Raw genomic sequence first — 57281 nt, 5'->3', positions numbered from 1 at the left:
CGAACCAGTGGGCGAAGCCGACGATCCCCCACCGGTTCATCCGGGTGTGGCCGAGGAACTCCTTGGCCAGGGTGATCGAGCGCGCCTTCGGGTCGTCCGTACGGCTGCCCGCCGGTACGGGCTGACCGAGCTTCACGAACCGGTAGATCTGCGCCACGGCTCGGGCGATGAGCGCAACGCCGACCACGGTCAGGACCAGCGACACGATGATCGCGGCGAGTTGCATTGGGGGCTCCTCGGGCCTGCGAGGGTTTTCCTCCGGGGTGCCTCCCGGGCCCCTCGGAGATCATTACTAAGCGGTAACTTATGCAGTCCGTCTGAGACTACCCAGTTCTCCTGCCGCACTGTAGCCAGGGGGGCGGTGATCTGCGTCGCTGAGGGTCGCCTGAGTGTGGCCCTGTCGAACCGGGGTCGATGTCGTGCGGTCGCGCTGTTTCAAAACGATCGTGTTATTCATAAGAAATTGTGACATTCACGCCTAACTTGGACTCGTGCTGTACGGAATCCTTGCCGCTGCCTCCGCCCTGTTGCTGACCGCCGTGCTCTCGGCGGCCGTACGCGCGCCCGCGCTGCGGCTGGGGGTCGTGGAGCGGCGGCGCGGGCGGCGGGTGCCGTTGCTCGGCGGAGTCGCGGTGATGGCCGGGGTGGGGGCCGTGGCGTGGGTGGGGGAGTGGAGCGGTGTTGCTCCGTTGGGGGACGAGGCCGGGTGGCTGATCGTCGTCGGGGCCGGGCTCGGGCTGCTCGGGCTGGTCGGTGACGTGTGGCGGCTCCCCGCGGTGATGGGGGCGGCGGGGGTGGTCGTCGCCGCCGCGCTGGTCGTGCCGTACCGCGAACTCGGCGTGCTGGGCGGGGTGTCGGGGGTTGCCTGGATCTTGCTCGTGGTGCACGGGTTCAAGGGGATGGCGCGTTCCGACGGGGCGCTCGGGGTGGTCGGGGCGGTCACCGCGTTCGGCTTGAGCGGGTGTGCGGCGGCCGAGGTCATGGACGGTCTGGCGACGCTGTTCAGCGTGCTGGCGGCCGCGCTCACCGGGTTCCTGATGCATAACTGGCCGCCCGCGCGGATCGTGCTCGGCACCTGCGGGGCCCTCTTCGTGGGCTTCGTGCTCGCGGGCGGCGTGCTGCATGTGTACGCCGTCGGGTACGGGGCCGGTGTCGGGGCGCCCTTCACCCTCACGGCCGTGGCGACCGCCGACGTCGTCCTCGTACTCGTGTCGCGGAAGCGCGCGGGGCGGGAACTGTGGCGGGGCGGGCCCGACCATCTCGCGCACCGGCTGCGGCGGATCGGTCTCACGCCACCGGGGGTGGTGGTCGTGCTGGGGCTCGCCGCGGCGGGCTCCGCCGGGGTCGGGCTCGCCGTCCACATGCTGTGGACGGAGCCGCGCTCCGCGTGGTGGGTGGCGGGGGCGACCGGGGTGGTCGTACTCGGGATGCTCTTCGTGCCGGTGGGCCCGCCCCGCTCCGCCCTTGCCTCGGCCTCTGCCCATGCCACCCGCTCGATGCCGCCCGCCGCCCGCCGCCCCCAGTCCACCGCCGCCCGGCCTGCCCCCACGGGCGTCCACCGTGCCCCCGCCACCCGCCCCATCCCGGGAGGCCGCGCCGCCCCCGGCCCGTCGCCCCGGCCGCAACGCCTCCGCCGGCAGGAGGCGGCGGGGCTGGGGCGGCGGGGGTGGGTGGGGTAGGTGGGGGAGAGAGGTGAGGGGTAGGTGGGGGGAGGGGCGGGGTGGCTCGCGGGCTCCGGGCATGTGTGGGCGGGTGAGGGCTGGTCGCGCCCGGGGGCGATTGCCGCCGTCCCCGTCCCGCGCCCCGTCCCCGTCGCGTCCTCCGTCGCCGTCCCCGTCGCCGTCGCCGTCGAGCCGGTCGGAAGGTGACCCTTGCCCGGGGTTTCTGCCGACCCCGGCGCCCACATATCCCCAGTTCAGGCCCTGGTTGCGCATAAGGAAAACATAAGAGTTGAGCCTCCTCGACTCAGCTCTGTTGACCCATCGGTGGGTGTCGTGCACACTTGAGTCCGTTCCACTCAAGTCATTGCTGGAGGAATTGAAATGGCACGTGCGGTCGGCATCGACCTGGGCACGACTAACTCCGTCGTCAGCGTTCTTGAAGGCGGCGAGCCCACCGTCATCACCAACGCAGAGGGCGCCAGGACCACGCCGTCCGTCGTCGCCTTCGCCAAGAACGGCGAGGTGCTCGTCGGCGAGGTCGCCAAGCGCCAGGCGGTCACGAACGTGGACCGGACGATCCGGTCCGTCAAGCGGCACATGGGCACGGACTGGAAGATCGAGCTCGACGGGAAGCACTTCAACCCGCAGCAGATGAGCGCCTTCATCCTGCAGAAGCTGAAGCGCGACGCCGAGGCCTACCTGGGCGAGAAGGTCGCGGACGCGGTCATCACCGTCCCGGCCTACTTCAACGACTCCGAGCGTCAGGCGACGAAGGAGGCCGGCGAGATCGCGGGCCTGAACGTCCTGCGCATCGTGAACGAGCCGACGGCCGCCGCTCTCGCGTACGGCCTCGACAAGGACGACCAGACGATCCTCGTCTTCGACCTCGGCGGCGGCACCTTCGACGTGTCGCTCCTGGAGATCGGTGACGGCGTCGTCGAGGTGAAGGCCACCAACGGTGACAACCACCTCGGTGGTGACGACTGGGACCAGCGCGTCGTCGACTACCTGGTGCAGCAGTTCCGCGCCGGCCACGGTGTGGACCTCGGCAAGGACAAGATGGCGCTGCAGCGTCTGCGCGAGGCCGCCGAGAAGGCGAAGATCGAGCTGTCCTCCTCCACGGAGACCTCGATCAACCTGCCCTACATCACGGCCTCCGCCGAGGGCCCGCTGCACCTGGACGAGAAGCTCACCCGGGCCCAGTTCCAGCAGCTGACGGCCGACCTGCTGGAGCGCTGCAAGACGCCGTTCCACAACGTCATCAAGGACGCCGGGATCGCCCTCTCCGAGATCGACCACGTCGTTCTCGTCGGCGGCTCCACCCGTATGCCCGCCGTCGCCGAGCTCGTCAAGGAGCTGACCGGCGGCAACGAGGCCAACAAGGGTGTGAACCCGGACGAGGTCGTCGCCATCGGCGCCGCCCTCCAGGCAGGTGTCCTCAAGGGTGAGGTCAAGGACGTCCTGCTCCTCGACGTGACCCCGCTGTCCCTCGGTATCGAGACCAAGGGCGGCATCATGACCAAGCTCATCGAGCGGAACACGACGATCCCGACCAAGCGGTCCGAGATCTTCACCACCGCCGAGGACAACCAGCCGTCCGTGCAGATCCAGGTCTACCAGGGCGAGCGCGAGATCGCGGCGTACAACAAGAAGCTCGGGATGTTCGAGCTGACCGGTCTGCCGCCCGCCCCGCGCGGTGTCCCGCAGATCGAGGTCGCCTTCGACATCGACGCCAACGGCATCATGCACGTGACCGCGAAGGACCTCGGCACGGGCAAGGAGCAGAAGATGACCGTCACCGGCGGCTCCTCGCTGCCGAAGGACGAGGTCGACCGGATGCGCCAGGAGGCCGAGAAGTACGCGGAGGAGGACCACGCCCGCCGCGAGGCCGCCGAGAGCCGCAACCAGGGCGAGCAGCTCGTCTACCAGACCGAGAAGTTCCTCAAGGACAACGAGGACAAGGTCCCGGGCGACATCAAGACCGAGGTCGAGGCCTCCGTCGAGGAGCTCAAGGCCGCGCTCAAGGGCGAGGACACCGCCGAGATCCGCACGGCCACCGAGAAGGTCGCCGCCGTCTCGCAGAAGCTCGGCCAGGCCCTGTACGCCGACGCCCAGGCCGCGCAGGCCGCGGGCGGCGAGGCCGGCGCCGGCGCCGGTGACACCAAGGCCGACGACGACGTCGTCGACGCCGAGATCGTCGACGAGGACCGTGAGCGCAAGGACGGTGCCGCGTGACGGAGGAGACCCCGGGCTTCGACGAGCAGCAGCCGCAAGGTCAGCCGCAGCAGCCCGACGTCCCCTCCGGCTCTGACGACGCCGAGCCGAAGGCCGCCCCCCAGGAGGGGGCGGCCCCGGCCGGGGACGCGGCAGCGACGGCCCAGGTGGCCGGTCTGACGGCACAACTGGACCAGGTGCGTACGGCGCTCGGTGAGCGCACGGCGGACCTCCAGCGGCTCCAGGCCGAGTACCAGAACTACCGCCGCCGGGTAGAGCGCGACCGGATCACGGTCAAGGAGATCGCCATCGCGAACCTCCTGACCGAACTCCTGCCCGTGCTCGACGACATCGGCCGCGCGCGGGAGCACAGTGAGCTCGTCGGCGGCTTCAAGTCCGTCGCGGAGTCGCTGGAGACCGTCGCGGCGAAGATGGGCCTGCAGCAGTTCGGCAAGGAGGGCGAGCCCTTCGACCCGATGATCCACGAGGCCCTGATGCACAGTTACGCGCCCGACGTCACAGAGACGACGTGCGTGGCGATTCTCCAGCCGGGGTATCGCATCGGCGAGCGCACCATCCGCCCCGCGCGGGTGGCCGTGGCCGAGCCCCAGCCGGGGGCGCAGCCCGCCAAGGCGGACTCCGCGGAGACCGCGGAAGGTGCCTCCGGTGCTGACGACAAGGAGAGCGGTGGCCCGGACGAGGGCTGACGCCGACGGCGTACACGGTGACGTGCACGGTGACGTGCACGGTGAGTGGGAGGAGGGACGTCGCGGATGAGTACCAAGGACTTCATCGAGAAGGACTACTACAAGGTCCTCGGCGTCCCCAAGGACGCCACCGAGGCCGAGATCAAGAAGGCGTACCGCAAACTCGCCCGCGAGTTCCACCCGGACGCCAACAAGGGGAACACCAAGGCCGAGGAGCGCTTCAAGGAGATCTCCGAGGCGAACGACATCCTCGGTGACCCCAAGAAGCGCAAGGAGTACGACGAGGCCCGCACGCTCTTCGGCAACGGCGGCTTCCGCCCCGGGCCCGGCGCGGGCGGCGGCTCGTTCAACTTCGACCTGGGCGACCTCTTCGGAGGCGGCGCCCAGGGCGGCGGGCAGGCGGGCGGCTTCGGCGGGGGCATCGGCGATGTCTTCGGGGGCCTGTTCAACCGCGGCAGCTCCGGCACCACACGGGTGCAGCCCCGGCGCGGCCAGGACATCGAGTCCGAGGTCACACTGAGCTTCACCGAGGCCATCGAGGGCGCGACCGTACCGCTGAGGATGTCCTCGCAGTCGCCCTGCAAGCCCTGTTCGGGAACCGGCGACGCCAACGGCACACCCCGCGTGTGTCCGACATGCGTCGGCACCGGCCAGGTCGCGCGGGGCTCGGGCGGCGGCTTCTCCCTGACCGATCCCTGCCCGGACTGCAAGGGCCGGGGTCTGATCGCCGAGGACCCCTGCGACATATGCAAGGGTTCGGGCCGCGCCAAGTCGTCCCGCACCATGCAGGTCAGGATCCCGGCGGGCGTCTCCGACGGCCAGCGGATCAGGCTGCGCGGCAAGGGCGCGCCCGGTGAACGGGGCGGACCGGCCGGTGACCTGTATGTCGTCGTGCACGTCGACGCGCACCCGGTGTTCGGCCGCAAGGAGGACAACCTCACGGTGACCGTGCTGGTGACGTTTCCCGAGGCGGCACTCGGCGGCGAGGTCCGGGTCCCGACCCTGGGCGGACCGCCGGTCACGCTGAAACTGCCTCCGGGCACCCCGAACGGCCGTACGATGCGGGCCCGGGGCAAGGGCGCCTTCCGTAAGGACGGCACCCGCGGGGACCTGCTGATCACGGTCGAGGTGAGTGTTCCGAAGGACCTGTCGGGGAAGGCTCGTGACGCCCTGGAGGCGTATCGCGAGGCGACCGCGGGCGAGGACCCGCGAGCGGAGCTGTTCCAGGCCGCGAAGGGAGCATGAATGTGATGGACGGCCGCCGTAGGCAGAACCCGTTGGGCAGGGCGTACGAGCTGACGGAAGAGACACCGGTGTACGTCATCTCGGTGGCCGCCCAGCTCTCCGGTCTGCACCCGCAGACCCTCCGACAGTACGACCGTCTCGGCCTGGTCTCCCCGGACCGCACCGCCGGGCGCGGCCGTCGCTACTCGGCCCGTGACATCGAACTGCTGCGCACCGTCCAGCAGTTGTCGCAGGACGAGGGCATCAACCTGGCCGGCATCAAGCGCATCATCGAGCTGGAGAACCAGGTCGCCGCCCTCCAGTCGAGGGTCGCCGAGATGGAGGCCGCCCTCGACGGCGCCGCCGCGACCATGCGCCAGCGCGAAGCCGCGGTCCACGCCTCGTACCGGCGCGACCTGGTGCCGTATCAGGAGATGCAGCAGAGCAGCGCGTTGGTGGTGTGGCGGCCGAAGGGGCGGCAGGCGTCGGACTGACGGCCGTCAAGTGCAGGTAGGGGCCCGGAGGTTCAGGCGAACCTCCGGGCCCCCTTGTCATGTGTCCGTGTGTGTCAGCCGAGGTTCGGGGTCCAGTCGCCCAGGTAGTCGGCCTTCTCGTACGAGGCGGCCTCCTCGGCGGTGAGCTGGGGGCGGTTCTCGGTGGCCGAACTCACCGATCCCGCACCGGTGTTGGCGTACTCGCGGAAGAAGGAGTCCTTCCAGGGGTACGTCGTGCCGCTGGAGCTCCAGTCCTGGTAGGGCGCGGCCTTGACCGCCGCCGGGAGCGACGACTCGCGGATCACCAGGCTGCCCTTCGCGCCGCTGAAGGCGGTCACCCAGGGGCGGCCGAGGTGGAACGTGCCGTCGGGGGCATCGCTGGTCAGCGTCGAACCGGTGATCAGGAAGCCGTAGTTGGTGGACGAGTCCGTCGACGGGGCGGCCACATAGCCGTTGTTGCTCTTCGAGCCCCGGCTGAGGAGCTTGAAGGTGGATCTGTCGAAGACGGCGGTGGCGTAACCGCAGACGAAGTCGACGTCACCCTCGACGTAGGAGTGGGTGAAGTAGACCCGGTTGGGGGTCGTGGTCGTCGTCGACTTCAGGAAGAGCGTGTCCTGGTTGCCGAGGAAGCGGACGTTGTCGAAGACCAGCCGGTCGGCCTGGGTGAGGAGGGCGACAGCCTGCTTGTTCGCGTAGCTGCTGGCCGCCTCGTCGAACGAGTTCTCGATGGTGAGGTTGCGGGCCAGGAAGTCGGAGCCCTTGACGTACATGGTCCGGCTGTTCTGCGTGCCGAGCGTGCCGGTGCCGTCGGCGGTCGGGGTGCCGGCGGCGTTGTCGTACGTGATGACGGTCTGGGACGGGTGGTCGCCGGCCCCGACGAGGCGGACGTACTTGTTGTTGACCTGGACGAGTTCTCTGTACGTGCCCGGGTTCACCTGGATGACCACCGGGTCGGCGGCCGTGCCCGCGCCGAGCGCGTTCAGCGCGGCCTGCACGCTCGTGTGGTCCCCGTCGCCATCCGCGTCCACGACCGCGTCGGCGCCCGGGACCGCGGCGACCTCGTGCGGCCGGGTGGTTGAGACGGCGGCGGAGTCGGCGGAGACGTTGCCTGCCTCGTCGATGGCGCGGAGCAGGTAGGCGGACTCGGTGCCGGGGGCGGCGGCGGCACCGGTGGCGGAGGCGATCGCGGTGGCGGAGGCGATCGCGGTGGCGACGGCGGTGGCGCGCAGACGGTTGCGGCCGCCCCGGCGACGGTGTCGCACCGTCGGCTTCGACATGGCTATGGGAGAAGCATCCTCGGTCATCGTTGGCAGCCTTTCGGCCCATGAGACAGGACGAACGATGTCGGCATGGGGTGGTGGGGGGAGAGGTGAAATGTATGAGATGTGTGAGATGTGTGCGGCGAGACAGCACAGGTGGGGCTGTTGAGAGAGCTGTCGCGTAGCGGGAGGATGATAAGTGATGAAGTTTCAGGAGGGTGTTGGAGGGCCGCCAAGGGGCCCGACGGTGCGTTTTCGAACGACGCTGTTGGCGAATCGCCAAGCGAGAGTTGAGTGGGACTCTCAGGCCAGTTGACAGTGCCGGAGACGGGGTTCGCCGACAGCGTCGTTCGTTTCCCCGGGCCTGATTCGTTTGTACCACCGCGTCTGGGAGACGCTCCGCGACAGCGCGGTCTTCGGCGCCGAGGCGCAGCGCGTGATCGGCCGGGCCCGGCGCGACCTCAGCGTTTGAGCGGGTGCCCTGCCTTGACGTGGTGCAGGAGGGTGGCGAGGCCGAGGGGGTCAGTGGCCAGGATGGTGTGGGGCGCGTCGCTCTCGCGGAGGCGGAGAGTTCCGTCGGGGGCGGTGGCTACGTAGAGGCACTCGCCCTCGGGGCCGGCGCTGAAGCTCGACTTCTGCCAGTTGAGCTCAGCCATGGGGGTCTCCCTAAAGGGTGTAGAGCACATGCTGGATGAGAGCCAGCGAGTCCTTCACCGAGTGTGTTTCAGGGGCCAACGATACGTCGATGGGGGCGAGGGCGTTTTTGGCCAGGTGCTGGAAGAGTCGCTCGTACTGCTCCAGGCTCGACCTGTCGCCCAAGTACTGCAGCCCGATGGGAAGTTCGAGCAGTACGGTGCCCAGCGTCGGGACCGCTGGTGCGACGTGAACGAAGTGGCCGCTGACCGCTCCGTAGACCTGGGCGTTGAACGGATAGACCTGAATCGTGACGTTGGGCAGTCGCGCCAGCTCGACAAGGTGCAGCAACTGTTCGCGGAGCACCTTGGCCCCGCCGAACTGCATGTGCAGCGCCGACTCGTGGATCACGGCGTGTACGGAGGGCGGGTTCTGGCGGGTGAGCACCCGCTGCCGTTCCATACGGAACTCAAGGGCTCCCTCGCTCCGTTCGAACCCCAGCCCCGCACTGGCGAAGATGGCTTCGGCATAGGCGGGTGTCTGAAAGAGCCCGGGGATGAGCAGTGACTGATGCATCCGAAGGGCGACGCAACTCGCCTCCAGCTCCGCAGTGTTGAGAGCGTCCATACTCCGACGCTTCTTGTGTGCGCTCCACCAGCCCTTGCCCGTCGCCTCGGACATGGCGACCAGTGACTCGATGTAGGCCTTATCTGTACAACCATAGAGGTTGCAGAGCTCGCGGAGTCGTGCGGTGAGGATCGTTGTTTTCGCGGTTTCGATCTGGCTCAGCTGAACGCGGCCCATGGTGATCCGCTTGGCCGCCTCCGCAGCGGTCAACCCTGCATGTTCGCGCAGGTGTTTGAGTTCGAAGCCGAGGCGTCGCTGGCGCTCGCTGATGACGGTGCGAAGTCCCACGGGTCTCTCCTAGGTGGTGTACCCGAAGTCTGCCCTGGCTGTAGAGGATGGTCCACCGAATGTGGCGATTGGGTTGTAACTGAAAGCCCTTTGGTTCTACCGTGAGTGTGTAATCGGTCACGCACCGGAACTGCACGACTTCCCCTGCCCATCAGCCGACAGAGCACCCGCAAGGGCAACGCCATCGCCGAGCAGTGGGATCCGACCCTCTTCCCCCCGCCAGGAGCCCTCCCCATGGACACAGCCCGCCGTGCCGCCCACCGCCCCGCCCAACTCACGCACGAATACAGCCTGTTCGCCGAGGCCGACGCGACCGCGCCCCGCCTGTGCCGGGACTTCGTACGGGCCGTCCTCTTCACTCACGACCGGGAGCAGCTCGTCATGCCCGCAGCCCTGTGCACCTCGGAGCTCGTCACCAACGTCCACCTGCACACCAAGGGGACCGCCATGCTCCGGGTCTGTCTCACCCCGGCTCGGCTGCGGGTGAGCGTGTTCGACGAGAGTGCGGACCCTCCGGTCGTGGTGCGGCCGGCGAACGGGGGTGCCGCCTGCTGGGGGCGGGGGCTGGCCCTGGTGGACGAGATGGCGGACGGGTGGGGGGTCGCGGACGGGCGGGCGGGGCGGTTCGCGAAGGGGGTGTGGTTCGAGCTGGGGCTCGGTGGGTGAGTCGTTTCTGCGTCACTAGTTCGAGTGAACTGAGGGCGTTTCCGCAGGTGAGCCCGTATGGCTGCCTAGCGTGACGGCGTTGCTTGTGCCCCGGGCACGCCAAGCCCACACTTGAGGAGGAGGTGCCACCTTGACCGCTCTTGCACACGAGAGGCCCGAGATCATGTCCGAGGCTGGGGCTGAATTCGTGAACGGACCCCACCATGACGAGGGTCTGTGGCAGGTATGGAAAGCCATGGAACTCCCTGAGGGCTACCGTGCTGAGATCATTGAGGGAGCCATCGAGGTGTCGCCCACCGGTCGCTTTGCGCATGCTCAGGTCGTCAACCGCCTGAGGGATGCCCTGGCGCTTCATCTGAAGGACAGCGACTACGGCGCCTGGAACGACGCGAACGTGATCCATGCACGCAGGGCGTGGATTCCGGACGGACTCGTTGCGCCCCGGGACGCGGAGCTGATCGAGGACGAGGACGGTCTCGGGATCAAAGCGCAGGCTGTCTCGCTGGTCGTCGAAGTGGTCTCGCCAGGCAGGACCAACCAGGACCGTGATCGCGTCCGCAAGCGCCGCGAGTACGCCCGCGCAAGCATTCCCGCTTACGTGATCATCGACGATTACGACGGCCAGGGTACTGTCACCCTCTTTACCGGTCCTCGCCCCGATAAGGCCGACTGGGACGACATCCACCGCGTTCCCTACGGCACGGAGGTCGTCATCCCCGAAGGGCCGGCGAAGGGCTTCGTCATCGGCGAGGCGATCACGGGGCCGAAGCGGGGCTGATTTCCGGTCCTGGCCCAGGCGACGTCCTCGGCCGGCCCGGTCAGTCGCCCACACCGAGCCCCGGGTGAGGACGCTCCTGGCCGGGAGGCGGCTGCTGGGGCTGCTGGGTGGTGGGGCGCGGCGCGCGGGGGGTGCCGCGCCGGGGCATGCCGACCTCCCACAGGGGCGTGTCGGGCGCGGCTCGGTCGGGCGCCCGGTCGGTGGGGGAAGGCGGGCCCAGGGTCCGCTCGGCCGCGGGAGTCTGTTGTCGCGGCTGGTTCTCCTTCTGCGGTGGGGCGGCGTTCGCGGGGCCCTTGCCCGGTGCTTCCGTCTCCGGGGCGGTTTCCGGGGCCAGGTTCGGGCGACGCCAGCGTTCCGGGATGGTCGACCTCCGTTGCACGGCGCTCTCGTCACCCGCCTGCACCGCCGCGACTGCCCGGGCGCGCAGAGCGCTCTGCCGGGCGATCGGGGCGAAGCCGGGGGCGGCGTTGCCGGTCTCGGCGGGGAGGCCTCGGGCGCCCATCTCGTTCAACTGCTGCTGGAGGCCGGTCTCCGGGGCGAAGATCTCGCGCGGCAACTGCCAGGAGGCCGCGCCGTCCACATCGACCCGGTGTTCCTTGCCGTCGACGGTGAAGGTAAGGCCGTAGCCGATGTACTGGTCGTCCTTGTCGAACTGAAGGTCCCCGGAGATCTGCCCGCCTCGGTCCCGGACCTCGTTCGCGAGGACCTGGAGGGCGGGCGGGAGTGGGTTGGTACGGCCGAGGCTGGTGACGTAGCCGTCGGTCCGGAGCACCTTCCGCTCCCTGGTCTCCCCCTCTCCTTCTTCGTAGGGGATCTGGAAGCGGGTCTCGCCGGTCTTCTCGTCCTGGTAGGTCTCGATGGCTCCCACCCGCGCCCTGATGAAGGTCAGGCGCCCGTCACCCTCCGAGCCGTACGCCTTCTCCATCGCCGGGAACTGAACCTGATGTTGCAACGCCGGCGGCGGCGCCGAGCCGATGATCGTGACGTGGGCGTCCGGGTTCTGCGTGAGGATGATCTCCGCGTTGGCGACTCCGGTGCCGCCGGAGCCCGCGACGACCCAGTGTTCGGCCCGTTGTGCGTCGAAGCGGTTCTCGGCGACCTCGTCGCCGAGCAGTACCCGTCCGGGAGCCTCATCGCGGGCCGACTCCCATTTCGCGGTCGAGTCGAGGGCGCCGAAGCAGTTGCCCATGCGGGCCTTGTCGGGGCCGAGGCCGGCCGTGAGGGCGTCCATCAGCGGCGAGGACTTCAGGGCGCCGAGCACGGTACGGGCGTCCGTGCCGCCCGGCTCGGCCCGGGTCAGCCAGGCCCGCAGCTCGCCCGCCCCGGCCAGACCCTGCTCCGCCAACTCCCGCAGCCGGTCACCGATCAGCCGTACGGCCTCGCTGCGGCTCTCCACGGCGTGTTCGCCGCGTGGCATGCCGGGTACGACCTCGGGGGTCAGACCGGTGGCGATGCTCGGGGTGCCGTCGCAGGCCACCCACAGTGGGGGCGGGGCCTCCTTGCCGTCCCCGGTCGTCCGTTGCGGCCTCTGGATCTCGGCGAGGAGTTCGCCGTTCCGGCCGAGCCGCAGGCGGGCGTGACCGTTCACCAGGTCTCCCCGGGTGGCGAGTTGGTCCTCCCAGATCCGTACGGCCTCGATGGGCAGGCGGTCCCCGGGCCGCTCGACCGTGGAGTGCGGATCGACTCCCATCCACTGGGCGAGGTCCCGGTCCTGGTCCGCCGACTGCACGATGCCCCGGCCGGGGTCCAGGTGCCACCGGCCCGCCCCGTCGATCAGCAGCGCGTCCGTGTCCCGGCCGGTCAGGCTCGCCCCGCCGCCGATCACCACACGGCGGGACGGGAACTCGCCCTGCGCCAACTGCCCTTCGATCGCCTGCGCCGTTCGCTCGCTGACCTGGGCGCGGTATTCCGCCCATTGGGTGGCTGCCGTCGCCAACTGGTCGCGGGGGAGCGGCAGTCCGTTCTGGTCGTAGCCCGGCATGGGCATGGTGACGTCGCGCCGGCCGATGAAGGCCTCGACCTGGCGCTCGGCTCGTAGGGCGGCGTCGCGGGAGGCTTGGAGGGCGGTGGCGTCGGTGGGGTCGAGGTGTTCTATGGGGTGGGCGAGGGTGGCGATCAGGCGTTTGGCCCGGGAGGAGAGGAAATCCTTGGAGAGAATGCGCCGTGTTTCAGCTGCCTCAAGCTCAGTCGCATGTACCTCCTGCTCAGCTATGGCCGCTGTCGGTCGTAGACCGCACTGATCCAGCAGTGCCGAGAGACCGGCACGAGCCTCGGCGCGTTGTGGGCTGGAAAGTTCCGTGTCAGAGGCCTGGGCGGCAAGCCAGTTCAGCTCGGCGACGCGTCCGTGGTCTTGGCTCGACAAATCGTGCCGACCGCCGATGTCGGCCTCTTGGTGCAAGAGGTTCTCGCGTACCGGTGCCAGACCTTGGCTCGACCGGTCGCGCGCGGCGATGAGTTCGCCCACCTCGTGGGCGAGGACACGGGTCAGGAATTCGCTGGGGAGACGGTCGGAAATCTGCACGACGTACTGATCCGTCGTCGTGTTCGTCATGGTGTTGGAGACCATTCCCGAGACCATGGGAATGGCGTCCAACCAGAGGTCGGCCGAGCCGCCCTGGGTGTCCTCCAGGGTGAAGTACTCTCTGCCGTCCTCCGCCACTTTCTCGTCGATCGACCTGAATCGCTCCCCGAATACGACGGACGTCACCGTGCGCAGCTCACGTTTCACCGTCGCGATCAGCGCCGCCTGCTGGGCTCGCAACCGTGCGTCGGTGACCGTCGTGTCCACGTGATGTTCCTCCCCCGTATCCGCGCCGACGAATGCGCCGAACAGCCCTTAGGATCATGCCATGTTGACAGCGCGCTCATCGGCCGAAGCACATCTGTACATGGACCTACATCGCTGTGAGTGCGGGTCGGGCGAATTCGACCGCCAACACCGACTGGAACTGCACGGCGACGACCTGGTCGCGGTATACGAGGGTGCTTGTGGGCAGTGCGGACGAACCCGCCGTTTCGAATTCCGCATGATTGAAGAGATTCCCCCGCCCCCGCCGGCGTTCGGTGGTGCGGAGCCGTCGCAGATCATCGACCCAGGGGAGTTCGAGGCGGTCGCGGGTCGGCTCGCCGAATCCACTGGAATTCAGCTCCTCAACACCCCCGAGTCCGAGCACCACAGGCTTCGGGGAGCGATGGCCTACGTCGTCGCCGCCTACGAGGAGATGCTCAAATTTCTTCCGCCGGGCCAGGATGCCATCCCAGCCCGTGCCTTTGTGTCGGAGGTGGGCAAGGCCCGATACCGGCGCGACCCCGGCAACTTCGACCGCGACATCTTGGAGATGAACGTCAGAGACGCCCGCGCGGTCCTGGCCAACATCGACAAGCACAACACCCCGCCCGGCAGTACCGACCCCAGGGAGTGACCCCGCCGCACTGTTCGCTACGCGGGGGATGCAGGCGTCTCAGGGGAGAGCGGCAGGGGATCGGTGACGAACCACCCCCGTTGGGGCACGGCGTACACCCATCCTTCGTCGGCCAGCAGGCCAAGCCCTCTCCGCACGGTCGTCCGAGCGATCCCGTAGCGCTGCACGAGCTGGGCTTCACTCGGCAGCATCCGTCCGGGCTGCCAGTCACCGCGCCGAATCTGCGCGCGGAGGATCTCGGCCAGCTGCCGGTACGGGGTCAGTGGCGCGCCGTGGTCGATCTCAGCGTCAGGGTTCATGCAGTCGACGCTAGACAAGTGGACTGATAGACGCTCTTTGGGATACGTCTCGCTACGAATCGATACAAGGCGCTACCATGAGGCTCAAAGAAACGCCCCGGCGGGAAGGGTGAGAGCTTCCGTGCCGGGGCTGAGCCGACTGAAAAGGAGTCGACCTGTGCGCAGCCTACTGGCCGCGATCCTGAGCCTTTTCCTGCCTGCCCGCGGAGCGCACCGCGCTGTTACGCCGCCCCCGAACTCCACCCCCTCCCGTCCGCCCGTGCCCGCATACCGGTCCGCACCCCCGTGCCCGTTCCTGGGTGACGTCATCAGGGTCGACGGGCAGCCCCTGGTCCGGCCGTACGTCGTCGTATGGGAGCGCGAGCGGGACGAACTCGATCGCAGGCGCGTTCAGCGGGCGCGGCGCCGGGCGGCCGTCCTGGCGACGCCGGGCCAGGACGGCCGCGCGTGGGAGGCCGCCGTATGAGCGGGCCGCGTCTGCGCAGTCTCGGCGTGGACCCGGGGGCCGGCCGGGAGGCCTTCGCCGACACGCGCCCCGGCGGTCTCCTCGACGCGCTGGCCGAGACTCACGCGCTGAAGGCCGCCGCCGTCCTGGTGACGGTCGTAGGTGCCGTACTGGAGGCGGGGAGAGCGTCGGACGCCGAACTCGCCGCCTTCGTACCGGCGTTGTACGGCGCGCTCGAAGAGTGCGTCGGCATCATGACCGTGGACAGGGAGTGACGGCGGAGGGCTGTTCGGTCGCAGGGTCGTGACGCGGGCGGTGGCCAGGAACGCCGAACTGGCCACCGCTGCCGACACTGTGAGGAACGTGATCGGCTCGGCCGCGGCGGGGGCGAAGCCGCCATCAGGTCCCGGCTCCCAGCTCTCAGTCCAGCTGTTCCGTGGTCCCGTCCGGGTGGATCAGCAGGCGGATGGCGCCGCCGTAACGGTTGTCCGTGATGGTGGCCGGGGTGGGGGCGCCGAGCTGCTGGGCGCGTTGTTGGAGGATCGACAGGACGACGTCCTGGATGTCGCCGTAGGGCGGGGCGGTGACGGGGACGCCGTCGATAAGGCCCGCGTTGGGGGAGAAGACGTGGACCTGGGCGTCCGAGGCGCCGGGGTTCGCGGCGGGCGGGGGCGGACCCTGACTCGGGATCGGTTCGGTCATCGGGGGCGGGTGTTCCTTCCGGCTCAGGCGCTCTTCGCCTCTCCCCGCTCGGGGAGGAGCGTGTCGTCGACGACGTCCAGGACGCGAGCGTACGTGCCGCGCGAGAGGCGTTGCAGGCGGCCCGACTTGACCAGCGCGGACAGGATGTTGCTGATGGTCTTCGACGGGTCGCCGTAGACGCCCGAGGGCAGGGCGCGCAGCACGTCGCGGGCGGAGAAGGCGCCGGGGAAGGTGGCCACGGCCTTCTCGACGGCGGCGCGGATGCTGGGGGCGGAAGGCGTACGGCGGCCACCATGTCCTGCGCCGGCTCCCGTCCCCGCGGCCGGGTGTCCGGCGTGCGCGGGGTGTGCGGAGTGGGTCGCCGGGTGGGGCGTGAGCGCGACCGACCGCGGGAGGCGGTCGTGCATCTCGCGCACGGCCGTGCGGATGGTCTCCAGATGGGCGCCGTCGGCGTCGTCCGAGGTGGCCGCCAGCATCGTCGCGACCTTCTCTATGTTCGCGAGGGTGGCGGCCAGTTCACGCAACAGCGGTTCCAGGAAGTCGCGGCGCAGCGCGGCCACCGGGTCGGTGGTGGCGAGTTCGACGGAGACGGAGCCGGTGAGTGGGCGCCCGGGAGGGAGGGGTGCGCCCTCGGCGTCCTCGGGGGCGTCGGCGCCGTCGGGGAGCAGTGACTCGACGGCTTTCCGTACGGCCGGAAGGTTCTGAGGGGATTCAGGGGCCGTGTCGGTGCCGCCGGGCATGCACGTCAGCAGGGCCACGAGCCGTTCGAGGCTGGTGAGCGCGGGGAGGGCGGAGCGCACCAGCGGGCCGAGCACGGCCTGCCGTACGGCCAGGGCGGGATCCTCGTACGAGAAGGTGATCCGTTGCCCGGCCTCGGCCGCTGCCATGGGTTCCTCGCTCCTGTCGTCCGGCGGTCCGGGTGTGTGCGACGACGCGCCCGGTCCGGGCGTCTGTCTGTGAGTTGTCTGTGTGGTGATGTGCGAGTGCAACTGCGTTGTCAACGCGGCGCGCTGGGGATATTCCCTCAACAAAGGTTGATCATGGGCCAGTTGACCCTGGAGCAGGTCGAACGCATCGAGGACCCGCTCCAGTTCGGGAAGGTCCGGAGCGAGCGGGCGGTGGGATCCGGGCGGCGCCGACGACCCGTCGGCTCGGGACCTGAGCCGGGTCAGCCGCCGGGGTACGGAACCGGAGTCGAAGCGGACCTCGGCGTGGGCCGGCAGGTCACCGTTCTCGTCGCCGATGCCGAGCGTGCGGCGCAGCGAACGCCGGTCCTCCCGGGTGGTGGCCGCCGTGTAGCCGTACGGCTCCGCGTACGCGACGGCGTCCTGGAGACATTCCGCCCAGAGGGGGCAGGAGGCGCACAGGTCGCGCGCGGTGCGGAGCAGGACGAGGTGCTGCCGGCGTTGGTCGGGCGAGACGCCCGTGGCTGCGGCCGCTGTCGGCGTACCGTCCGGGGCGTAAAGGCCGTGCGGGTGCTCCGAGTTGTCCAGAAGCGGGTGCTGGAAGACGTCCGGCCTACGCCGGCACGGCAACGCCGCGTCGGGTATGTGGGCTTCCCGGTCGACCGCCTTGCGGGCAGGTCGGGCGGGCAGCCTGGCCAGCGTCGTATGGCTTGCCATACGCATGAGTAATATCCCCCGTGGTGATCCGTGATCGCGGGGGACTCTAGAACAAATTGTCAAACTGGTGCAACGCATGTGCAAAGTACTGGCCGGAAACGAGCAGTGCCGCGACGAACCATTCACAAGAGCCTCAACTGTCCGCCGTTTTCCGGGCGTCGCGCCGACGTGGTCGACCGATGACCTGGCGAAGCCTGCCGGCCCGGGCCCGCACAGCCTTCGCGCCCGAACCGCGTACGGCGAGCACCGCGAGCACCCCGACGAATCCGATCGGCACGCCCGCCTCCGGGACGAACATGCCGGCGAGGGACCCGATGACCAGGATCACATCGGCGAGCACGACCGTGACACCGCGTCGGCCCGGGTGCTCCTTCACCATCCAGGCGCCGAGCAAGGCCATTCCGGTCAGGGCCCAGTAGCCGAACGCGGCGGTTCCGGTGACGGCCGCGCTCGTGGTCATCCGGGCCGATTCACCCACCGCCGAGAAGTAGCCGGTGAAGGCTGCGGCGAGGATCGTCGAGGCTAGGGCGAGGAGGAGTTGGGTGCGACGGCGGAGGAGCCAGACGGCTCCGCCGAGCAGCAGCATGGCGCAGACCATCACGAAGGATGAGCCGCTCTGCGAGGCGATCGAGAACAGGGTGTAGGCGGCGGCCAGGCCGAAGACGATGCGGGGGAGGAGGCGGACGGCCCAGGGGTCGGTCTTGTCCTGGTGGAGGAGGCGACGGAGTCTCGGCAGGAGGTCGGCGGGGGGCTTCATTCCAGCCCCGGTGCTGCGGACTGCTTTTCGAGGTCGGGGGTCGGCGGGGCCGTCGATGGGGTGGTCGGGCCGGAGGCGCCGGCTTCGAGCTTGACGGGGGTGGGCTTGAATCCGACCTGCCACACGGGGATGGAGGTGGCAGGGTTCTTGGCTGCGGGTTGCTCCGGTGCTTCCCGTGCGGGCGATTCGGCTTCTGGGGCCTTCGTCTCGGTGGTGGGGGCGGTGGCCGCCTCCGCAGCCCGTTCCGAGCGTTCGGCTGTCACGGCCGCGCATTCGGCGCCCACGGCGGCCTCACGGGCGGCGGGATCCTGCGTCGGATAGGCCGTGGGGTCGATGTAGTGCGGGAGTGACGGGTCATCGACCTGCACTTGGGCACGAACCGCATGGGTGCCGACCTCGGTGCGCGTCTCCTTCGGCCATTCCTTGGGCGCGGGATAGGCGAAGTTGATGTTGTCCAGGCCGACGTGCTCGTTGGTGTGGAGGGTGGGGAGCTCTTGGTTGTAGAGGATCGAACGGGTGTGGGCGGTCTCGGCGAACACGACGACGGGGCCCTTGGCCGCGGTGGCATAGGTCTCGGAGATGCCAGCCCAGCATTCGCGGGCCCACCCGTAGGTGAAGCCTTGATCCTCTCCACCGAGTGCCTCGCGGACGGCGCCTTCGAAGAGGTACATCTCGTTCAGCCTGCGACCCCCGTCTGTCGTTTCGAGGGTTTGGGCCGATTCGCGATTCCGTTGGTTCTGGGTTTTGGCCCAGGCCTCCGCTATGTAACGGTTGTCGAGGAAATGCTCGTTCCGCCAGTTCACTGGCGCGTCGGGGTGTGGGATTCCGTGTGACCAGAAGGCGCTGGTCGGGGTGGTTCCGTCCGGAGCTTCGACGCCTTCGACATCCTCGGTCAGGTTCTTGATGTATTCCTTGACGGAGGTGAAGTTTGCGGCGTCGGATTCGGCTTCCAGACGACGTGCTATGGCTTGGGAGCCTTCCTTCGTGTTCGCCTGCCGTGCCCGTTCGGCTTCCTCATTGGCGAACTTTAGAGCGAGCCGTTCGATATATCTGGGTATTGGCTGCGGACTCACAGTCCTCCGATCTCGACCGGTCGCGGGTGGAATTTGATCGACAGGTTGGCGGCGCCCCGGCGGGGCATCGGCCCAGCGGTGTCGGCCTTGAGGGAGACTTCCATGATCACCAGTGGGCCGGTTGCTTCACGAGGCATCCAGTACGCCAACCGGTGCGGGTTCTGCTGCTCGAGCCGGTAGGCGCGTGACCCGACGTCGTGATTGCCGAGATTCTCGGGAAAGTCCTCGGCGGCCCAGGCGCCCTCCCAGGTCGGCTCGTCCAGAACCGAGCAGGCGGCCGTCAGATACACGGGCCAGACGCGGGCCACTTCTGTCAGGAGAGCGGTGTTCTCTTCGACGGCTTCGGCGCCGGCTCCCCAGAGCCAGTGGCTGAGGTTGGTCACCGGAGCCCAGCTGCCGGCCAGATTGTTGAGGAGGAAGCTGCCGTCGGTGTCGGTGCGTACCTCGAGGACACGCTCGAAGCTGGTTGGCACCCAGTTGAACTGGGCGCACCACATGTCCAGGCCCTTGCCCGGGTAGGGCGGCCCGTCCCAAATGGTGGGCCAGTCAACGTCCGCCAAGCCGCGCAGCTCGGTGACCAATTCCTGCGGAGTGCGGGCCTGTCGGCCCGAAGTGATTCCCATGATTCAGCACCTCTCGTTCGTCACAATGACCAGCCGGGCCCCTCATCGTCTGGGTCGGCCGGGCCGTGGCAGGCGAGAGAGATCGTCGCACTGCCGGGGCCCCATCCTGCAGCCGTCCCCGCCGCGAGGTTCGCCTTGAGCACGATCAGCGGTGCTCCCGGCGTACTGAAGGACCACACCGCAAGCCGGTATGGGTCCTGGTGTTCCACGCGCCACTCCGCGTCGCGCCAGTAGGCGCGGCCGGGGGAGTCAGGGAACCCCACGGTGTCCCAGTCCCCTGACCACGCGGGCGTGGTCAGGGCAGCTTGGGCGGCGGCCAGGTACGAGGGCCACTTGCGGCCGAGAAGCGTCATCAAGGCCCCGTTCTCCGCCGCCGAGTCGGCGCGGGCCGACCACAGCACGTGCTCCACGCGAGTGACCGGGCGACCCGGCGCGACCGAAGCCAGGTACAGGCGGCCGCCCGCTGCCGTACGGACCCACTGGCCTGCCTCGAACCACAGGGGTTGCCAGCCGAAGCCGGAGCACCAGGCCCCCAGTCCTTCCTGGTCTTCGGGGACGCCGGCCCAGACGGTGGGCCAGTCCACGCCGAAGAACCGCTGGAGTTCCCCGACCAGTTGGTCGGGCGTGCGGTCGGCGGTCAGGGACGGCATGGAGCGGCTCCTCGGGGGTCTCGGGGCGTACGCGGATGCCGCTAGACGCGGCCGTTCGGGCTGCGTGGGTCCCTCGGGGGCGGGGTCGGGGATGCCGGCGCCTGGGGGGTGACCGGCGGCCGTGGTGCGGCGGGCGGCTCGGGGTTCGCCGGTCGGGGATTCGGTGCTGACGGCTCCGGAGCCGTCGTGCGGGGTCGCTGGGTCGATGGCTGCGGCTGCGGCTGTGGTTGCTGGGGTGCCGTAGACGTGGAGGGCTCGGCAGGAACGGGGGTCTTGCTGCCTGAGCCGCTGACCCGGCCGCCCTTGGAAGCGGGGGGCGTCTGCTGTGCCTGAGCTGCTTCCCGGCGTTCCCGTACCTCTTCGTTGACCATGCGTGTGGTGTCCGCCGACTGCTTGGCGCTCTGTTGCTGCTCGCGCTTGGACTGGCCGAGCCAACCCATTTCCTGCATTTTGCCGCGCCCCTTGCCCTTGAAGACGGCGCGGTCCACCGCCCAGGCCGTGCCCTTGGCTGCCTTGCCCGCGACTCTCCCGCTGGCCTTGGGCGCATTCACCATGGCCTTCTCCCCCTTGGCGACGATCTTGTCGCTGCCCGCGCTCGCCGCCTCCCGGATGCCCATCGCGTCACCGGCGCCGCCCGCGAACTCGGGGCTGAAGTTTCCGGCGAGGAGCTTTTTCAGCATCATCACCACGGCTGCTGTGACCAGGATCAGCATCAACAGCTGAGTGCCCAGGGCGACCTGGGCCGGAAGGATCACCTGGTAGAGGACGAGCAGGACCGTCAGGATCACTCCGAAGCCCGCACGCAGCACGAAGCTGTGGATGAACGTCTCCAACCAACCCTTGAGCAGCTTCTGCTGCGAGGGGTGAATACCGAGCGTGGCGATCAGCGGCAGCATGATGATCAGGATCAGCGTGACCGCGTGCCAGAGCAGGGTCAGCGCGCTGAGCACGATGACCATCACACCGACGATGAATGCGGCGATCAGGGAGTAGAAGGCTATGCCCATCCGGTCGGTGGCGTTCTTTCCTGTCCAGTCGGCGTAGGCCACCGGATAGTACGTGCCCTTGGCGAGGTCTCCGCGGATCAGCTGCCATTCCTTGAACTGGTCGACATCCTTCTTGTCGTCGATGTCGGTCGTGTCGATGTTGGTCGTGGACTGTGTGACGGCCTGGCGCACGCGGAGATCCGCGCAGCGGGTGCTGCCCGCCGTGCCCCAGTAACAACCGGTGTGCTCCGGGACTCCCATCGAGACCCCGTCCGGGACCTTGGTCGGGCAGTAGCCGTTCGTGGCGGTCGATCCGTCGCTCTTCTTCCTGAAGATGCAGGTGCTGCCCGGCTCTCCGAACTGGCCCAGCGCCCAGGGGCGGAATGCCAGTGTGTCGTACATCGCGCAACTGGAGAGACGAAGACCCTCATTCGGTCGGTCGTCCTTCAGGTCGCATGGTGGCTGCGGCGTACCCGACACACTGGACAGCGCGGTCGAGGTGAGCGCCGAATTGGCCTCAGCGATCCATTTGTCGGCGCCTGATACGAACAGGTTGTAGTTGTTGGTGCCGCCCAGAAAGGCCAGCACCGCGATCGTTGTCAACGCGGTCCAGGAGATCCCGGCCCAGACCTCGCGCATGTCGCCCTTACGCCACTTGGTGAAGACCCAGAAGCCGACCAGCACGATCATCACCGGCACGGCGGGTACGAGAACGTGGGACTTGAGCGTCTTGACGAGGTTGTCCCGCCCCGAATAGAGACTGGCGAAGGGACTCGGGTTGGAGGCCATCTCCTTGACCGAGATGGAGAACCGGGTCAGGACCTTGGTGCCGTAGAAGATGATATTTGCCATGCCGTTGTTGACATAGGTCATGAACTCACAGTCATCAGCCCCGCTGAACCGTGTGCCGTTGCTCTTGGTGGCGTCCTCCTCGTCCTTGAACGTCATGGACCAGTTGAGACCCCGCATGCCGTTCAGTTCGTACAGCGTGTAGGTGCCCGCGTCCTTCGGCTTCACTTTGAGGTCCTCGGCCAGGACTCCTTCTTCGTTCAGGAGATCGCCTACCGGGGCGGTGCCCCACTGCGTGACCGCGGGTATGAAGCTCTCGCCGTTACTGCCCGGGGAGTCCCTGTGGTAGCTCTCGTCCCCGGTCAAGTCGCAGGTGAAGTCCGCGGACGCGGACGTCGGCGCGGCCAGGGTGAGGGCGATCAGCGCCAGCACCAGAAACAGGCCGGCACGGGCGGCTGCGCCGACTTTTCGGATGCGGCGGCTCAGCGCGTTGTGCCAGGGCATCTGAGGTCCTAACGGAGACAGTGAAGGGAAGGGAGCAGGGCAGCGGGTTCTGTGGGCGTCAGGAGTCCGAGAGGTAGTCGGTCATGACGCATCCGTCGACGAGTCCGTCGATCTTTTTGTAGCCGCTGGGCACGGTGAGATCCGGGCTGCAGGACAGGGCCAGCATCTTGCTGCTGGCCAGCTGGTGGATCGTCTCGCCGTTCACCGGGGCGATGGCGAAGTTCTGGCCGATCTGCCACGACTCTTCGCCCTTGGCGCTCTGCTCCTGGAACTTCCGCATGTCGTTGATGAGGAGAAGCGTGATGTCGTCTCCGTATTCGTCCTCGCAGTAGGCGCGTTCCTTGATGCCCCACGCGGGATCCTTGGCCTCGTCTTTCATGTAGTCCCAATCCGCAGGATCCGCCTCTAGGTCCTGACAGGCCGCGTGTTCGTTGATGAGGGAGGCCAGGGACGCCATGTCCGAGGCGGACGGCAGTCCGAGGTCTGCCATGGGGTCGTCGTCATCGCCACAGCCGGTGAGGAGGAGCAGGGCCGCAAGGGCGGCGGTGCTTGCCGTGACTGCCTGCTTGAGTCGCATGCTCTTCTCTGCCTTACTCGCTTATTCGGGTGCGTAGTCGCTCATGTGCAATCCGGCTTCCAGAACAGGAAAATCCACCGGTACTGGTGTGCTGCGGGACCGCGTACGGGATCACTCCCGCTACTGATCCAGGGGATCGAGGAGATAGTTCGTCAGCACGCAGCCGCTCGCCAACGCTTCCTCCGTGCGATAACCCTCGGGAGCCTTGAAGCTCGGGTCGCAGTTCTCCATCAACATGCCCGCTTCGAGCAAGGTCTTGCTAGCCAGGTAATTCGTGGGGTCGATGATGAAGTCAGCACCGAAGAAGTACTTCCCTCGTGCGAGATTCTCGGTGTAGCCGTCTTCCTTCGCCAACTCGCGGGCTATCTTTCGATAGTTCTCCTGGAACGCCTTCATGTCCTTGGGCAGGTAGATGAGCCAGCCGCCCGTGTCGGACCGAGTCTCCCCGCAGAATCCGGCCTTACGGATGGCCCACGGGTCGGCCTCCTCCGGAGGGTTGTGGGTTTGTTCCGCAGGCCCGAGGAACCCCCCGAGAGGCGTTCCCTTCGCCATCTCGTCGTCAGTCAGGTTGTCGCACGGAAGCCCCGCCCCCGTGATGAACTCCTGGACGTCCCTCAAGGTCTTGGCGCTGGGGCGGCTGGTTCCCCCGGAGGCGGATGCGGAGGCGGAGTTGGCTTTGTCGAAGAACGAACCGCCCTCGTCCTCACCGGAGTCGGATCCGCATCCGGTGAGTGTGGTGAGCAGGGCCAGGGACATGACGCCGGTGGTGACGGTCTTGGACAGGAACATGAAGGTAGGGCCTCCGGGGGTGGGGGTGGTTCGGCGCGGTGTCATGCGGCAGACGGTTCCGGCGTGGCGGACCGTGTCGCCGTCGCCGGGTCCTCCTCCGCCTCCTGCAGGAACGTCCAGTCCCAGACGCTCAGCGGCGGGTTGATGCCCTGCCGGGCCGGACGGGTGGTGCCGTTGGTGTCCGTGGCCGCGAGGATCTCCTTGAAGACCAGGTCGACGGCGACCGTGCCGACGCGCTTGTCGGCGTCGCGCTGGAGGCAGACGCCGGTACGGAGTTCCTGGAGCGCGGCGACGACCTTCGGGTCGTCCTCGGGGCGGCCGAGCAGCGGGGCGACCAGGGACGCCTCCTGCGCGGACTTCTGCTTGAAGGCGAAGACCGTGTGGATCTGGTTGGCGCCACCGCTGCGGGCCTCCGAGTCCTCGATCTGGACCAGGTCGATGGCCTGCTGGGTGATCAGGACGGTCACGGCCATGTACGAGCGGCCCTGCTTCAGGGCGCGGCGCATCAGGTCGCGGCCCGACTCCGTGGCCGTGACGACGTACGCCTCGTCCACGAACAGTGCCTTGGGGCGCAGACCGATCTCGCCCGTCACCGGGTTCTTCTCGTAGCCGACGTCGAGCATCTGGCTGCCCAGCTCGACGACAGCCATCAGGGCCGTCGCCGCGAGGCGTTCCGCCGGGTTCCAGCTGCGCGGGTCCGAAGCCGCGGGCGACTGGAAGCCACGGAGGGTGATGACCGTACGGCGCTTGCGCATCGCCGAGAGCGGCTGTGGCTGCTCGGAGAAGGCGAGTCGGGCGTAGGGGAGCGTGCGCAGTTCGGTGAGGAGCATCTGCGCCAGCTTCAGGTCCTTCGTGGCCTCCCGGTCGCCCGTCGCGACGGCGTGCTCGTACGCCGCCACGACCTCGTCGACCACCTGCCACAGCGTCGGCCGCGGTACCTGCGCGTCAGCGTCGCGGGCCGTCAGGCCCTGGTCGACCGCCTGGCGGATCGCGGAGTTGTAGCGGCCGATGACCGTGGCCATCCCCTCGATGACGGGGAGGCGTACCCGCTGGTAGTCCTCGTCTCCGAGGAAGCCGCGCAGCATCGACTCGGCGAGCAGTCGGCCGGCCGGGACGTCACGGGCGATGACCCAGGGGTCCAGTACGCCTGCCTGGCCCTTGAGGAGGTCGACGACCTCCGTCTCCGCCCAGAACTCCGGGCTCACCGGCTGGAACTTGCTCTGTGGAGTGCCGAGGAGGCCCGTCTCCGCATCGCTCGCGAACTCAGGGTCGTTCACCTGGGAGCCGAAGGCGAGGTAGTAGCAGAGCTGGGCGAAGTCGGTCTTCGGGTCGATGACCAGGCAGCGGACGCCCGACTCCGACTCCTCGTAGAACTTCTGCAGGGCCAGGGAGGACTTGCCACCACCCGAGGCGCCGACGATGGCGAGGCCACCGCCGTCATTGCGGGCCGGGCCCACGTGCAGTGAGTAGTGGACCGGCATCTTGCCCGCCCAGCCGACGAGGTTGCCGACCCAGCCGAGGCGCTTGCCGGAGCGCTGCTCGGGGTTGTCGCCCAACTCCGTTCCGGCGGTGGGCAGACCGGCTCCGAGCTGCTCGACCTCCTGGAGACGGAGGTAGGGAGCGATCGGCAACTTGGGAGCGTCACCCGGCAGTTGGGACTGGAGCAGACGCCACTGTTGGCGGGTCGGGCGCAGCAGAGTGACCTTCAGGTCCTGCTTGAACTGCATCTCCAGGACCCGGCGGCGGCGCTCCAGCTCCTTCACGCTCGGAGCCGAGATCGTGAAGCGGATCTGCGCCTCCATCGCCGGCATCTTGTGCTCCTCGATGTCGTCGACGAGCTCCTGGGCGCGGGTGACCTGGTGGGCCAGCTTGGTGTCCGGGCTGCGCCCGGAGTTGGCCATGTCGTTCATCTCGTCGACGAGGTTGCCGCGGATCTTGTCGGCGCGGTCCTTGAACTTCAGGTACGGGATGAGCGTGAACCGCATGTCGATCTCGACGGGGAAGTCCACGTGCTGGGCCGCGTAACGGGCCCACGCCGTCGACTGGCGGAAGCGGGTCTCCGCAGGCCAGTTGGCGGCGACCAAGGTCGTGGTGTAGCTGGTCTGCTGTTCGCCGCTGATCTCGTCGTACTGGTTCAGGACGATGTGTGTCTTGCGGTTCTCGCCGGAGAAGTCGACGACGAGGTCGAAGGCGTTGGGGCCCCACGCGCGCGAGCCGAGCACCGGCTCGGGCGGGACGGGCAGGTCACCATGGAGGGGCTTGCGGATCAGCCAGACGAGCTCTTCGCGGGTGAGGGGGGTCCCCCGGAGGGTCTCCAGGCTTTCATGGACCTCGGTCGCCACCTGCGTCCATTCCGCGACGACGTAGGGGGACAGATACTCGTCGGCGACCCCGGTCGCGGTGGCGGCCACGTGGTCGGCGGCACCCCGCGCGCCGCGGAGCAGGCCGGGCTCGTCGTAAGGTTCGTCGTCCTCGGACATCACTCCGGAGCCGCCGCTGTTGCGCTTGAGCGAACCCAGTTTCACGAGCAGGACGTTGCGCTCCCGGTTGGCACCGATGCGTTCCTGGTACTCGGCCTTGCGGAGGTTGTAGGCCTTGTAGTTGTCGGTCGGGTCCCAGGCGATCGCGTTCAGGTCTTCCGCCCAGGTCAGCGCGGTGATCGGCTGGTAGACCTTGCGGTAGTGGCACTCGACGTTGCGGTCGCCGCGGGCGAGGTTGAGCAGACCACGCGGCGGGCCCTCGGCCATCGCCTGGAGTTCCTGGGCGTTCAGGTACTCGTCGATGGCGTTGGGCAGGACGAGGCCGGTCCACACCGAATCGCCGTGGACGAAGATCATGTCGTCGGCGTAGCGGTACGGCAGCCGGAGGTCTTCGCGGCGTGCCGAGGCGCCGCCCGCGGAGGACGACTTGGAACGGCTGGACGACGAGCGCGCCCGACCGCCGCCGCCCTGGCCCTGCTTCTTGCTCGATGTGGCAGCCATGATCATGGCGACCACGAAGAAGGCGGCTGCCCCGCCCAGAAGGATCAACATGAACATGGAGGAGTCATCCCGCGGTAGTCGGCTTGGTTCGAGGGGTGGAACAGCGGTGCAACCGGTATCGGTTCAGCGGTGGGCCGAGAAGGCCGTACCGCGCTCGGCGGCGGCTCTGCGGGCGTCTTCGTAGCGTGCCTGCCAGCGCGGTGCTCCCGGGTTCCAGAGGATGACCTGCCAGTGCAGTTCCTCCGGCTCCTGGTCGGCGGAGAGCCCCTGCAGCCGCTTGGGCTGGAACCACCAGTCGGCCCACACCACCAGTTGCTGGCTCAGCGTGAGCGCCGAGGGCAGCGGGCGGCCCCAGACGAAGTAGACGGCGAACGGCGGTCCGAAGTAGAGAACCGACGTGAGCATCGACATGCCGAGGAAGGGGAGGAACGCCGAGAGGGTGAACAGCGCGATGAGCCACATCAGACCGAAGCCGAAGGCCGCACCCAGCGCCGGCAGCAGCAGACCCGGAAGGGGAATGTTGCCCCAGTTCCAGATCCGCTTCGGCCGGTTGACCAGATCGGTGTGGTCGTAGGCGACCAGCGGCTCAGGTGCCTCCTGCGTCATGGCAACCAACTCCTCCCGTTGACAGCGTTATTGACGAGCCATCAACTGCCGTTGCCGTTGCCGATCTGGTCCCCGAGCGAGATGAGCAGGCCGGCGAGACCGCTGGCACCACCGATGACCAGAGCGGCGAGTGCGATCATGCCGAAGCCCTGGAAGGCCTCGCGCATACCGTCGCCCCGCTTCATCGACATCAGCATGCGGATGCCGAGGACGAGAAGGGCGATGACGGCGACCAGCGTGCCGGCGCTGGTGAGGATGCTCTGCACCTCACCGAACATCTCCTTCATCTTGTTGGTTCCGTCGCCGTCGGCGGCCAGGTACATGGTGGTTCCTCTCGGGAGGGAAAAGCGAGGGATGAGGGGTGGGGGGCGTGGACGGTCAGGACTTCTGAGGCTTGTCGTCCCCGGACGGCTGGGATGAGGCGGAGGGGGACGCCGAGCCGGAGGGGGACGCCGACGGTGCGTCGCTGTCCCCTTCCGGCACGGCTGCCTCGTCGGAGTCGGCCCGGCCGCCCTCCGCGTCCAGCACGCCGCCGCGGATGTCCTTGATGAACCAGCCCTGCGCCGTGTTCACGACGGTCATCCGGTACGCGCGGCTCACGGCCGTGCCTTTGGGATCGCCCCAGGTGACGCTCACGCGGAGCTGCACGGCCTGGCCATTGCCGTAGGTGTACGAGTCGGCGCCCTGGAAACTCTCGGGCACCAGCGCGACCACATCGTCGATCGTCGGGTCCGTCAGTCGGCCGGCCAGGCCGGCGGTGGCCACCTGGGTGGCGCCGGACGCGGCGAAGCGGGCCATGGCGGTGGAGTCCGACGCGCCCCATGCCTCGAAGTAACCCGGCAGCACCTTCTCCTGAAGCTGTGCCGCGAGGTCGTCGTCGACGACCTCGTCCTGCTCGATCTCGGGCACGTCCGCACGGGCGGGCAGCGGCATCTGGCCCACGTTGCCGGCGACACGCATGCCTTCGCCCGTCGCGAGATCCTTTACGTACACGGGCACGGTGAGCGTGGTCAGGGAGCCGTCGTCGCTGCGGACCTGGATGCCGAGGTAGCGGCCGCGGTCGCCGTACTCGGGGAGCTTCTCCAGGGTGCCGTCCCAGACGGCGGACAGGGCGGTGCTGGACCCCTCGCCGCTCCAGCCGCACTCGGAGTCGACGCCGGAGGAGGCGTAGCGGGCCAGGTTCTCGCGGCGGTCGGACTCCGTCTCCGGCGAGTACGTCATGCACAGCAGCGCGTACTGCTCGGCGAAGGTCGCCGCCTGCTGCGTCGGGAACTCGGTGAGGCGGTACTTGGCCGCGTCGTCGGCGTCGAGGCCTGCCGTGACGGAACCCGACGACGCGCCGACCAGCAGCCCCATCACACCGCACGAGCCCAGTGCGAACACACACGTGGTGATCAGCAGGGTGGCTCGCAGGGCGACATGGGTACGACGGCCCCCGGCGGGGGCCCGGCCGCCGGGCTTGGGGACGCCGAAGTCGCGGGCGGGCCGGGGCCCGGTGGTGGCCGGGGTCAGAGCGGCACCTGCGGCGGTCGCCGGGGTGGGCCCGGCCGCTGTGCCGGAGTGGGATCCGGGGGTGAGGGGCTGGTTGCCAGCGGCGGGTGCCTGGGGCGCGTGGGTGACGGCCGAGGCCGCGGGACGGGTGGCTGTGGCCGCCGCGGCGGCAGCGGGGGTCGCCGTCGCGCCGCCCTTCTTGCGCTGCTCCTTCGCCTCCTTCTTCTGCTCGTACGCGGCCTTGCGGGCCGCCCGCTCCCGCTCGCGCTTCTCCTTCTTCGACTCGCTCGCGGGGCGCGTCTCGCGCGGCGGGAGCGCCGGTACGGCCGCCTGTCCGGCCTGGGGCGTGTTGCGCACCCAGGCGGCGGCGACCTGGGCGCGGGCCGCGTCGGACGGCAGTTGCTGTGGCTGGGGGTGGGAGGGCTGCGGAGCAGGCGGCTGGGCCTGGTGCGGGGCCGAGGGCTGCCCGTGACCCTGCGTCTGCCACGCCTGCTGCTGGGGCTGCTGGGGAGGACCGAAGGACCCGGGCTGGCCGGAAGGCTGGCCTCCGCCGACCGCGCCAGCAGGGCTGTTGTGGTCTGTCATCGAGTCGGTTACTCCAGCGAGTCGGTTCCCCGTCCGCCTGGGCGGGCGCGACCGCACCGCACGACGGGCCCTGGCCCAGCCAGGTGCGCAGGCAGTGTGACAAAGACCTGTCACCCGACCGCCGTCGGTTTCCTCGCCAGGAGACGGGGAATTCCCGCGAGGGCGAAGGTCGGGAAAGTGTTCGGGAAAAGTGTCAGGGACACGCCGGGAACCCGCTTGGCCGTCCCGACCCGCCCTGGGCCCACAATGCGCTGGGCGCGTCCGCCCTACGCATGACGTTCCCGGCACCACCTGGACCCGACGGACCGGCGAAGGAAGACAGTTGACCGACCACAACGGGCACGCGCAGCCGCCGCAGCCCGACCCGCGCACCTGGGACGTTCCCGAGGCCTCACCGGTCCAGCAGGCATCCGCTCCCGCTCCCGCGCCGGTCCCCCAGGTCTTTCAGGCCGACCACGCCTGGGTCGACGGCTATGAGCCCGGCAATCCCTGGCAGGCGCGGTTGTGCGTCGAGACGCCGTACGGCACCTTCGCCTATCCCCTCACCCCGAACACGATTCCCGAACTCCTCGAACAAATGGTTCTGGTGGCCCAGGAACAGCAGGGCCTGCCGGTCGGTTTCGACGCCGACCCCGAACCCGGGACGCTCCCGGCGAACGGTGAGGACATCGACGAGGACGAGCAGGACCAGCCCGTCGGTCTCCACGGTGGCCGCGCCGCGCGGCTGACCGGTTGGGCCCTCGTCCACAACCTGTGGGAACGCGAGGACCCGACGGCGCGGATCGTGATGGGCGCGATCGTCGTGGTGCTGTTGCTGCTCGGTATCGTCCTGACGTGATCGTCTGACGCCCCGACGGCCTGATCGAGAGGGAGCCCATGCTGACGGAGACCGAACCGGCTTCCGAGGAGCCGGAGTTCTACTTCGCGGACGTCTACGTCTTCGTCTCCGACTACCTCGCCCAGATGGTCCGCCGCCGTATCAACGGCTCGTCGGCGACCTGGTGCCCCCAGTGGTGGGAGCACCCCGAGGCCGGCGCCCGCCTCTCCGCACTCTGGCTGGCCTGGGAACACCTGCGCCAGGACCCGGCGCTCGGCATGTCCACGTGGTGGCTGCACCACGCCGACCCGCATCTGCGGGTGCTGATGGACGCCGACTCAGGCCCGTTCGCGGCCTGTTCACCCAAGGACGGGCACACGGCGTACCCGTTCGATCCGCTGCCGGTGGATCCGAGGCCGATGTGATGCCCATGGACATATACGAGAGGACCGTGCCGTGAGTCTGACCCGTGCGGAGAAGAAGGAACGGCAATTGCGCGAGCAGCAGTTGAAAGAGGCGTATTCGGCCCACACCGGCTTCTATTCGGCGACCCTCGACGCGCCGCCCCATCCGCATACCGCTCTCGGTCTGGCTGTCGGCGGGCAGCAGTTGAGCGCGATCGAGGCGGTCGTGAGCATGCAAGCTTACGCGCGTGCGCGCGGTGCCGACGGGGTACTGGGGGTTTCGATCTGTTCGGTACCCACCATTCCCGCCTCGTTCGTCGCATACGGCACCGCCGTGAAGTGGGCCGAACAGGCTGAGGAGGAGTAACGCCGCACCCTTGGTGACAGCGGGCCGCGGAGAGTAGGCCCCGCGCCGAGGTTTCCCGCGTTTTCCCGCCGTCGGCCCAGTCCCTTTCCTCGACGGGAATTCCTCCCGCTTCCCACCCCCCGCCTCCCCCTACCGTGTCCCGGTCAGCGCTCGACCGCCGTACTGGCTCAGCACAAGGGAGACGCGGGAACCGTGGAGTTGCCTGCCGAGAACAAGCGCACGGCACTGCTGGCTCTGGCGCTGCTCGGCGCTCTGCTGGCCGTCGCGCTGACGATGTTCATCGCTTTCGACGGAGACGAGGACGAGAGCGGCGGGAACGCGGCATCGACCCCCACGTCGGGCGGCAAGACGGGATCGGGCGGGGTGGACGAGGACTCCGGCTCGGACGAGCCGGGCGGCGCCGACGCGACCCCTATCGTCGCGCTCAGCGAAGTGGCCGAAGCCCACACGGTCATGGCGGAGTACATGGCCGGTATCGCCACCTACGACCACAGGAGCAGCGTGGTCACCTGGGTTCCTCCGCTGCTCGAACTCACCACCGGCGACACCCGGATGAAGCAGACGACCGTGCTGCCCTCAGGCAAGGCGTGGGCGACCTGTGAGGCGGAGCAGTGCGAGTCCAAGGGCACGGCCGTCGTCGTACGCGACGCGGTGATCTCCGACGACCTGGTGCGCGACAGCGGCCGTACGATCTCCAGCCTGGTCAAGGCGACCTCCACGGTCACCGCGGGCGGGGAGTCGACGACGGAGTCCAACGAATGGCTCGTCACCGTCCAGGAGGACGGCGGCAGGTGGGTCGTCTCCGGGTTCGACATCTTCGGCCTCGGTGACGTCGGCGCCTCCGAAGAATCGGGGGAGTGAGCCTTCCATGGTGGCACCTGCCGTACTGGCGGCCGCGGCGAAGGCCGCGAAGGTCGCCAAGACCGCCAAGGCGGCCGGTCAGTTGGCCGCCAGTGCCCGCGGCTCGAAAGGCGGAGGCGGAGGCGGAGGCGGGGGCAAGAAGAAGAGCGCCCTCAAGTGGTGGATCTTCCTCAGCGGTGGCGGCGGCCTCGCCATTGCGGGCGTCTGTCTCGTCCTGCTGCTCGTCGGCAGCATGATCGGCGGCGTCGGCAACGGCGCCACGAACGCCGCCTGCGGCGACTACGCCGACAACGCCGAAGCCGGGAACACCGGCGACGCCGCGGCCACCAACCCGGTCATGCCGGCCGGCAAGATGTACATGCCGAGCGAGACCGCGCGCAACGAGATACCGCCGAAGATGATCCTCGCCTCGATGCGCGCCGCCGCCCGCTACGACGGTCTCGACTGGACCATGATCGCCGGGCAGATGTACCAGGAGACCAAGTACGGGCAGGACCCCTCGGCCGCGCCCGGCGGTGCCAACTCCCTCGGCTACATGGGCATCCTGCAGTTCGGGAAGCCGGCCTGGACGGACTACGGGGACGACGGCAACGACGACGGCGAAGAGGACCTGTACAACATCGACGACGCGGCCTACGCCGCGGCCAACTTCCTGCACGCGAAGAAGGCGGAGACCCAGCCCTTCAAGGCGCTGCAGATCTACTCCGGCTCGACCGCCTCCAACACCATCTACCCGCGCGTCGTCCTCACCCAGGCCGCCCGCTACCGGGGCGCGCTCACCGGCGACAAGGACCTCATCAAGCGCTGGTACGTCCATCTCAAGGAGACCATCGAGAAGAACCCCGGCTTTCCCACCCTGGGCAAGCAGTCGGACATCCCGGAGCCGGTCGGCAACGACGCCCAGCCCACGAACGCTCTCAGCATCGCCGCGACCTCGGCCCGTTCGTGGTCGACCCCGCCGCTGGAGGGCGAGAGCGAGGAAGTCGTCTCCGCCATGGCGCCGGTCGCGTTCACGGTCCCGAGCGGCACGGACATGACGCCGGTCTCCTTCCCCGGCGCCAAGCCGCCCACCACCACCGGCAAGGACTGGCAGTGGCCCATGAAGCGGGGCACCTACCAGGTGGGTACGCCGTACCACAAGAGCGGCGGTATGTGGAGCCTCGGCTACCACACCGGCCTCGACCTGGTGGCGACCAGCGGAACGCCGATCTACGCTCCGGCGGACGGCAAGGTCGTCGCCGCGGGCCCCGGCGGGTCGTACGGGAACATGACGAAGCTGCGGCACTCGGGCGGCGTCATCACGCTCTACGCCCACCAGACCTCCTTCAACGTGTCCGTCGGCGACTCCGTCAAGCGCGGCGAGCAGATCGGCACGGTCGGCGCGACGGGCAACGTCACCGGCCCCCACCTGCACTGGGAGGTCCTCGTCCCCGGCGTCGACAACCCGTTCGTCGGCGGCCAGGACCAGGGTCCGGGCATGGTCGACCCCGCGGAGTGGATGGCCGGCCGGGTCACCGCCAACCCGGACTACGGCACGGTTCCCGGCTCCGACTCCGACGACAAGTCCCGGGACGCCGAGTACGCGGACTGCGCGAAGGGCGGCAGCGGCACCGCCGTCGCCCCCGACGGCGCCGGCGCCTCCGGTGTCCTGCCCGACTCCGACGACCCGGTGATCCGCGCGGTGCTCGGCTGGGCGCAGCGCGGCGTCGGCGTCCCGTACGTGTACGGCGCGCCGCGGCTCCAGGGCCAGAACCCCCGTAGCTTCGACTGCTCCAGCTTCACGCAGTGGGCGTACTACATGGCCAGCGACGGGAAGATCGACATCGGTGGCACCACCCATGTGCAGGAGCCCCGCCTGGAGAAGTACGAGGTGCAGCTCTCCGAGGCACAGCCCGGTGACCTGATCTTCTTCCGGCCGGAGGGCGACGGACTGTCCGGGCACGTGGGCATCGTCTGGGACCCCAAGAGCAAGAAGATCATCCACGCCCCGCGCCCGGGCAAGAACGTCTCCTTCAGCACCTGGGACGTCCAGGACAAGATCACGGGCGTCTACCGCGTACCGATCCCGGCGGGCACGAACGCGGTCGAGGGTGACGGCAAGGCAGAGGCATAGGGGGCCGTGGCGGGCCCGCGCATGCTTCCCCCTGACCTCCCATCACCGCACGAAGCAAGGAAGTCGATGAAGATACGCACTGGTCTGGTCGTCGGAACCGTCCTGTCCCTGGGGCTCGTCACCGGCTGCGGTGGCGGCGACACGGACGCCGAGACCGGCACGGAGGCCAGCGGGAGCCCGAAGTCGTCCGCGTCGGCCCCGGCGGCCGGCCGGCCCGTCTACAAGGGCGTGGCGGTTCCGGGACTGGCGGCGAAGCCTGCCTGGAGCCTGGCTCAGAAGGACGGCGAGGAATACGACTGCGCCGGTGAGGCCACCTTCGACAGCGACCATCGGATCGCCGGGACCGGAAGGGACAGCGTTTGCCAGGTGGGGGATGCCTTCCTCCTGGTCCAGGACCTGAGCGCCCCGGTCGACGAGTCCGAGACGGAGACGCAGACGGCGCACTTCGTCGCTCACCTCTATGACGCGGCGACCGGCGAGGAGCGCAAGACCTTCACGGTGAAGTGCGACTACGACCCCACCGGGGGTACCGCCCCGTTGCCCCGCGCGCACGTCCAGGTGGGCGAGTGGAAGGACGGCTCCCCGGCCGTCCTGATCCGCACCTGCGAGAACACGGAGGCGAGCGGCCTGAAGGCGGCCACCGTCAAGACCGTCTACACCATGTACGACTCCAGCGGTGCCGAACTGAGCAGTTCGACGCTCTCCGGTGAGGAGAACGCAGATCTGCCGGTGATCCGGGGGCATGTGGAGATGCCCGACGACAAGGTCACCTTCGCTCCGATCGGTGGCGGCAAGAATTTCGTACTCGACAAGTACCTGGCCGAAAAGGACATCATCGGTTCGGGGCAGGGCTACGTCGACAACGACCACGGGCTCTACACCCCCCTGCGGTTGATCGACCGGACCACGGGCGAGAGCGTCTGGGACACGGGGGACGAGGCCAACCAGCCCGACGAACTGCGCGAGATGGACGGGGAGTTCGAGGACGGGCCCAGGAACCTCTTCCCCCTTCGGGCGGACCAGGCGACGCTCATCTGGTCACCGCTGGGCAAGGGCGACGAGCTGATCACCACGGTCGATCTGCCGACCGGACGCACCGTGGCCGTGGGGCCGGCCGTCAGGATCACCCTGGCCTCGACGGACCTGGCCAAGATCGTCGTATCGCCCGACGGCACGACGGCCGTCGCCAACTTCGGTGAGGGCGCGCTGGCCTGGAACACCCAGACCGGCGCCGAGCTGTGGCGGCAGGAGGCGGACGACAAGGACATCGAACCGCTGATGATCACCCCTGGCGGTGTCCTGTACGCGTCGCTCGACGACGGGGAGGAAGCGGCACTGGCCGCGGGGACCAAGGAACTGCTCGGCATGCTCCCCGAGGACGGGGAGCTTCCCGCAGGGTTCACGAGCAACGGCTACACGCTCGTCGAGACCACCGACGGTCTCTTCGCCTTCGAGACCGAGAAGGCCTGACCGGCCGCTCCCATCCCATTCCACCCCCCCACCCCCAGAAAGGACGGACCCGCGGGTGACCGCAGAACAGCAGAAGAAGCCCCGCGCCGAGGACGACTGGACGATCGAGATCGTCATCGTGGTCGCGATCGTGCTCCTGGGTGTCGTCGGGGCCTGGCTCGCGGCGAAGATCGGCGCGCCGTTCGCGGACGCGCCGGCGCCGGCGTCGAACCCGTTGACGTTCGTCGTCGCCCTGGTCAAGGGCGACTACAGCTGGCCGGGATCCCCGGCCAGTGCCGTCGCCGCCGGTGAGGCCGTGCTGCTCGGCATCCTGGGGACCGCCGCGTACCGGGTTGTGCAGCGGTTCAAGAAGAAGCCGAAGGTGGACGGCGCGGCGCAGCACCTCGCGAAGGGTGAGGAGCTGGGCAAGTTGACGATGAAGGGCGCGGCGGCCACGGCCGAGCGGCTCGGCGTGAAGGCCCGGACGCCGGGTGTCTTCATCGGAAGGTCCGTCAAGGGCAGGCAGCCGTTGTTCGGTTCGTACGAGGACATGCACGTCGACATCTGGGGCCCGCGTACCGGCAAGACGACCCGGCGGGCGGTCCCCGCGATCCTCGACGGGCCCGGCGCCGTCCTCGTCACCTCCAACAAGCGGGACATCGTGGACTCCACACGGGGCCCCCGCTCCGCGCGCGGCCCCGTGTGGGTCTTCGACCCGCAGCAGGTCGCCGCCGAGACGCCCAGCTGGTGGTGGAACCCGCTGTCGTACGTCACCGACGTGGCCAAGGCCCGCAAGATGGCCGACCACTTCGCCAGCGGGTCGCGTGACGCCAACGCCTCCACCGACGCCTTCTTCGACCCGGCCGGCCAGGACCTGCTCGCCAACCTGCTGCTCGCCGCCGCCTGCGGCAAGATGCCGATCACCCAGCTCTACACCTGGCTGTCCAATCCCAAGGACGACACCCCCGAGCGCATCCTGCGCGGCGCCGGGCACTCGATGGCCGCCGACGGCCTCAACGGTGTCCTCACCGCCCCCGACAAACAGCGCAGCGGCATCTACGGCGTCGCCCAGCAGATGGCGTCCTGCCTGGTCAACCCGGAGGTCAACCGCTGGGTGACCCCGCCCGCCGACCCGAACGCGCCCGAGTTCGACCCGCACGCGTTCGTCCGCACCGCCGGCACCCTGTACTCCCTGTCCCGTGAGGGCCGGGACTCCGCCGGGCCGCTCGTCACCGCGCTCACCGTCGCCGTCGTCGAGGCCGCCGAGGAGTACGCCACCACCCAGCGCGGCGGCCGCCTCGCGCTGCCCCTCGTCGGCGTCCTCGACGAGGCCGCCAACGTCTGCCGCTGGCGCTCCCTGCCCGACCTGTACTCCCACTACGGCTCGCGCGGCATCATCCTCATGACCATCCTCCAGTCCTGGGCGCAGGGCATCGAGGTGTGGGGCGAGCGCGGCATGGAGAAGCTGTGGTCGGCCGCGAACATCCGGGTCTACGGCGGCGGCGTCTCCGACACCCGCTTCCTGGGCGACCTCAGCGAGCTGGCGGGTGAGTACGACCAGCGTGAGTACCAGGCGAGCCGTGAGTCGGAGTTCGGCGGCTGGAGCGGTAACCGCACGGTCAGCGAGTCCGTCAGCCGCCAACGCGTCCTCGGCGTCTCCGACCTCGGCGCCATGCCCCCGGGCCGCGCCCTCGTCCTCGCCTCCGGCACCAAGCCGGTCCTGGTCGAGACCATCCCGTGGTGGGAGGGCCCGTACGCCCAGGAGATCCAGGCGTCCCTGAAGAAGTACGACCCCGGGGCGCGCTGAACGGCGGTCGCGACGGCACCCGGCGCGGACCGGGGGCCAGGGGTGACGAGCCGGGAGGAAAGAAGCAGACACCCGCGAAGCGGATGGAGGCCGTGAGTGGGTGAGGCCGTGGGCATCCTGATCGGTGGCGCGGCGGCGTTGACCGTCCCCAACCGGCCCGACCCCATCAGGGATGGCTCTGAACTCCTGCTTCCGCACCGCCGACGTCCACGAACTGCTTCCCGTCCTCCTCTCTCCCCTGCTGGTCTGGTGGCCCTTCGCCCTCAGCTTCTCCGACACCCCCGATATGGCGGCCCCACCCGCAGTGATCTACACCTTCCTTCTCGGCGGCCCGCTGACGGTGACGGCCCTGTCCCTGTGGGAGATACGGCGTCTGCGCGTCCGGCACGGACGACCCTGCGAACAGCCCTGGGGTGCTGAACCGTCCGGTGCGGGATGACGTCTCATCAGGGGAAACGCGTACGCAGCTGTCGGGGAGGCACTCATGGCCATGGTCGGACTGTTCTGGATCGCCGAGGACGGTGGCGTGTACGTCGGGGCGCAGCCGGAGGGGTACGGGGACGGGGTGCGGCTGACGCGGGACTGGGTGGAGGGGCTCGGGACCGGTCAGAGCGCGGTGTGGGGCTGGGCGGAGATCCGGTCGATCGCCGTGCGGTACGTGCGGATCCGGTCCAGCGCCCGGCTGCTCGCCACCACGGCCGTCGACCTCGTCGCCAACGCTGTCGCGGGCGGCGGTGACGCCGCGGCCGCGTTCGAGGTGCACCTTGAGACCGTCGACAGAACCGTCGAACTGAACACCCTGTCGGCCGCGGCCCTCGGCGGCTACGTCCAGTCCGAGTACGACCTCTCCGTCGCGCTGCTGGATCGCATCGTGGCCGGTACGGCGGACGTTGACACCCTCGCGGGCTGGGGCCGTGCCCACGCCACGGAGGGCACGCCACGGCGTGAGCAGCGGGAGGCCCTGCTGCGGAAGTGGGCGACCGAGGGCTGATGCGACGGTGAACGGCAGCGGGTGCCCATGCCGACTCCGCCCTCCGCCCTCCGCCCTCCGCCCTCCGCCCTCCACCCTCCGCCCTCCGGGTTCCCGGGAACCCGGCTGCCCTCGTCCGCCGCCCCCCACAAGGACCACTGGACACCGGGACACCGGAGGGACACATGACGGCACGGGACACTCCGCAGGGCGCTCCACGGGACGCCGCACGCGGCAACGGCATCTCGGTGACCCGCGAGCTGGAGCCGCACGACTGGTCGAACGAGGAGACCGCGGCGTACGAGGCGGCGATCGAGGCCGTCAACGGGGCGGTCGGCGCCCACAGCGCGCGGATCGCCGCGGAGGAGGCCAAGGACGCCCCCGACCCCGCCGTCATCGAGGCCGCGCGCGCCGCGCAGGGGCGGCTGGCGAAGGAGCGTGAGCGGCTGTGCTCGGCCGACCGTGAGCAGATCGCCGAGGCCTGATGATGATCGGCCCGGCCGAAATGGAGCGGTACCGACTGCTCGACGCAGGGACGAGCTGACCGGAACCCGACCGGTGCCAGGACGGCACCCACCCGCCCGATCGCCCCGCTACCCGACCCCCGCCTCCGAGGCCGCCGCGCGCGGGTTCGCATGAGGCTTCGCGTGAGGTCCGCCACCCGCTGCCCCCCCGCCGGTGCCCGGCCGGCCCGCCGGACAGGGGCGGCGGGCCGGCCGGGTGCCGGGTGGTCCCGGTCGCCGTCGGCCCGGTCACACCCGTCCACGGGCGGTGACCGGTCACCGCGCTGACCTGCCACCCCGCCCACATGACCTCGACCACCGCCGCCGCGAACCCCCTCATACCCGACGTCCGGTCGTACGACGAACATTGATCTCCGGCGGGTCCCGGCGCCATCCGTTGGCTCGTGTCACGTGCGGTCCGAGCGGCGACAGCGGGGGCCCTTTGCTCTACCCTCATCACACCGAGACCACACAAGGCTGTTGTCATCTCGTTAAGTGGCTGGTCCTTGACGCTGAGGTGACCACCACGTTGGCTTTCAGCCACATGGGTCGCAGTTGCGCTGCACCCACGCCCGGAAGGCCCTTGATGTGAACGCCCGTACCACCAGCAACACCCCCAGCACTCGTATACGTCGTCGCACCACCGCTCTGCGCCGTACCGCCACCGCCCTCGCCGCCTCCGCCGCGGCCGTCTCCCTCGCCTCCTGCGGGGTCGTGGACGTCGGTGACACCGCGGAGGCGAGCCCCACGAAGGGCGACGACATCACGGTGGGCGTGCTGTTCCCCGACAAGGACACCAAGCGGTACGAGCAGTTCGACTACCCGAACATCAAGAAGAAGATCGCCGAGCTGACCGACAACAAGGGCGTCACCAAGTACGCCAACGCGGAGAAGGACCCGGAGACCCAGAACAGCCAGCTAGAGCAGATGGTCACGGACAAGGTCGACATCATCATCGTCGACGCCGTGGACTCCAAGACCATCGCTTCCGCCGTGCAGACGGCGCACGACGCGGGCATCCCCGTCATCGCCTACGACCGGCTGGCCGAGGGCCCGATCGACGGCTATGTCTCCTTCGACAACGAGCTGGTCGGGCAGGTGCAGGGCCGCTCGCTGGTGGAGGATCTGGGCGACAGTGCCGCCAACAAGATCGTCATGATGAACGGGTCCCCCACCGACCCGAACGCCGCCATGTTCAAGGAGGGCGCGCTCTCCGAGCTCCAGGACAAGGTGACGATCTCCGAGACGTTCGACACCAAGGACTGGGACCCGGTCGTTGCCAAGGCGAACATGGAGAAGGCCGTCGCCAAGCTCGGCGTCGCCAACATCGACGCCGTCTACGCCGCGAACGACGGTATCGCCGGCGCTGTCATCGACGTGCTGAAGACCGCCGGTGTCTCCAAGGTGCCGCCGGTCACCGGGCAGGACGCCGACCTGGACGCCGTGCAGCGGATCCTCACGGGCGACCAGTACATGACCGTGTACAAGTCGTTCCCGACGCAGGCGAGCGCCGCCGCCGAGATGGCCGTCGCCAAGGTCCAGGGCCGCTCCATCGAGTTCGACGCCCTCGCCAAGGACAGCATCGACTCCCCGACCACCAAGAAGATCCCGGCCCAGCTGGTGCCCCCGGTCGCGCTGACCAAGTCCAACATCAAGGACACGGTCATCGCCGACGGCATCTACACGGTCAAGCAGATCTGCACGTCGGCCTTCAAGGACGCGTGCGAAGCGGCCAAGCTGGACTAGCCCCGACCGCCCCACACCCCCCGGCCCGGCAGGGCCACCGCCAGTGCTTCGGCCGGGCGGTGGCCCTGGCGGGCCGTGTTTTGTCGCGGCCGGGCAGCGCCACTGGTGCGAGGCCGCCCTCGACGGCCGTGCGGATTTGCCATGGTCTAGGGTTGCGGTTTGTCATGTCGTGATCACGGGGGGCGACTGTCGCATGCCTCAGAGCAGTTGGGACACACGTACGTCGCGTGCGCGAACATCCGCCGCGCGACACACCGGATCGGTGCCTGCCGCCAAGCGGCCCACCGGAAGGGCGCCGGCGTTCTCCGCCGCGCCGCCCATCGGCCGCGGCGACACCCGGCAGACGGCCCTCCTCGCCCTCGCCCCTGTGCCGGCCTGCTGATCCACCCCCCACCCCCCACGCCCTCCCTTCCCTCACTCAGATCCCCAGAGGACCCCTGCCTTGCGCACACCTGCCCGTACCCGCCGTACCCGCCGTACGCCCTCCGCCCTGACCGCGTCCGGCTGCGCCCTGCTGCTCGCCCTCTCCGTCTCCGGCTGCGGCGACGGAGAGGGCGAGATGCTTCCCGTGGCCAAGGACAGGGAAGCGGTCGCCCTCTTCCTGGAGAAGCACGTCGGATGCCAGGACACCGACTACTACGTGGGCGAAGAGCTGCTGGAGTTCCGCGCCCAGGTCAGCTACGCGGTCGACAGCGCCGGTGAATGCGACGTCAGTGACGACATCGACATCGACTTCCTGCACTTCACCAGCCTGGGCGACTTCCAGAAGGACGTGGCGAACTCCGAGATCGCCGACGACACGGGCCTGATGGTCGGCACGACCTTCGCCGTCGACGCCGACAACGAGGAGAACGCCAAGGCCCTCCTCGATGCGGGCCTCCTCTACCTCGTCTGCGAACCGGGCGTGGACATACCGAGCACCTACCGGCAGGACGAGGGCGAGGCCGGCTGCGTACTGACGGACTACGCGCGGGAGGAGCCGGAGGACCAATAGTCACGACCAGGCCGGGTACCACCGGCCCCGTGAGTCGGCCGGGACTACGAGGCGCCCCCGGCCGCCCCGCGGTAGATGCCCCTGGACGTCACACCTGTCTCCGCTGGCGCAACGCCAACGCCCGCCACCCCGACGTGCTCGCCGCCCAGCGCAAGGAACGCGCCCGTATCCGAAGCCAGCACCCGTATCCGAAGCGAATGCCCGCATTCGAAGCGAGAGAACTGTCCGAGGCGAGAGAGGCATCCGCTGGGGCGGCCGACCGCTTGCGGCAGCAGCTTGATCAGACCGGAACTTCAAATACGAGTTCGAGGCCGTCCTCCTCGTCCCATTGCTCTCCGACCTCCACAAAGCCGAATCCCGAAATCGTGGCCAGGGATGCGGCGTTGTCAGGACTGATCGTCACCCGCACGGTCCCGACTCGGGCTTCGGCAGCGGCACGACGGACCAACGCGGTCAGCATCGCCCTGGCGTAGCCCTGACGACGGTGGACGGGGGTCACCGAGTAACCGAGCTCCACCATCCCCGCCTCATCCGGCGGCCCCTGGAACCCGGCGAACCCCACGACGACACCTTCCGGCTGGGCCACCACGATCTGAGTGATCCACCCCACGCAACCCGGGTCCGAGGCCAGCTGGTTGACCCGATACCGCCACACCCACTTCGCCGTGTCGGTGACGAAGTCCTCGGTGAGAGCGACACCTGCTTCGGCACTGGCGCCAGCCAGGTCGTCCTCCAGCAAGGCCCTCATGGTCGCGCTCGACAACTCGACAAACCGCACGGACTTCGGGCTCGTGGGCGCAGGGGTTCGGCGCTCGACTTTGTCTGTCACAACTCGAATCGTCGTGAAGAGCCCAGGACGTGTCCAACGGTTTCCGCGGTGGCTGTGAGGCATGCCCCGACCGGGGGGCGTCCGCACGGCGGCGGCGACTGCGGGTGGGGGATCTCCGCGCGGCCTGCACGCGGCCGTCGACCTCGAGTTTCGTTTAGACGGCACAGATATGGTCCTTGACGGTGTGTCCGCTGATGGTCAGCGTATCGGCCATGTGTGAATTCGACAGGACTCTCCAGAAATGCAAGAGTTCCCGCTCGCGCGGACTGAGTGTGGCCACCAGTTTCCTTGCGAAGACTGTTTCCTCGGCCAGTCGGCCGCTCGCTCGGCAGGCGGCTCACCAGGACGATTCTCGGCAGCAGGTCCGGCCGGACCGTCCGCATGAGGCGCGACGACTGACGCGCTGCCCTCACCCGCAACTCGTTGTTGCTTCTCCGTTTTCAGGGCGAGCCGAGGGAAACTCGGCGAACGGAGAAGAGGAATTTGCTACTGAATTGAGCGATCAATCTCAACGAGTTCACTCGCTCTGCACAGAACATGCATCCTGTCGCCATCTTCAGCTTGTTGCAGAGCGCACTGCCTGAGGGGTGGAGATATAGGGGTGCAGTGGTACGTACGAGGACAGAATACCGGTGATGACGTGTTGCGGAGCCGGTGCGGGCCGCGCATAGTTGCGCTGCGAACAGCTCGGAGCCGGGGGTGAATTGGTTGATGGCCGGGCACGCGAACGAGGAGCATCCGCACGGTGCCGACCGGCTCTGCGCCGCCGGGGACCGCGTGTACTCCAGAGCCGTACGACGGGGCCGCGTCCCGCGCGCGGACGCCGACCCCGTGCCCTGCCTGCTCGACCTCGCCCTGCTGCACCCCGACCCCGACGACATGGGCTGGCTGGTTCCCACCTCCCCGCAGGAGGTCATGACCCGGCTGCTGCGTGGTGTCCACGCGGAGGTCAGCGCCAGCCAGGCGCGCATGGGCGCGGCGGTCGACGCCGTCGAGTGGTACGCGGGCCTCGGCAGCTCCCGGGGCAGGCAGTCGGCGGAGAGCAATGCGATCCGGGTGCTCGACGGGCTGGCCCGGATCCGGGCGGCGATCGACGAGGCCACCGACCGTTGCACCTCGGAGGTGCTGACCGTGCAGCCGGGCGGCATCCGGCGCGAGGACGAGCTGCGCGAGGGGCTGCACCGGGCGCTGGCGATGTGCCGCCGGGGTGTGCGCATGCGGGACCTGTACACGCATGTGGCCCGGCACGGGCAGGGCCTGCACAACTACATGGAGCTGATGGGGGAGTCGGCGGAGGCCCGCACCCTGGACGAGGTCGTGGAACGCCTCATCGTCTTCGACCGCACCGTGGCCTTCATCCCCGCCAACACCGACCGGACCATGGCCCTGGAGATCCGCCACCCGGCGCTGGTGGAGTACCTGGTCACCGTCTTCGAACGGCTGTGGCGGCTCGGCGTCCCGCTCGCCGAGTCCCTCCCGTCGACCGGTGTCACGGGCATCACCCACCGGGAGCGGTCCATCGCGGCACTGCTGGCGGAGGGCCACCAGGACGCGGTGGTCGCCGAGCGGCTCGGCATCAGCGTCCGCACCTGCCGGGCCCACATCGCCCGCCTCTCCGAGCGGCTCGGCGCGGCCAGCCGTACACAGCTGGGCGTCCGCATCGCCCAGGCCGGCCTCGACGGCCCACCCCGCTCCACCCCACCGGACGACCTCCCCGCCCTGCCCTCCCCTACGGCTCCGGTTGCCGCTCCAGAATCCCCGACCGCCCGATGAGATAGCCGAGTTGGGCTCGACTCTCACTGCCCAGCTGGGCTGCGAGCTTGGCGATGTGCAGACGGGCGGTGCGGATGTTGAGGCCGAGACGGTCGGCGATGGCGGAGTCGGTGTGGCCCTCCACCAGGAGACGGGCGATGGCGCGTTGGCGGGGGGTGACGCCGTCGGTCGAGGGGACCCGGACGGCTTCGGGATACATGGGGGTGGCCAGCCTCCAAAGGCGGTCGAAGACCGTGGCGAGGAAGGAGACCAGGGCGGGCTGCCGGATCTCCAGGGCCCGCGTGCGGTCCTCGCTGGCGGGGAGGAAGGCCACCGACCGGTCCACGATCAGGAGGCGCTTCGTGACCTCGTCGAGGGTGCGGACCTGGACGTCACCCGTCAGCTGCTCGAAGTGGGCGACGACTCCGAGGTCGTGCCGCGTGGTGTCCTGGTAGAGCGTGCGGATGCGGCAGCCCCGGGACAGTAACCGCTGTTCGCGGGGGAGGCCCACGTCACGCAGACGCACGGGGGAGCGTTTGCCCCCGGGCTGGATGGTGAGCAACTCGTCGCGGGCCTCGTCCATGGCCAGGCTTATGGCCTCGTTGATCCGGTCGAATCCGGTCAGCAGACCGATGCCCGGAACCTCCGTGACCGACTCGGAAAGCCCGTCGAGTGCCAGCAGTGGTTCGAACGCCTCCGCCAGCCGGGCCTCGTCGTGCCGCCGCCGGGCGATGTCCCGGGCGCTCTCGTGCAGCAGTCGCGGCAGGGCCAGCGTCGGCGCCAGCGGGCGCAGCCACCGTGGGTCTTTGTCGTCCGCGCGCAGGAGCCCGAAGTCGAGCAGACAGGGCACGTGATCGGAGTCCTCTGCCGGGATCCGGCCCTCGCGCAGCGCCTGCCCGTACAGGTCCAGCCCCGCCTCGCACAACTCCGCTGGTCCGTGCTCGTGACCCTCGGAGACCCCGTACAACCCGTCTCCCACGTCGGTCAGCTCTCCTGCTCCAGCATTCCCGACTGCGCTATCCGAAAGCCGAGTTGGGCCCTGCTGCCGCTGCCCAGCGCCGTCGCCAGCTTGGCTATGTGGGCCCGGCAGGTGCGGACGTTCATGCCGAGGCGGCGGGCGATGGCTTCATCGACGTGGCCCTCGATGAGCAGCTTGGCTATGGAGTGCTGGATCTCGCTGATTCCGTCGGACGCGGTCTCGTAGGGGGCGCCGGCGGTCAGTGGGACCGCTCGGCCCCACATGAACTCGAAGACCTTGACCAGGTAACGCACGAGGCCCGGATGCCTGAGTTCGAGGGCGACCTGCTGGTCGTCGCGGGTGGGGATGAAGGCGACGGTGTCGTCGCAGATGATGAGGCGCTCGACCAGCTCGTCGATGGTGCGGTACTCCACCTTGCCGTCGGACAGTCGTGCCACGTAGGCCAGCTTCTCCGGGCTGTGCCGGGCCGTGTGTTGATACAGGGTACGGATCCGCACACCACGTTCGATCAACGGTCTGTCACGTTCCAGGCCTTGGAGCAGGTTGCGCTCTGATATGCGGTTGCTCGGCTGGACCGTGAGCACCTCGGTCTGGCACTCGGCGGTGGCCAGGTTCAGTGCCATCTGGATCCGCTCGCCGCCTTCCAGCACGCTGATCGCGTGTGTCGGGGCCGACACCTGTGCGCTGAGGGCCATGAAGGGTTCGAAGGCGTCGGTGAGCTCGATCGACCGCCGCCGCTGCTCGCTGATGTCGCGCTCTATGGGGTTGAGTCGCTGGGCCAGTACAACCGAAGGGGGAACCGGGCGGAGCCAGTTCGCGTCATCGGGGTCGGGATGGAGGAGGGCGAACTCCATGAGGCATGGGGCGGGCTCCACGTCCTCACGTGTGATGCGTCCCGTCCGCAGTGCGTGTGCGTAGAGACGTGCTCCGTCGTCACACAGATCAGCCACCGTGTGGGGATGTGCCACTTTGGCCCGATTTTCCATCAAATCTCCACCCCCCAGGGTCCTGAACATGCAGGAACATGATGCATTGATTATGTGGCCATGAAGTGCCCGAATGAGCCATCGTCGTACTCGACGGGGGAAAGAGGGGACCTTCAAGTGAGGACGAAGCCGACTATGCGCAAGAGAATGCTTCGCTCGGTGCTTGTCGCCGCCTTTTCCACCGTTTTCATCTTCGGAGCGCTGGGTGGTCTCTCCGATGCGAAGGGTGATATTCGCGCGGACACCAGTTGGCCGGCGGTGGCGGAGTCGACGGCACTGGCGCGAGCCTCGGACACCAGCTGGCCGGTACCTCCGGCTGATGATGGTGCGGGGGGCTGATGTGACCACTCCTCCTGACGACCGTTCCTTCCGCCGAGAAATGGCCACCGCCTACCGCTCCGGTTGGCACTTCATCGACCTGGCCACCGCCATCCCCCACAGCGGTGACTCGTTGATGGTGACCGTGTTCGGCGAACCGGTGGTGGTGACGAGGGACGAGGACGAGGACATCCGGGCGTACCGGTGTCTGCGGCGACCGCGCGGCGCGCCGCAGCCAGTGCGGTGTGCCGTCCGGTACGGGATGGTCTTCGTCAATCTCGACCAGCGCGACCACCGGCTCGCCGAGCCGGAGACCCCGGCCTCCACGGCCGTATCAGCCACCCCCCGCAGTGCCTGAAGCGATTCCCCCGTCGTTTCAAATCGCTCAGGCGCTTCCCCCCCAGCAGCGGCGTCACCGTGACCTGAACACGGTGACGCCGCTGCAGGCTTACGGGGATATTTCGGGATGCCCGCCGGTATCGGTACGGGCCCGTCCGCCCGCTCATCTGTCCGAAAAAAGGTCAACCGGAAGCTGACGGTGACCGTCAGCCGCGCCCCAGCGCCCCCGTCAGTTCGATCTCGATGACGACGCGGAGCGGGTTGGGCCGCGGCTCCCTGCCGTACCGCTCCGCGTACCGCCGCTCCGCCTCCGCGACCCGCTCCCGGTCCTCGTGGACGCGGGCGAGCCCCTCCAGCGTGGCCCAGCGCGCGCCCTCCATCTGGCACACGGCGACCCTGGCGCCCTCGGCCCCCGCGGCGCGCACGTGTCGTGCCTTCGCGCTCCCCGTACGGGTGATCACCCGAGCTATCCGGGCCGCGGGATCGTAAGTGACGCCGACGGGCACCACATGGGGGCTGCCGTCGGCGCGGAGGGTGGTCAGGGTGCAGAGGTGACGCTCCTGCCAGAAGGCGAGGTATGCGGCATCGGGGTTACCGGGGTCCACTCGATAGGTGCTCACGGCCCAGGAATCTAGCGAGGAATCGGGATACCCGGTCCTCAGGTCTCAGGAAGCTTCTCCACACTCCACCTTGAGTGGAATAGACTCAACTTTGTGCACGTTGCCCAAGTCAGTATGGCCGGGGCCGACCGGCACCGCGGACTGAAGACTGAAGACTGATGACCGACGCAACGGCTGACGCAAGGAGGGAAACGCGAACGTGGACGCCGAGCTGACCAACAGGAGCCGGGACGCGATCAACGCGGCCAGCAACCAGGCCGTGTCCGAGGGACACGCCGACTTCACCCCCGCCCACCTGCTGCTGGCTCTGCTCCAGGGCCAGGACAACGAGAACATCACCGACCTGCTCGTCGCGGTCGAGGCCGACCTGGCGGTCGTGCGGACCGGCGCCGAGAAGATCCTGTCCGGTCTGCCCAGTGTGACCGGCTCCACCGTGTCGCCGCCCCAGCCCAACCGCGAGCTGCTGAGCGTGGTCGCCGAGGCCCAGGCCAAGGCCAAGGAGCTGGGCGACGAGTACGTCTCCACCGAGCACCTCCTGATCGGGATCGCCGAGAAGGGCGGCCAGGCCGGGGACGTACTCTCCCGGCAGGGGGCGAACGCCAGGAAGTTGCAGGAGGCGTTCCAGAAGGCAAGGGGAGGACGCCGGGTGACCACAGCCGATCCGGAGGGGCAGTACAAGGCCCTGGAGAAGTTCGGGACCGACTTCACCGCCGCCGCGCGGGAAGGGAAGCTCGATCCCGTCATCGGCCGGGACCAGGAGATCCGGCGCGTCGTGCAGGTGCTCTCCCGCCGGACCAAGAACAACCCCGTCCTCATCGGTGAGCCCGGCGTCGGCAAGACCGCCGTCGTCGAGGGGCTCGCCCAGCGGATCGTGAAGGGCGATGTGCCCGAGTCGCTGAAGAACAAGCGGCTGGTCTCGCTGGACCTCGGTGCCATGGTCGCGGGGGCCAAGTACCGGGGTGAGTTCGAGGAGCGGCTGAAGACGGTCCTCGCGGAGATCAAGGGCTCCGACGGCCAGATCATCACCTTCATCGACGAGCTGCACACCGTCGTCGGCGCGGGCGCCGGCGGCGACTCCGCGATGGACGCGGGCAACATGCTGAAGCCGATGCTCGCCCGCGGCGAGCTGCGCATGGTCGGCGCGACGACCCTCGACGAGTACCGCGAGCGCATCGAGAAGGACCCGGCGCTGGAGCGCCGCTTCCAGCAGGTGCTGGTCGCCGAGCCGACCGTCGAGGACACCATCGCGATCCTGCGCGGGCTCAAGGGCCGGTACGAGGCCCATCACAAGGTCGTGATCGCGGACGCGGCACTGGTCGCCGCCGCCACCCTCTCCGACCGGTACATCACCTCCCGCTTCCTGCCCGACAAGGCCATCGACCTCGTCGACGAGTCCGCCTCCCGGCTCCGCATGGAGATCGACTCCTCGCCCGTCGAGATCGACGAGCTCCAGCGGTCCGTGGACCGGCTCCGCATGGAGGAGATGGCCCTCGACAAGGAGACCGACGCCGCCTCCCGCGACCGCCTGGAGAAGCTGCGCCGCGACCTCGCCAACAAGGAGGAGGACCTGCGCAACCTCACCGCCCGCTGGGAGAAGGAGAAGCAGTCCCTCAACGCCGTCGGTGAACTCAAGGAGAAGCTCGACGAGCTGCGCGGCCAGGCCGAACGCGCCCAGCGCGACGGCGACTTCGACACCGCCTCCAAGCTGCTCTACGGCGAGATCCCCACGCTGGAAAGGGCGTTGGAGGAGGCCTCCGAGGCCGAGGAGGCCGCGGCGTCCAAGAACACCATGGTCAAGGACGAGGTCGGCGCCGACGACATCGCGGACGTCGTCGCCGCCTGGACCGGCATCCCGGCCGGCCGCCTGCTGGAGGGCGAGACCCAGAAGCTGCTCCGCATGGAGGACGAGCTGGGCCGCCGTCTGATCGGCCAGAGCGAGGCCGTACGGGCGGTGTCGGACGCCGTACGCCGGTCCCGGGCCGGTATCGCCGACCCCGACCGCCCCACCGGCTCCTTCGTCTTCCTCGGCCCCACCGGCGTCGGCAAGACCGAGCTGGCCAAGGCCCTCGCCGACTTCCTCTTCGACGACGAGCGGGCCATGATCCGCATCGACATGTCGGAGTACGGCGAGAAGCACAGCGTCGCCCGGCTCGTCGGCGCGCCCCCCGGGTACATCGGCTACGAGGAGGGCGGCCAGCTGACGGAGTCCGTCCGCAGGCGTCCCTACTCGGTCGTGTTGCTGGACGAGGTGGAGAAGGCACACCCCGAGGTCTTCGACATCCTCCTGCAGGTGCTGGACGACGGCCGGCTCACGGACGGACAGGGCCGTACGGTCGATTTTCGCAACACGATCCTGATCCTCACCTCGAACCTGGGCAGCCAGTACCTGGTCGACCCGGTCACCAGCGAGGAGGTGAAGAAGCAGCAGGTCATGGACGTGGTGCGGGCCTCCTTCAAGCCGGAGTTCCTCAATCGTCTCGACGACCTCGTGGTCTTCTCCGCGCTGAACAGGGCGGAGCTGGAGCGCATCGCGAAGCTCCAGATCGACCGCCTCGCCAAGCGCCTCGCCGAGCGCCGCCTCACCCTGGAGGTCACCCCCGAGGCCCTGGCCTGGCTCGCGGACAAGGGCAACGACCCGGCGTACGGCGCCCGCCCGCTCCGCCGTCTCGTCCAGACCGCCATCGGCGACCGCCTGGCCAAGGAGATCCTCTCCGGCGAGGTCAAGGACGGCGACACGGTCCGGGTGGACGCGTTCGGGGAGGGCGAGGGGCTGATCGTGGGCCCGGTTCCCCAGGAAGGGACGGGTAAGACGCTGTAAGGCGAAGGCATTCTCCGGTCGCGGCCCCGGGACAAGTACTTCGGGTACTTCGGGGCCGCGCGAGGGAACGCACAGGTCGGGAGCCGCGCGAATGTCCTCCCCCTGCCGCTTCGGCGCCGAGCGGGAGACCCCGACCCGAGCGGAGCCGCAGGGGCGGACGACGGGAGCGACTTGTCCGGAGGAAGGGCTCCGCCAGTACTTCCTGGAGCTTCGGCAGGCCAGGGGAACGGGGCCGGGATTCCGGCACTCCCGTCGCGGATCCGACGCGCGGGGCAATCCTGTCGGCGGTGGCAGTTGCCGGGCAAGGGCCAAGAGAGAGAGGGTGGGATCTGTACGTCTGGTCTCCGCTCTGCGACGGCCGGACGAGCCAGACGACTGCAGGAGTATGAAACGTATGTCAATCGACCCGTCCTCGATTCCGAACTTCGGGGGCCAGCCCGAGCCGCAGCCCCAAGGCCCGGCGGGCCCCGTCGTTCCGGATCAGGACCTCGTGAAGCAGCTCCTGGACCAGATGGAGCTGAAGTACGTCGTCGACGACGAGGGTGACCTCGCGGCGCCGTGGGAGGAATTCCGTACGTACTTCATGTTCCGTGGCGAGGGTGACCAGCAGGTCTTCTCGGTGCGCACGTTCTTCGACCGCCCGCACCAGATCGACGCGAAGCCGGCACTGCTGGAGACCATCGACGACTGGAACCGCCGCACCCTGTGGCCCAAGGTCTACAGCCACACCCACGACGACGGCACGGTCCGCCTCATCGGCGAGGCCCAGCTGCTGATCGGCTCCGGCGTCAGCCTGGAGCACTTCGTCTCGTCGACGGTCAGCTGGGTGCGTGCCGCCATCGAGTTCGACAAGTGGCTCGTAGAGCAGCTCGGCCTGGCCGAGGACGTCGACGAGGCCGACGACAAGCCCAAGGACGGCGACGACGGCGACGACGACGCGTAGTCGGCGGCGCACGCCCCGCGCAGACGTACGAGAGCCCGGCCAGGGCGCCCGCCACCGCGGTGGCGGTGTGCCCCGGCCGGGCTCCCGCCGTCAGAATGCCGACTTCAGCCGCTTCGCAGCCTCCTCCAACACCTCCGTGCGCTTGCAGAAGGCGAACCGTACGAAGGGCGCGCCGGCCTCGCGGTGGTCGTAGAACACGGCGTTCGGGATGGCCACCACGCCCGCCCGCTCCGGCAGCGCACGGCAGAAGGCGAAGCCGTCGCTCTCGCCGAGGGGGCGGATGTCGGTGGTGACGAAGTACGTGCCCGCCGTCCGGAACACCTCGAAACCGGCGTCCGAGAGCCCCGTCGCCAGAAGGTCCCGCTTGGCCAGCATGTCCGCGCGGAACGCCTCGAAGTAGCTGTCCGGCAGCGCGAGCGCCTCGGCGACGGCGTACTGGAACGGCCCGGACGCCACGTACGTCAGGTACTGCTTCGCCGAGCGCACGGCCGTGACGAGCGCGGGCGCGGCCGTCACCCAGCCCACCTTCCACCCCGTGAAGGAGAAGGTCTTGCCCGCGGACCCGATGGTGACGGTCCGCTCCCGCATCCCCGGGAAGGTGGCGAGTGGCAGGTGCTCGGCCTCGTCGAAGACCAGGTGCTCGTACACCTCGTCCGTCACGACCAGCAGATCCCGCTCGACGGCCAGCTCGGCGATCGCGGTCAGCTCCTCACGGGTGAGGACGGTGCCGGTCGGGTTGTGCGGCGTATTGATCAGCAGCAGTCGCGTCCGGTCGGTGACGGCGTTCCGCAGCTCGTCGAGGTCCAGCCGGAAGCGTCGATCCGCGACTCCGTCGCGGGACCCCTCTGACGGCCGTAGCGTCACCGGTACGCGCGTCCCGCCCGCCATCGCGATGCAGGCCGCGTACGAGTCGTAGTACGGCTCCAGGGCGACCACCTCGTCGCCCGGCTCCAGCAGCCCCAGCAGCGCGGCCGCGATGGCCTCCGTGGCGCCCGCCGTGACCAGCACCTCCGTGTCCGGGTCGAAGGCCAGCCCGTATCGCCGCCGCTGGTGGTCGGCGATCGCGGTGCGCAGCTCGGGGACGCCCGGCCCCGGCGGGTACTGGTTGCCCCGGCCGTCGCGCAGCGCCCGTACGGCGGCCTCGCGGATCTCCTCGGGGCCGTCGGTGTCCGGGAAACCCTGGCCCAGGTTGATCGACCCGGTCTGCAGGGCGAGCGCCGACATCTCGGCGAAGATCGTCGTCCCGAACTCGGCGAGCCGCCGGTTGAGCGGAGGACGAGGGGGGCGGGCGGGGCTTGAGCTGGAGGTCATGGCCGTCATCCTGCGCCGAACCTCTGGAGTTCCTCAACTTGGCTTTGGCCGGTGAGACGCGAGGGCATCCCCACGTCACGCACGGCCCACGGGGGGTCTGCAGGGGAACGAAAGGCAGGTGCCGAGATGGAGGTCTTCTTCTTTTTCTTCATGGGCGCGGTCGTCCTGATCAGCATTGTCTCCAGCGCCGGACGCGGCTCGCGGCGGGGCCGTCGGCGCTCGCACAGCTGGTGGGCGGACAGCGGGTCCTCCCACCAGAGCGGCGGAGGCTCGTCCTGTGGCGGCAGCTCGTCCTGTGGCGGCGGCTCCTCCTGTGGCGGAGGCGGTGGTGGCGGCGGGGGCTGCGGCGGCGGAAGCTGACCGCCACATAGCCGACAAAGCTCTGGACTTGCTCAATTCGGCTTTGAGTGGTCCGCGGCGGGGGCATCTCCGCGACACGCAAGTGAGCGAGGCACCCACGGGGGGTCGCTTCGGGGGGCAAGGCAAATGAAGAGGGGAGGGTGAGCCATCGTGGAGAACGACCTCATCCTGGTACTCGTCGCCATCGGAGTGGTGGTCCTCATCGGCTTGGCGGTCGTCGTCCGAGCCGGCAGGCGCGCCAGGTGCGGAGGGCGGCGCCGCAGCTGGTGGGCGAACGGCGGGTCGTCCGGTGGATCGTCGTCCGGTGGATCGTCGTGCGCGGGCAGCTCGTCCTGTGGGGGCGGGTCCTCCTGCGGTGGTGGCGGTGGCTGCGGTGGCGGGAGCTGACCGGTGATCGAGACACTCCTCATGCTCGGCGTCCTGCTGTTCGTCGCCCTCGTGGTGATCGCGTCGCTGTTGGTCCCCATCGTCGTGCTGACCACGCGAGGCGGTATCGGTGACGCGCCCGGTTCGGGGCCGCGCCGCCCGCGCCGACGGGACGACAGCTGGTGGGCCGGCGCCGCACGGTCGCCGTGGCCCGACAGCGGCGGCGACGGCGACAGTCACGGCCACGGCGGCTCGTCGTCGTGCGGCGGCGGCTCGTCCTGTGGGGGAGGCTCATCCTGTGGGGGAGGCTCGTCCTCCTCCTGCGGTGGCGGCAGCAGCTGACCGCGCACGAACACGTTGTGCAGTCGCACGAACAAGCTCTGCGTCGATGCGTAGGAACAAGCTCCGTGTTGATGCGTACGAACAAGCTCTGGACTTGCTCAACTCGGCTTTGAGCGGTCGGCAGCGGGGGCATCTCCCCGACACGCAAGTGAGCGAGGCACCCACGGGGGGTCGCTTCGGGGGACTCAGGAGAAAGAGGGGAGGGTGACGCCATGAACGCGATTGCGGTGATCGGCATCATCCTGGTGGCGGTGGTCGGTCTCACGACGGTGATCGGTGTCGTCAGCAACCGCAGGGCGAGGGCGGCCCGAGCGGCCGCGCGTCGCCGCTCGTCGGGCGGACGCGGCGGCGGCAGCGCTCATCGCAGCGCCCACCGCAGTGGCAGCCGCAGCGACAGCAACTCGAGCAGCAGCGACAACAGCTGGTGGGTGCTGGGCGCCGCGGGGGTCGGCGACAGCGGTTCGTCCCACTCCTCGTCGGACGACGACCGTGGTTCGTCGTCCGGGGGCAGTGGCTCGTCGTGCAGCAGTAGCAGCTCGTCGTCGTGCGGCAGCAGCAGCGGCTCGTCCTGCGGCGGCGGGTCCTCCTGCGGCGGCGGGGGCGGATGCGGTGGAGGCAGCTGACACGGGGCAGCCGAGCTCCACGACGTGAGCGCCCGCCGGGACGAACTTCCCGGCGGGCGCTCACGTGTGTAGTGCCGCTCGGACGGGGCAGACGCCTCGGTGGTCATACCCGCCCATGCCTGCCCAATGCCCTGCCCCTTGCTTGCCCCCAATGCCTGCCCCATGCCGGCTCCGTACCCGCTCCGTACCCGATCCGTGTCTGCTCTCTACCTGTTCCATGCCTGTTCCATGGCGACTTCGTGGCCGGGGCGGCGCACGGGGGTGAATCCCGATTCGCGCCTGAGTACGCCGGGTGGGCCCGGTTGTCCGGTGGGCGCATCCCGGGGTTCGCGCGCCCGGGTCGGTGGGCGTGTGGGGAGCGTGTTGACCGATGGGGCGTACGCCTGGTTGAACAGTTGAGCTGGGCAGCCCTCGGGGGGGTGGAAAGTACGTCAAGTTGGGTAAAAACGCTGTGGTGGCGCCACAGTTCATGATTCCCTATAAATCGCCAACGCAGCCCCCGGACGTCCCTCCCGGCAGGCCTGACACGGCTGACCGGACCGACTGGGACGTCGTCCTCACCCGACCTGGCTGACCGGGCCACGATTCCCGGTGCCGGCCGGGGTGCGCCGGACCCACTCCTCTTCTCTTTGCGTCGCTGCGGAGCCGATCCATGCTCACGACCCTGAACACCTCCTACACCGACACGCGCGCGGCAGACCTCGCCTGGGCCCTGGGGCGCGAGCCGCTGCCCGCGCTCGCCACGCTCGACCTCGAACTCACCGGCGCGAAGCTGCAGTTGCGGCTGCTGGGCGCATCCCACCAGATACTTTTGGAGGAGGAGCAGGGAAGCCACTGTTCGGAGACGGTCGCCTGCATCCCGGGCTCCAGCACGCCCCTCCCGCTCGGTGTGGCCAAACGTGTGGGCGACTGGGAGTACGAATTCGCCGCCCGCGTCGAGGTCCTGTCACCGGGTTCCTTCGCCGGCCGCGCCCAGGAACTCCTGGCCCTCGTCTCCGACCACCCCCATGGCCTGGCCGGTGTCTTCCCCGGCAGCCCCCACGCCTTCACGGCGATGCTCGCGCAGAGACACGAGGGGCAGGTGCACTGGCGTACGTGGCACGCGTATCCGCAGGACGGGCAACTGGTGGCCACGAGAACGAGGGTGGGGGTCAGGGTGTCGGTGACGCTGTGAGTGGGCGGGGTGCTCGGGTGGGTGAGGCGCTCTCGCGGGCGGGGCGAGGGGTAAGGCGGGCGAGGGTGGGTCGGCTGGGGTGGGTGGTCGGGTGCGGGTCCGGTGGGGCTTCTCGCGCAGTTCCCCGCGCCCCTGAAAAGACGACGGCCCTGCGGGCCCCGAAGACGACGGGCCCTGCAGGCCTGCAGACCCAGGCCCTGCGCCCCAAAGACGACGGCCCCGCGCCCCTGAAGACCAAGGCCCCGCCCTCTGAGCGAGGACGGCCCTGCGGGCCTGAAAGACTCAGGCCCTGCGCCCCCGAAGACCAAGGCTCCGCGTCCCCAAGACGATGGCCCTGCGCCTCTGAAGACCAAGGCTCCGCGTCCCTGAAAGAGGACGGCCCCGCAGGCCTGAAAGACCCGGCCCCCCGGGCCTCAAAGGTGACAGGCTGTGGCCTTGGAAGATGACGGTCCGGCCCGGGGGACGATGGTCGGTGCGGGCCGAAAAGCATGGGGCGCAGCCCCTGCTTTTCAGGGGCGCGGGGAACTGCGCGAGAAGCCCCACTCACCCGCACCCGCCAACGCACTCGAACCCCCGAGCGATCAGGCACCCGACAAAGCGTCGCAGACCACCCGTGTGGGTGACCCAGCGGAGCGCAACCGTGACGGTAGCGTGCCAGGAGTGATCGAGCCGCACGCCCCCGCACCCCCCGGCGCCCCTCCCCCCTGGCGCGGCCACGGAGGCCCGGGCGCCCAGGCGTGGTTACCGGTCCGCCCGGGAATCGGCCGCTTCCTCGTCCTCGCCGGCGTCTTCGTCTGCGCTGCCTGCGGACTGGTGTACGAACTGGAACTCGTCGCCCTCGCCTCGTACTTGATCGGCGACTCCGTCACCCAGGCCTCCGTGGTCCTCTCGGTCATGGTCTTCGCCATGGGCATCGGCTCCCTCGCCGCCAAACGCCTCCGCCCCCGCGCGGCCCTCGGCTTCGGCGCCATCGAGGCCGCCCTCGCCCTCGTCGGCGGCTGCAGCGCCCTCGCGCTGTACGCGGCGTTCGCCTGGACCGGCGACTGGGGCGGCATGTGGGCGAGCGGCTCCCGCTACCTCCTCGTCGCCTTTTCCCTGGCCATCGGCCTGCTCATCGGCGCCGAGGTCCCGCTGCTGATGGAGCTGATCCAGCGCATCCGCCGCCAGGACGCGGTCGGCGCGGTCGCCGACCTGTTCGCGGCCGACTACGTGGGCGCGCTGGTCGGTGGCCTCGCCTTCCCCTTCCTCCTGCTGCCCTGGCTCGGCCAGTTGACCGGCGCCCTGCTCACCGGCACGGTCAACGCCCTCGTCGGCGGCGCCCTCGTCCTGGGCCTGTTCCGCCACGACCTGACCCGCCGCGCCCGCCGGCTGCTGCTGGTCACCAACCTCGCCGTCCTCGGCCTCCTCGCCACCGCCGCCGTACACGTCGACGACTTCGAACGCGCCGCCCGGCGCGCGGTGTACGGCCAGGACGTGCGGGTCGCGCTGCGGACCGGTGTCCAGGAGGTCGTCCTCACCGGTGACAGGGACGGCCGCCCGCTCTCCCTCTTCCTCGACGGCCGCCTGCGCATCAGCGGCCGCGACGAACACCGCTACCACCGGGCCCTCGTCCAGCCCGCCATGAACGCCGGACCCCATGCCCGCGTCCTCGTCCTCGGCGGCGGTGACGGCCTCGCCGCCCGCGAAGTGCTCCGCCACGACGCCGTACGCGAGGTGGACATCGTCGATATCGACCCGGGCGTGGTGCGTCTGGCCCGCACGGACCCCGCCCTCTCCTCCCTCAACGGCCACGCCTACGCCGACGACCGCGTCCGCGTCTTCACGGAGGACCCCTTCGCCTGGCTGCGCGGCGTTCGCCCGACGGACACGTACGACGTCGTGATCTCGGACCTTCCCGACCCCGGCATCACGGCGAGCACCAAGCTCTATTCGCAGGAGTTCTACGGCCTGGCCCGTCAGGTGCTGGCCCCCGACGGTCGCATGGTGGTGCACGCGGGCCCGGTGTCGTCCCGGCGGCAGGTGTTCTGGACGGTCGACG

Annotated in this window: 54 protein-coding genes and 1 pseudogene (2 of these 55 only partly in view); 30 read left to right on the top strand and 25 right to left on the bottom strand. The window is 69.2% G+C overall.

Going from position 1 to position 57281, the window contains the following annotated elements; genetic code table 11:
- Positions 1-226, bottom strand: partial view of a heterodisulfide reductase-related iron-sulfur binding cluster gene (locus tag OG622_RS22880; RefSeq protein ID WP_371578495.1) — the start only. It extends 2057 nt beyond the left edge of the window; 226 of the gene's 2283 nt are visible here — the first part of the coding sequence; its start codon is at positions 224-226; its stop codon lies beyond the left edge, outside the window.
- Positions 227-491: 265 nt separating this feature from the next.
- Here OG622_RS22880 and OG622_RS22875 point away from each other — a divergent pair, with 265 nt between their 5' ends.
- From OG622_RS22875 to OG622_RS22855, 5 genes are all read left to right on the top strand, one after another.
- The gene (locus OG622_RS22875) at positions 492-1679 is read left to right on the top strand and encodes an MraY family glycosyltransferase (protein WP_371578494.1); all 1188 of its coding nucleotides are present in this window, start codon (positions 492-494) and stop codon (positions 1677-1679) included.
- Positions 1680-2042: 363 nt separating this feature from the next.
- On the top strand, positions 2043-3896 hold the full coding sequence (gene dnaK, locus OG622_RS22870; protein WP_371578493.1) for a molecular chaperone DnaK: 1854 nt from the start codon (positions 2043-2045) through the stop codon (positions 3894-3896).
- On the top strand, positions 3893-4582 hold the full coding sequence (gene grpE / locus OG622_RS22865; RefSeq protein WP_371578492.1) for a nucleotide exchange factor GrpE: 690 nt from the start codon (positions 3893-3895) through the stop codon (positions 4580-4582). Before dnaK ends, grpE begins: the two co-directional genes overlap by 4 nt.
- A 66-nt stretch (positions 4583-4648) precedes the next feature.
- Positions 4649-5827, top strand: coding sequence for a molecular chaperone DnaJ (dnaJ, locus tag OG622_RS22860; RefSeq protein WP_371578491.1), 1179 nt, complete (start codon positions 4649-4651; stop codon positions 5825-5827).
- Positions 5828-5832: 5 nt separating this feature from the next.
- Positions 5833-6300, top strand: a complete 468-nt coding sequence (locus OG622_RS22855) for a heat shock protein transcriptional repressor HspR (protein ID WP_371584180.1) — start codon at positions 5833-5835, stop codon at positions 6298-6300.
- Positions 6301-6374: 74 nt separating this feature from the next.
- Here the strand turns inward: OG622_RS22855 and OG622_RS22850 are convergent, their stop codons facing one another.
- From OG622_RS22850 to OG622_RS22840, 3 genes are all read right to left on the bottom strand, one after another.
- On the bottom strand, positions 6375-7604 hold the full coding sequence (locus tag OG622_RS22850) for a pectinesterase family protein (protein ID WP_371578490.1): 1230 nt from the start codon (positions 7602-7604) through the stop codon (positions 6375-6377).
- A gap of 416 nt (positions 7605-8020) precedes the next feature.
- Entirely contained in the window at positions 8021-8215 is a 195-nt protein-coding gene (locus tag OG622_RS22845; protein WP_371578489.1) for a DUF397 domain-containing protein, read from the bottom strand.
- Positions 8216-8225: 10 nt separating this feature from the next.
- Positions 8226-9107, bottom strand: coding sequence for a helix-turn-helix domain-containing protein (locus tag OG622_RS22840; RefSeq protein WP_371578488.1), 882 nt, complete (start codon positions 9105-9107; stop codon positions 8226-8228).
- A gap of 234 nt (positions 9108-9341) precedes the next feature.
- On the opposite strand from OG622_RS22840, the gene OG622_RS22835 reads away from it, so the two are divergent.
- Positions 9342-9773, top strand: a complete 432-nt coding sequence (locus tag OG622_RS22835; RefSeq protein ID WP_371578487.1) for an ATP-binding protein — start codon at positions 9342-9344, stop codon at positions 9771-9773.
- A 130-nt stretch (positions 9774-9903) separates the two neighbouring features.
- Complete coding sequence (locus tag OG622_RS22830) at positions 9904-10551, top strand: Uma2 family endonuclease (RefSeq protein ID WP_371578486.1); 648 nt, start codon at positions 9904-9906, stop codon at positions 10549-10551.
- A 40-nt stretch (positions 10552-10591) separates the two neighbouring features.
- Here OG622_RS22830 and OG622_RS22825 read toward each other — a convergent pair whose 3' ends face one another.
- Complete coding sequence (locus OG622_RS22825) at positions 10592-13339, bottom strand: hypothetical protein (protein WP_371578485.1); 2748 nt, start codon at positions 13337-13339, stop codon at positions 10592-10594.
- Between the two features lie 61 nt (positions 13340-13400).
- Between OG622_RS22825 and OG622_RS22820 the strand changes: the two genes are divergently transcribed.
- The gene (locus OG622_RS22820; protein WP_371578484.1) at positions 13401-13973 is read left to right on the top strand and encodes a hypothetical protein; all 573 of its coding nucleotides are present in this window, start codon (positions 13401-13403) and stop codon (positions 13971-13973) included.
- Between the two features lie 17 nt (positions 13974-13990).
- Here the strand turns inward: OG622_RS22820 and OG622_RS22815 are convergent, their stop codons facing one another.
- Positions 13991-14272, bottom strand: a complete 282-nt coding sequence (locus OG622_RS22815) for a GntR family transcriptional regulator (protein ID WP_060905028.1) — start codon at positions 14270-14272, stop codon at positions 13991-13993.
- Between the two features lie 259 nt (positions 14273-14531).
- Between OG622_RS22815 and OG622_RS22810 the strand changes: the two genes are divergently transcribed.
- On the top strand, positions 14532-14738 hold the full coding sequence (locus OG622_RS22810) for a hypothetical protein (protein ID WP_371578483.1): 207 nt from the start codon (positions 14532-14534) through the stop codon (positions 14736-14738).
- Complete coding sequence (locus OG622_RS22805) at positions 14735-14992, top strand: hypothetical protein (protein ID WP_371578482.1); 258 nt, start codon at positions 14735-14737, stop codon at positions 14990-14992. Before OG622_RS22810 ends, OG622_RS22805 begins: the two co-directional genes overlap by 4 nt.
- 145 nt (positions 14993-15137) lie before the next feature.
- Here OG622_RS22805 and OG622_RS22800 read toward each other — a convergent pair whose 3' ends face one another.
- From OG622_RS22800 to OG622_RS22740, 13 genes are all read right to left on the bottom strand, one after another.
- Positions 15138-15419, bottom strand: a complete 282-nt coding sequence (locus OG622_RS22800; protein ID WP_046709249.1) for a hypothetical protein — start codon at positions 15417-15419, stop codon at positions 15138-15140.
- Positions 15420-15442: 23 nt separating this feature from the next.
- The gene (locus tag OG622_RS22795) at positions 15443-17047 is read right to left on the bottom strand and encodes a WhiB family transcriptional regulator (RefSeq protein WP_371578481.1); all 1605 of its coding nucleotides are present in this window, start codon (positions 17045-17047) and stop codon (positions 15443-15445) included.
- A gap of 127 nt (positions 17048-17174) precedes the next feature.
- Positions 17175-17798 carry a hypothetical protein gene (locus tag OG622_RS22790; protein WP_371578480.1) on the bottom strand — a complete coding sequence of 208 codons (624 nt, stop codon included), beginning with the start codon at positions 17796-17798 and terminating at the stop codon, positions 17175-17177.
- Positions 17795-18871, bottom strand: coding sequence for a hypothetical protein (locus OG622_RS22785; protein WP_371578479.1), 1077 nt, complete (start codon positions 18869-18871; stop codon positions 17795-17797). The genes OG622_RS22790 and OG622_RS22785 overlap by 4 nt, the downstream gene beginning before the upstream one ends.
- Positions 18868-19494 (bottom strand): hypothetical protein, encoded by a 627-nt coding sequence (locus tag OG622_RS22780; protein WP_371578478.1) that lies wholly within the window; start codon positions 19492-19494, stop codon positions 18868-18870. Before OG622_RS22780 ends, OG622_RS22785 begins: the two co-directional genes overlap by 4 nt.
- A gap of 20 nt (positions 19495-19514) precedes the next feature.
- Complete coding sequence (locus OG622_RS22775; RefSeq protein ID WP_371578477.1) at positions 19515-20144, bottom strand: hypothetical protein; 630 nt, start codon at positions 20142-20144, stop codon at positions 19515-19517.
- A 41-nt stretch (positions 20145-20185) separates the two neighbouring features.
- Positions 20186-22423, bottom strand: a complete 2238-nt coding sequence (locus OG622_RS22770; protein WP_371578476.1) for a hypothetical protein — start codon at positions 22421-22423, stop codon at positions 20186-20188.
- A gap of 58 nt (positions 22424-22481) precedes the next feature.
- Positions 22482-23000 (bottom strand): hypothetical protein, encoded by a 519-nt coding sequence (locus tag OG622_RS22765; RefSeq protein WP_371578475.1) that lies wholly within the window; start codon positions 22998-23000, stop codon positions 22482-22484.
- A 120-nt stretch (positions 23001-23120) separates the two neighbouring features.
- Complete coding sequence (locus OG622_RS22760; RefSeq protein WP_371578474.1) at positions 23121-23789, bottom strand: hypothetical protein; 669 nt, start codon at positions 23787-23789, stop codon at positions 23121-23123.
- 41 nt (positions 23790-23830) lie between these two features.
- Positions 23831-26827 (bottom strand): ATP-binding protein, encoded by a 2997-nt coding sequence (locus tag OG622_RS22755; protein ID WP_371578473.1) that lies wholly within the window; start codon positions 26825-26827, stop codon positions 23831-23833.
- A 66-nt stretch (positions 26828-26893) separates the two neighbouring features.
- The gene (locus OG622_RS22750) at positions 26894-27376 is read right to left on the bottom strand and encodes a hypothetical protein (protein ID WP_371578472.1); all 483 of its coding nucleotides are present in this window, start codon (positions 27374-27376) and stop codon (positions 26894-26896) included.
- Positions 27377-27417: 41 nt separating this feature from the next.
- A complete protein-coding gene (locus OG622_RS22745; protein WP_200307830.1) occupies positions 27418-27699 on the bottom strand; it encodes a TrbC/VirB2 family protein in 282 nt (93 codons plus the stop codon).
- A gap of 55 nt (positions 27700-27754) precedes the next feature.
- A complete protein-coding gene (locus OG622_RS22740) occupies positions 27755-29452 on the bottom strand; it encodes a conjugal transfer protein (protein ID WP_371578471.1) in 1698 nt (565 codons plus the stop codon).
- 322 nt (positions 29453-29774) lie between these two features.
- Between OG622_RS22740 and OG622_RS22735 the strand changes: the two genes are divergently transcribed.
- The 13 genes and pseudogenes from OG622_RS22735 to OG622_RS22675 all read left to right on the top strand — a co-directional run.
- Complete coding sequence (locus OG622_RS22735) at positions 29775-30290, top strand: hypothetical protein (RefSeq protein ID WP_371578470.1); 516 nt, start codon at positions 29775-29777, stop codon at positions 30288-30290.
- A 38-nt stretch (positions 30291-30328) separates the two neighbouring features.
- On the top strand, positions 30329-30694 hold the full coding sequence (locus OG622_RS22730; protein ID WP_371578469.1) for a DUF4913 domain-containing protein: 366 nt from the start codon (positions 30329-30331) through the stop codon (positions 30692-30694).
- Positions 30695-30725: 31 nt separating this feature from the next.
- Positions 30726-31040: a hypothetical protein gene (locus tag OG622_RS22725; protein WP_371578468.1), complete on the top strand. Its 315-nt coding sequence runs from the start codon at positions 30726-30728 to the stop codon at positions 31038-31040.
- A gap of 192 nt (positions 31041-31232) precedes the next feature.
- Positions 31233-31901, top strand: coding sequence for a hypothetical protein (locus tag OG622_RS22720; protein ID WP_371578467.1), 669 nt, complete (start codon positions 31233-31235; stop codon positions 31899-31901).
- A gap of 7 nt (positions 31902-31908) precedes the next feature.
- Positions 31909-34014 (top strand): peptidoglycan DD-metalloendopeptidase family protein, encoded by a 2106-nt coding sequence (locus tag OG622_RS22715; protein ID WP_371578466.1) that lies wholly within the window; start codon positions 31909-31911, stop codon positions 34012-34014.
- 66 nt (positions 34015-34080) lie between these two features.
- Positions 34081-35484, top strand: coding sequence for a hypothetical protein (locus OG622_RS22710; RefSeq protein ID WP_371578465.1), 1404 nt, complete (start codon positions 34081-34083; stop codon positions 35482-35484).
- Positions 35485-35539: 55 nt separating this feature from the next.
- Complete coding sequence (locus tag OG622_RS22705) at positions 35540-37270, top strand: type IV secretory system conjugative DNA transfer family protein (RefSeq protein WP_371578464.1); 1731 nt, start codon at positions 35540-35542, stop codon at positions 37268-37270.
- Between the two features lie 172 nt (positions 37271-37442).
- Complete coding sequence (locus OG622_RS22700; protein WP_371578463.1) at positions 37443-37709, top strand: hypothetical protein; 267 nt, start codon at positions 37443-37445, stop codon at positions 37707-37709.
- A 45-nt stretch (positions 37710-37754) separates the two neighbouring features.
- Entirely contained in the window at positions 37755-38261 is a 507-nt protein-coding gene (locus OG622_RS22695) for a hypothetical protein (protein ID WP_371578462.1), read from the top strand.
- A 164-nt stretch (positions 38262-38425) separates the two neighbouring features.
- Entirely contained in the window at positions 38426-38725 is a 300-nt protein-coding gene (locus OG622_RS22690) for a hypothetical protein (protein ID WP_371578461.1), read from the top strand.
- Between the two features lie 606 nt (positions 38726-39331).
- Positions 39332-40489: a sugar ABC transporter substrate-binding protein gene (locus OG622_RS22685; RefSeq protein WP_371578460.1), complete on the top strand. Its 1158-nt coding sequence runs from the start codon at positions 39332-39334 to the stop codon at positions 40487-40489.
- A 442-nt stretch (positions 40490-40931) separates the two neighbouring features.
- Entirely contained in the window at positions 40932-41483 is a 552-nt protein-coding gene (locus tag OG622_RS22680; protein WP_371578459.1) for a hypothetical protein, read from the top strand.
- Between the two features lie 89 nt (positions 41484-41572).
- Positions 41573-41763 (top strand): annotated as a pseudogene (locus OG622_RS22675) (hypothetical protein); the annotation flags it as partial.
- Here the strand turns inward: OG622_RS22675 and OG622_RS22670 are convergent.
- On the bottom strand, positions 41764-42231 hold the full coding sequence (locus OG622_RS22670; RefSeq protein WP_371584179.1) for a GNAT family N-acetyltransferase: 468 nt from the start codon (positions 42229-42231) through the stop codon (positions 41764-41766).
- Positions 42232-43023: 792 nt separating this feature from the next.
- Here OG622_RS22670 and OG622_RS22665 point away from each other — a divergent pair.
- Positions 43024-44085 (top strand): LuxR C-terminal-related transcriptional regulator, encoded by a 1062-nt coding sequence (locus OG622_RS22665; protein WP_371578458.1) that lies wholly within the window; start codon positions 43024-43026, stop codon positions 44083-44085.
- On the opposite strand, the gene OG622_RS22660 is transcribed toward OG622_RS22665, so the two are convergent.
- Positions 44042-45043 carry a LuxR C-terminal-related transcriptional regulator gene (locus tag OG622_RS22660; RefSeq protein ID WP_371578457.1) on the bottom strand — a complete coding sequence of 334 codons (1002 nt, stop codon included), beginning with the start codon at positions 45041-45043 and terminating at the stop codon, positions 44042-44044. The genes OG622_RS22665 and OG622_RS22660 overlap by 44 nt on opposite strands.
- Positions 45044-45048: 5 nt before the next feature.
- Positions 45049-46059 carry a helix-turn-helix transcriptional regulator gene (locus OG622_RS22655; RefSeq protein ID WP_371578456.1) on the bottom strand — a complete coding sequence of 337 codons (1011 nt, stop codon included), beginning with the start codon at positions 46057-46059 and terminating at the stop codon, positions 45049-45051.
- A gap of 310 nt (positions 46060-46369) precedes the next feature.
- On the opposite strand from OG622_RS22655, the gene OG622_RS22650 reads away from it, so the two are divergent.
- Entirely contained in the window at positions 46370-46705 is a 336-nt protein-coding gene (locus OG622_RS22650) for a hypothetical protein (protein ID WP_037702762.1), read from the top strand.
- A gap of 187 nt (positions 46706-46892) precedes the next feature.
- Here OG622_RS22650 and OG622_RS22645 read toward each other — a convergent pair whose 3' ends face one another.
- Entirely contained in the window at positions 46893-47306 is a 414-nt protein-coding gene (locus tag OG622_RS22645; RefSeq protein ID WP_371578455.1) for a pyridoxamine 5'-phosphate oxidase family protein, read from the bottom strand.
- A gap of 199 nt (positions 47307-47505) precedes the next feature.
- Here OG622_RS22645 and clpB point away from each other — a divergent pair, with 199 nt between their 5' ends.
- Positions 47506-50124 carry an ATP-dependent chaperone ClpB gene (gene clpB / locus OG622_RS22640; RefSeq protein WP_371578454.1) on the top strand — a complete coding sequence of 873 codons (2619 nt, stop codon included), beginning with the start codon at positions 47506-47508 and terminating at the stop codon, positions 50122-50124.
- Between the two features lie 394 nt (positions 50125-50518).
- The gene (locus OG622_RS22635; protein WP_371578453.1) at positions 50519-51067 is read left to right on the top strand and encodes a YbjN domain-containing protein; all 549 of its coding nucleotides are present in this window, start codon (positions 50519-50521) and stop codon (positions 51065-51067) included.
- 90 nt (positions 51068-51157) lie between these two features.
- Here OG622_RS22635 and OG622_RS22630 read toward each other — a convergent pair whose 3' ends face one another.
- The gene (locus OG622_RS22630) at positions 51158-52387 is read right to left on the bottom strand and encodes a pyridoxal phosphate-dependent aminotransferase (protein ID WP_371578452.1); all 1230 of its coding nucleotides are present in this window, start codon (positions 52385-52387) and stop codon (positions 51158-51160) included.
- Between the two features lie 741 nt (positions 52388-53128).
- On the opposite strand from OG622_RS22630, the gene OG622_RS22625 reads away from it, so the two are divergent.
- Positions 53129-53446 carry a hypothetical protein gene (locus tag OG622_RS22625; RefSeq protein WP_371578451.1) on the top strand — a complete coding sequence of 106 codons (318 nt, stop codon included), beginning with the start codon at positions 53129-53131 and terminating at the stop codon, positions 53444-53446.
- Positions 53447-53804: 358 nt separating this feature from the next.
- Here OG622_RS22625 and OG622_RS22620 read toward each other — a convergent pair whose 3' ends face one another.
- Complete coding sequence (locus tag OG622_RS22620) at positions 53805-54233, bottom strand: hypothetical protein (RefSeq protein ID WP_371578450.1); 429 nt, start codon at positions 54231-54233, stop codon at positions 53805-53807.
- A 488-nt stretch (positions 54234-54721) separates the two neighbouring features.
- Between OG622_RS22620 and OG622_RS22615 the strand changes: the two genes are divergently transcribed.
- Together OG622_RS22615 and OG622_RS22610 are read left to right on the top strand one after the other, a co-directional pair.
- Entirely contained in the window at positions 54722-55243 is a 522-nt protein-coding gene (locus OG622_RS22615; protein ID WP_371578449.1) for a DUF2617 family protein, read from the top strand.
- 660 nt (positions 55244-55903) lie between these two features.
- A protein-coding gene (locus tag OG622_RS22610; RefSeq protein ID WP_371578448.1) for a polyamine aminopropyltransferase crosses the window boundary here: on the top strand, positions 55904-57281 show its 5' portion. 254 nt of this gene lie beyond the right edge of the window; only the first 1378 of its 1632 coding nucleotides appear in the window; the start codon lies at positions 55904-55906; its stop codon lies beyond the right edge, outside the window.

Source organism: Streptomyces sp. NBC_01314, from assembly GCF_041435215.1.
Classification (GTDB): Bacteria; Actinomycetota; Actinomycetes; order Streptomycetales; family Streptomycetaceae; genus Streptomyces.
This window is presented reverse-complemented; position numbering and strand designations above follow the sequence as displayed.

Coding starts and splice junctions, on each gene's coding strand:
- dnaK (WP_371578493.1), top strand. CDS start 2,043: ATGGCACGTGCGGTCGGCATCGACCTGGGCACGACTAACTCCGTCGTC.
- dnaJ (WP_371578491.1), top strand. CDS start 4,649: ATGAGTACCAAGGACTTCATCGAGAAGGACTACTACAAGGTCCTCGGC.
- OG622_RS22855 (WP_371584180.1), top strand. CDS start 5,833: ATGGACGGCCGCCGTAGGCAGAACCCGTTGGGCAGGGCGTACGAGCTG.
- OG622_RS22850 (WP_371578490.1), bottom strand. CDS start 7,604: ATGACCGAGGATGCTTCTCCCATAGCCATGTCGAAGCCGACGGTGCGA.
- OG622_RS22845 (WP_371578489.1), bottom strand. CDS start 8,215: ATGGCTGAGCTCAACTGGCAGAAGTCGAGCTTCAGCGCCGGCCCCGAG.
- OG622_RS22835 (WP_371578487.1), top strand. CDS start 9,342: ATGGACACAGCCCGCCGTGCCGCCCACCGCCCCGCCCAACTCACGCAC.
- OG622_RS22820 (WP_371578484.1), top strand. CDS start 13,401: ATGTTGACAGCGCGCTCATCGGCCGAAGCACATCTGTACATGGACCTA.
- OG622_RS22815 (WP_060905028.1), bottom strand. CDS start 14,272: ATGAACCCTGACGCTGAGATCGACCACGGCGCGCCACTGACCCCGTAC.
- OG622_RS22805 (WP_371578482.1), top strand. CDS start 14,735: ATGAGCGGGCCGCGTCTGCGCAGTCTCGGCGTGGACCCGGGGGCCGGC.
- OG622_RS22800 (WP_046709249.1), bottom strand. CDS start 15,419: ATGACCGAACCGATCCCGAGTCAGGGTCCGCCCCCGCCCGCCGCGAAC.
- OG622_RS22795 (WP_371578481.1), bottom strand. CDS start 17,047: ATGCGTATGGCAAGCCATACGACGCTGGCCAGGCTGCCCGCCCGACCT.
- OG622_RS22790 (WP_371578480.1), bottom strand. CDS start 17,798: ATGAAGCCCCCCGCCGACCTCCTGCCGAGACTCCGTCGCCTCCTCCAC.
- OG622_RS22780 (WP_371578478.1), bottom strand. CDS start 19,494: ATGGGAATCACTTCGGGCCGACAGGCCCGCACTCCGCAGGAATTGGTC.
- OG622_RS22775 (WP_371578477.1), bottom strand. CDS start 20,144: ATGCCGTCCCTGACCGCCGACCGCACGCCCGACCAACTGGTCGGGGAA.
- OG622_RS22770 (WP_371578476.1), bottom strand. CDS start 22,423: ATGCCCTGGCACAACGCGCTGAGCCGCCGCATCCGAAAAGTCGGCGCA.
- OG622_RS22765 (WP_371578475.1), bottom strand. CDS start 23,000: ATGCGACTCAAGCAGGCAGTCACGGCAAGCACCGCCGCCCTTGCGGCC.
- OG622_RS22760 (WP_371578474.1), bottom strand. CDS start 23,789: ATGTTCCTGTCCAAGACCGTCACCACCGGCGTCATGTCCCTGGCCCTG.
- OG622_RS22755 (WP_371578473.1), bottom strand. CDS start 26,827: ATGTTCATGTTGATCCTTCTGGGCGGGGCAGCCGCCTTCTTCGTGGTC.
- OG622_RS22750 (WP_371578472.1), bottom strand. CDS start 27,376: ATGACGCAGGAGGCACCTGAGCCGCTGGTCGCCTACGACCACACCGAT.
- OG622_RS22745 (WP_200307830.1), bottom strand. CDS start 27,699: ATGTACCTGGCCGCCGACGGCGACGGAACCAACAAGATGAAGGAGATG.
- OG622_RS22740 (WP_371578471.1), bottom strand. CDS start 29,452: ATGACAGACCACAACAGCCCTGCTGGCGCGGTCGGCGGAGGCCAGCCT.
- OG622_RS22730 (WP_371578469.1), top strand. CDS start 30,329: ATGCTGACGGAGACCGAACCGGCTTCCGAGGAGCCGGAGTTCTACTTC.
- OG622_RS22715 (WP_371578466.1), top strand. CDS start 31,909: ATGGTGGCACCTGCCGTACTGGCGGCCGCGGCGAAGGCCGCGAAGGTC.
- OG622_RS22710 (WP_371578465.1), top strand. CDS start 34,081: ATGAAGATACGCACTGGTCTGGTCGTCGGAACCGTCCTGTCCCTGGGG.
- OG622_RS22700 (WP_371578463.1), top strand. CDS start 37,443: ATGGCTCTGAACTCCTGCTTCCGCACCGCCGACGTCCACGAACTGCTT.
- OG622_RS22695 (WP_371578462.1), top strand. CDS start 37,755: ATGGCCATGGTCGGACTGTTCTGGATCGCCGAGGACGGTGGCGTGTAC.
- OG622_RS22690 (WP_371578461.1), top strand. CDS start 38,426: ATGACGGCACGGGACACTCCGCAGGGCGCTCCACGGGACGCCGCACGC.
- OG622_RS22670 (WP_371584179.1), bottom strand. CDS start 42,231: ATGAGGGCCTTGCTGGAGGACGACCTGGCTGGCGCCAGTGCCGAAGCA.
- OG622_RS22665 (WP_371578458.1), top strand. CDS start 43,024: ATGGCCGGGCACGCGAACGAGGAGCATCCGCACGGTGCCGACCGGCTC.
- OG622_RS22655 (WP_371578456.1), bottom strand. CDS start 46,059: ATGTTCAGGACCCTGGGGGGTGGAGATTTGATGGAAAATCGGGCCAAA.
- OG622_RS22635 (WP_371578453.1), top strand. CDS start 50,519: ATGTCAATCGACCCGTCCTCGATTCCGAACTTCGGGGGCCAGCCCGAG.
- OG622_RS22630 (WP_371578452.1), bottom strand. CDS start 52,387: ATGACGGCCATGACCTCCAGCTCAAGCCCCGCCCGCCCCCCTCGTCCT.
- OG622_RS22620 (WP_371578450.1), bottom strand. CDS start 54,233: ATGGGGCAGGCATTGGGGGCAAGCAAGGGGCAGGGCATTGGGCAGGCA.
- OG622_RS22615 (WP_371578449.1), top strand. CDS start 54,722: ATGCTCACGACCCTGAACACCTCCTACACCGACACGCGCGCGGCAGAC.